This is a genomic window from Bacteroidota bacterium, assembly GCA_039111535.1.
Lineage (GTDB): Bacteria > Bacteroidota > Rhodothermia > Rhodothermales > JAHQVL01 > JBCCIM01.
In genome coordinates, this window is the sequence record JBCCIM010000009.1 from 1 (window position 1) to 57,671 (window position 57,671).

Annotated in this window: 43 protein-coding genes (1 of these 43 running past the window's edge); 16 read left to right on the forward strand and 27 right to left on the reverse strand. The window is 51.4% G+C overall.

Annotated elements, in window-relative coordinates:
- Window positions 1-1,552, forward strand: a 1,552-nt coding sequence (locus AAF564_02565) for a hypothetical protein (GenBank protein MEM8484399.1), incomplete at its 5' end; no start/stop codon positions are given.
- Window positions 1,553-1,600: 48 nt separating this feature from the next.
- On the opposite strand, the gene AAF564_02570 is transcribed toward AAF564_02565, so the two are convergent.
- From AAF564_02570 to AAF564_02615, 10 genes are all read right to left on the reverse strand, one after another.
- Window positions 1,601-2,791 carry an aspartyl protease family protein gene (locus tag AAF564_02570; protein ID MEM8484400.1) on the reverse strand — a complete coding sequence of 397 codons (1,191 nt, stop codon included), beginning with the start codon at window positions 2,789-2,791 and terminating at the stop codon, window positions 1,601-1,603.
- A 230-nt stretch (window positions 2,792-3,021) separates the two neighbouring features.
- A complete protein-coding gene (locus AAF564_02575; protein MEM8484401.1) occupies window positions 3,022-3,699 on the reverse strand; it encodes a DUF4956 domain-containing protein in 678 nt (225 codons plus the stop codon).
- A complete protein-coding gene (locus tag AAF564_02580; protein MEM8484402.1) occupies window positions 3,696-4,499 on the reverse strand; it encodes a polyphosphate polymerase domain-containing protein in 804 nt (267 codons plus the stop codon). The genes AAF564_02575 and AAF564_02580 overlap by 4 nt, the downstream gene beginning before the upstream one ends.
- A 12-nt stretch (window positions 4,500-4,511) precedes the next feature.
- Window positions 4,512-5,561, reverse strand: a complete 1,050-nt coding sequence (locus AAF564_02585) for a hypothetical protein (protein ID MEM8484403.1) — start codon at window positions 5,559-5,561, stop codon at window positions 4,512-4,514.
- 14 nt (window positions 5,562-5,575) lie between these two features.
- Complete coding sequence (locus tag AAF564_02590; protein ID MEM8484404.1) at window positions 5,576-7,375, reverse strand: carbohydrate-binding domain-containing protein; 1,800 nt, start codon at window positions 7,373-7,375, stop codon at window positions 5,576-5,578.
- A gap of 330 nt (window positions 7,376-7,705) precedes the next feature.
- Window positions 7,706-8,782 (reverse strand): T9SS type A sorting domain-containing protein, encoded by a 1,077-nt coding sequence (locus AAF564_02595; GenBank protein MEM8484405.1) that lies wholly within the window; start codon window positions 8,780-8,782, stop codon window positions 7,706-7,708.
- Between the two features lie 283 nt (window positions 8,783-9,065).
- Window positions 9,066-11,792 carry an ABC transporter permease gene (locus AAF564_02600; GenBank protein MEM8484406.1) on the reverse strand — a complete coding sequence of 909 codons (2,727 nt, stop codon included), beginning with the start codon at window positions 11,790-11,792 and terminating at the stop codon, window positions 9,066-9,068.
- Window positions 11,789-12,127 (reverse strand): PadR family transcriptional regulator, encoded by a 339-nt coding sequence (locus AAF564_02605; protein ID MEM8484407.1) that lies wholly within the window; start codon window positions 12,125-12,127, stop codon window positions 11,789-11,791. Before AAF564_02605 ends, AAF564_02600 begins: the two co-directional genes overlap by 4 nt.
- A gap of 319 nt (window positions 12,128-12,446) precedes the next feature.
- On the reverse strand, window positions 12,447-13,190 hold the full coding sequence (locus AAF564_02610) for a copper homeostasis protein CutC (protein MEM8484408.1): 744 nt from the start codon (window positions 13,188-13,190) through the stop codon (window positions 12,447-12,449).
- 48 nt (window positions 13,191-13,238) lie between these two features.
- On the reverse strand, window positions 13,239-13,970 hold the full coding sequence (locus AAF564_02615; GenBank protein ID MEM8484409.1) for a ThuA domain-containing protein: 732 nt from the start codon (window positions 13,968-13,970) through the stop codon (window positions 13,239-13,241).
- A gap of 207 nt (window positions 13,971-14,177) precedes the next feature.
- Between AAF564_02615 and AAF564_02620 the strand changes: the two genes are divergently transcribed.
- From AAF564_02620 to AAF564_02640, 5 genes are all read left to right on the forward strand, one after another.
- Window positions 14,178-16,244: a UvrD-helicase domain-containing protein gene (locus tag AAF564_02620; protein ID MEM8484410.1), complete on the forward strand. Its 2,067-nt coding sequence runs from the start codon at window positions 14,178-14,180 to the stop codon at window positions 16,242-16,244.
- A 2-nt stretch (window positions 16,245-16,246) separates the two neighbouring features.
- Window positions 16,247-18,499, forward strand: a complete 2,253-nt coding sequence (locus AAF564_02625; protein MEM8484411.1) for an ATP-dependent helicase — start codon at window positions 16,247-16,249, stop codon at window positions 18,497-18,499.
- Window positions 18,492-19,310 carry a PD-(D/E)XK nuclease family protein gene (locus AAF564_02630; protein ID MEM8484412.1) on the forward strand — a complete coding sequence of 273 codons (819 nt, stop codon included), beginning with the start codon at window positions 18,492-18,494 and terminating at the stop codon, window positions 19,308-19,310. The genes AAF564_02625 and AAF564_02630 overlap by 8 nt, the downstream gene beginning before the upstream one ends.
- Before the next feature lie 11 nt (window positions 19,311-19,321).
- Window positions 19,322-21,619 carry a single-stranded-DNA-specific exonuclease RecJ gene (recJ, locus tag AAF564_02635; GenBank protein ID MEM8484413.1) on the forward strand — a complete coding sequence of 766 codons (2,298 nt, stop codon included), beginning with the start codon at window positions 19,322-19,324 and terminating at the stop codon, window positions 21,617-21,619.
- A 181-nt stretch (window positions 21,620-21,800) separates the two neighbouring features.
- The gene (locus AAF564_02640; GenBank protein ID MEM8484414.1) at window positions 21,801-24,698 is read left to right on the forward strand and encodes a TonB-dependent receptor; all 2,898 of its coding nucleotides are present in this window, start codon (window positions 21,801-21,803) and stop codon (window positions 24,696-24,698) included.
- 106 nt (window positions 24,699-24,804) lie between these two features.
- Here AAF564_02640 and AAF564_02645 read toward each other — a convergent pair whose 3' ends face one another.
- The 4 genes from AAF564_02645 to AAF564_02660 form a co-directional block, all read right to left on the reverse strand.
- Entirely contained in the window at window positions 24,805-26,253 is a 1,449-nt protein-coding gene (locus AAF564_02645) for a mandelate racemase/muconate lactonizing enzyme family protein (protein MEM8484415.1), read from the reverse strand.
- Between the two features lie 53 nt (window positions 26,254-26,306).
- The gene (locus AAF564_02650) at window positions 26,307-27,242 is read right to left on the reverse strand and encodes an RraA family protein (GenBank protein ID MEM8484416.1); all 936 of its coding nucleotides are present in this window, start codon (window positions 27,240-27,242) and stop codon (window positions 26,307-26,309) included.
- 52 nt (window positions 27,243-27,294) lie between these two features.
- Window positions 27,295-28,674, reverse strand: coding sequence for an AGE family epimerase/isomerase (locus tag AAF564_02655; protein MEM8484417.1), 1,380 nt, complete (start codon window positions 28,672-28,674; stop codon window positions 27,295-27,297).
- A gap of 100 nt (window positions 28,675-28,774) precedes the next feature.
- Complete coding sequence (locus tag AAF564_02660) at window positions 28,775-30,844, reverse strand: response regulator (GenBank protein ID MEM8484418.1); 2,070 nt, start codon at window positions 30,842-30,844, stop codon at window positions 28,775-28,777.
- 147 nt (window positions 30,845-30,991) lie between these two features.
- Here AAF564_02660 and AAF564_02665 point away from each other — a divergent pair, with 147 nt between their 5' ends.
- The gene (locus tag AAF564_02665; GenBank protein ID MEM8484419.1) at window positions 30,992-31,492 is read left to right on the forward strand and encodes a DUF1203 domain-containing protein; all 501 of its coding nucleotides are present in this window, start codon (window positions 30,992-30,994) and stop codon (window positions 31,490-31,492) included.
- Here the strand turns inward: AAF564_02665 and AAF564_02670 are convergent.
- Entirely contained in the window at window positions 31,487-31,804 is a 318-nt protein-coding gene (locus tag AAF564_02670) for a hypothetical protein (GenBank protein MEM8484420.1), read from the reverse strand. The genes AAF564_02665 and AAF564_02670 overlap by 6 nt on opposite strands.
- A gap of 1 nt (window position 31,805) precedes the next feature.
- Window positions 31,806-32,249, reverse strand: coding sequence for a hypothetical protein (locus AAF564_02675; GenBank protein MEM8484421.1), 444 nt, complete (start codon window positions 32,247-32,249; stop codon window positions 31,806-31,808).
- 98 nt (window positions 32,250-32,347) lie between these two features.
- Between AAF564_02675 and AAF564_02680 the strand changes: the two genes are divergently transcribed.
- Entirely contained in the window at window positions 32,348-32,761 is a 414-nt protein-coding gene (locus AAF564_02680; protein MEM8484422.1) for a helix-turn-helix domain-containing protein, read from the forward strand.
- On the opposite strand, the gene AAF564_02685 is transcribed toward AAF564_02680, so the two are convergent.
- The 3 genes from AAF564_02685 to AAF564_02695 are packed head-to-tail and all read right to left on the reverse strand — an operon-like array spanning window position 32,756 to window position 34,933.
- Entirely contained in the window at window positions 32,756-33,541 is a 786-nt protein-coding gene (locus AAF564_02685) for an ABC transporter permease (protein MEM8484423.1), read from the reverse strand. The genes AAF564_02680 and AAF564_02685 overlap by 6 nt on opposite strands.
- A 1-nt stretch (window position 33,542) precedes the next feature.
- On the reverse strand, window positions 33,543-34,367 hold the full coding sequence (gene modA / locus AAF564_02690; GenBank protein ID MEM8484424.1) for a molybdate ABC transporter substrate-binding protein: 825 nt from the start codon (window positions 34,365-34,367) through the stop codon (window positions 33,543-33,545).
- Window positions 34,364-34,933, reverse strand: coding sequence for a PadR family transcriptional regulator (locus AAF564_02695; GenBank protein MEM8484425.1), 570 nt, complete (start codon window positions 34,931-34,933; stop codon window positions 34,364-34,366). The genes modA and AAF564_02695 overlap by 4 nt, the downstream gene beginning before the upstream one ends.
- Before the next feature lie 282 nt (window positions 34,934-35,215).
- Between AAF564_02695 and AAF564_02700 the strand changes: the two genes are divergently transcribed.
- The 4 genes from AAF564_02700 (at window position 35,216) to AAF564_02715 (ending at window position 38,792) form a co-directional block, all read left to right on the forward strand.
- Window positions 35,216-36,505, forward strand: a complete 1,290-nt coding sequence (locus AAF564_02700) for an Hsp70 family protein (protein ID MEM8484426.1) — start codon at window positions 35,216-35,218, stop codon at window positions 36,503-36,505.
- 144 nt (window positions 36,506-36,649) lie between these two features.
- On the forward strand, window positions 36,650-37,822 hold the full coding sequence (locus tag AAF564_02705) for an AI-2E family transporter (protein MEM8484427.1): 1,173 nt from the start codon (window positions 36,650-36,652) through the stop codon (window positions 37,820-37,822).
- Window positions 37,823-37,862: 40 nt separating this feature from the next.
- Window positions 37,863-38,285, forward strand: coding sequence for a nuclear transport factor 2 family protein (locus AAF564_02710; protein ID MEM8484428.1), 423 nt, complete (start codon window positions 37,863-37,865; stop codon window positions 38,283-38,285).
- A 138-nt stretch (window positions 38,286-38,423) separates the two neighbouring features.
- Window positions 38,424-38,792, forward strand: coding sequence for a hypothetical protein (locus AAF564_02715; protein MEM8484429.1), 369 nt, complete (start codon window positions 38,424-38,426; stop codon window positions 38,790-38,792).
- A 2-nt stretch (window positions 38,793-38,794) separates the two neighbouring features.
- Here the strand turns inward: AAF564_02715 and AAF564_02720 are convergent, their stop codons facing one another.
- On the reverse strand, window positions 38,795-39,487 hold the full coding sequence (locus tag AAF564_02720; protein MEM8484430.1) for a DUF1080 domain-containing protein: 693 nt from the start codon (window positions 39,485-39,487) through the stop codon (window positions 38,795-38,797).
- A 308-nt stretch (window positions 39,488-39,795) separates the two neighbouring features.
- Between AAF564_02720 and AAF564_02725 the strand changes: the two genes are divergently transcribed.
- On the forward strand, window positions 39,796-40,263 hold the full coding sequence (locus AAF564_02725) for a hypothetical protein (protein ID MEM8484431.1): 468 nt from the start codon (window positions 39,796-39,798) through the stop codon (window positions 40,261-40,263).
- Between the two features lie 86 nt (window positions 40,264-40,349).
- Here the strand turns inward: AAF564_02725 and AAF564_02730 are convergent, their stop codons facing one another.
- The 3 genes from AAF564_02730 to AAF564_02740 are packed head-to-tail and all read right to left on the reverse strand — an operon-like array spanning window position 40,350 to window position 44,564.
- Window positions 40,350-41,804 (reverse strand): TolC family protein, encoded by a 1,455-nt coding sequence (locus AAF564_02730; GenBank protein MEM8484432.1) that lies wholly within the window; start codon window positions 41,802-41,804, stop codon window positions 40,350-40,352.
- Between the two features lie 36 nt (window positions 41,805-41,840).
- Window positions 41,841-43,169 (reverse strand): ABC transporter permease, encoded by a 1,329-nt coding sequence (locus tag AAF564_02735; GenBank protein MEM8484433.1) that lies wholly within the window; start codon window positions 43,167-43,169, stop codon window positions 41,841-41,843.
- Window positions 43,170-43,190: 21 nt separating this feature from the next.
- Window positions 43,191-44,564 (reverse strand): efflux RND transporter periplasmic adaptor subunit, encoded by a 1,374-nt coding sequence (locus AAF564_02740; GenBank protein ID MEM8484434.1) that lies wholly within the window; start codon window positions 44,562-44,564, stop codon window positions 43,191-43,193.
- Between the two features lie 328 nt (window positions 44,565-44,892).
- Between AAF564_02740 and AAF564_02745 the strand changes: the two genes are divergently transcribed.
- Together AAF564_02745 and rsmB are read left to right on the forward strand one after the other, a co-directional pair.
- On the forward strand, window positions 44,893-45,966 hold the full coding sequence (locus AAF564_02745) for a Gfo/Idh/MocA family oxidoreductase (GenBank protein ID MEM8484435.1): 1,074 nt from the start codon (window positions 44,893-44,895) through the stop codon (window positions 45,964-45,966).
- A 23-nt stretch (window positions 45,967-45,989) separates the two neighbouring features.
- Window positions 45,990-47,339, forward strand: coding sequence for a 16S rRNA (cytosine(967)-C(5))-methyltransferase RsmB (gene rsmB, locus AAF564_02750; GenBank protein ID MEM8484436.1), 1,350 nt, complete (start codon window positions 45,990-45,992; stop codon window positions 47,337-47,339).
- Window positions 47,340-47,361: 22 nt separating this feature from the next.
- On the opposite strand, the gene AAF564_02755 is transcribed toward rsmB, so the two are convergent.
- Together AAF564_02755 and AAF564_02760 are read right to left on the reverse strand one after the other, a co-directional pair.
- Window positions 47,362-50,703, reverse strand: coding sequence for an NB-ARC domain-containing protein (locus AAF564_02755; GenBank protein ID MEM8484437.1), 3,342 nt, complete (start codon window positions 50,701-50,703; stop codon window positions 47,362-47,364).
- 133 nt (window positions 50,704-50,836) lie between these two features.
- Complete coding sequence (locus tag AAF564_02760; protein ID MEM8484438.1) at window positions 50,837-51,295, reverse strand: hypothetical protein; 459 nt, start codon at window positions 51,293-51,295, stop codon at window positions 50,837-50,839.
- A gap of 22 nt (window positions 51,296-51,317) precedes the next feature.
- Between AAF564_02760 and AAF564_02765 the strand changes: the two genes are divergently transcribed.
- Complete coding sequence (locus tag AAF564_02765) at window positions 51,318-52,478, forward strand: serine hydrolase domain-containing protein (GenBank protein ID MEM8484439.1); 1,161 nt, start codon at window positions 51,318-51,320, stop codon at window positions 52,476-52,478.
- 451 nt (window positions 52,479-52,929) lie between these two features.
- Here AAF564_02765 and AAF564_02770 read toward each other — a convergent pair whose 3' ends face one another.
- A complete protein-coding gene (locus tag AAF564_02770; GenBank protein MEM8484440.1) occupies window positions 52,930-54,612 on the reverse strand; it encodes a recombinase family protein in 1,683 nt (560 codons plus the stop codon).
- A 10-nt stretch (window positions 54,613-54,622) separates the two neighbouring features.
- Window positions 54,623-57,671: the 3' portion of a type IV secretory system conjugative DNA transfer family protein gene (locus tag AAF564_02775; GenBank protein ID MEM8484441.1), read on the reverse strand. It continues 68 nt past the right edge of the window; only the last 3,049 of its 3,117 coding nucleotides appear in the window; the start codon falls outside the window, past its right edge — the gene reads right to left on this strand; it ends in the stop codon at window positions 54,623-54,625.

A 57,671-nucleotide genomic window follows, 5' to 3' on the forward strand; every position in this document is an offset into this window, starting at 1 on the left:
CTGGATGACTGTGGAAATGCAGATCAACCCGTTAGATCAAGTGGCTAACATGCAGGATCAGACAGAATGGATTGTTAACGTTCATGGTACCTTTGCTGCGCATGAAGACGATGCAGGCGAAGCCTGGTGGCAGTGGGGCAGTGACTTTTCTAAAACGCTGCAAGCTCACCTGCCAGGCCATGTCCAGTTTCTACCAGCAGATCATACCTTTCACTGGAGCGGTAAAAATTCTGAAAGAGAAAGAGAGCAGGCGGCGCGTGACTTGCTCACGCTGCTTGAGGGGATTGACCGCCCATTTCATGTTATTGCGCACAGCCATGGTGGGAGCGTATTGTGGCGCGCGTTGCAATTGAGTTTGTTCAAGTCAGTTACCAAACCACCCGGGCATGCAGACCGCCAGGGCTTGACCAATCTGAAAAGCTGGACAACAATTGGTACACCTTTCCTTGATATCAAACCTCAAGCCATTGAAGTTAACCTTTTCACCCTGTTATATCGCTTTGCAGCTATTCTGGCTTACTTGCTGTTCTTTGCGGCAGCGGGATATATCGCTTACGTACTGCTTGGTCTAATCCCGGCGCTGGCCTGGCCGTTTACGAAAGGTTGGTTGATTGCAGCACTTGTTACTTTACCTGTGTCGCTGCTCTTGATGCTCGTTGGTGTCGGTAATGCTGCCGGCTTTCTTGAGGCCATGATGCTCGAGATTGGCAAGCCTTTGCAGCGTTGGACAAGCCGCGTATATGCTGGTCGGTGGTTGCCGCTCTGGTCTGAACACGATGAAGCCCTGCTTGCCATTCGGGCTGCGCGCAAGATGAAAGGTGAGTTTGCACCGCGTATCGAACCGGTAAAAGCTGTCTTCGGGACGGATGTGCTTTTGCGGATATTTCGCTGGCCATCGGAAAAGCTATGGATGCCGGTGTACAACAGGTTTCTGGCACCCCGTGGTGACCGTGCTTTTTTGTCCATCTTGCAAAAATTTTCTTCAGGAAATGATTTGCCCGGCACGCTCGTCAGGCGGGTCACGGCCGGACCGGCACCGTTGCTTGATAGTCCACCATCCCTTTCCCCATCTATACAAACCGAATTGGTAGACAATGCAAATGCGGCCTTGCTTAAAGTAATGCCGCAAGTTCGCCCCTTGCTGGGTGGGTTGGCAGCCGGTCAGATGTTACTCAAACAGGATCATGATCCCGGCTTGCTCTCTGGTGATGAGATGGTCCATACCACGTATTACAGACATGCTGAAATCATTAAGCTGATCGGAGACTATATCAGGCGGACAACGCCAGGGGATGCAATTGGTGTGGGGGCCGTCGATCCGTGGTTGGCGCAAATGGAGCACTGGAAGCAGACATCCCTGAAAACAATACAAGATCATCCGGGTGATCCAGGCGGGTGGACGCTGTATCGCTGGATGGGAAAGGTGCTTTCTGAGGGCCAGGTTGTTCAGGGATTCTATAACGCGATGCCTGTGCCAGGTTTATTACGATTGGCAAAAATAGCGTTGGCGTTGGCTGATATGTATGAGCGGAATAAGTCTAAAGATGGTTGAATTGAGTCCGCTCTTTGCACATTTACGCCTTGCTAGAGCGGACATTGCCTATTTTTCGAGGATGCTGGTTTTGCGCGACAGTGTAGCTGAGCCTGTAGCCCAAACCAGGTTGAGTTCGTCTGCTTGCATGGCATTGAGCGCTTGTTGAATGCCCTGACACGTGAAGGCAGGCTTTACGCCGTTGATCTCAGTGAACCGCAGGCCGGGCCGGATGCCGGCTGCTTGTGCAGGAGAGTTGTCCCATACAGCCGCTACATATACTTCCCCCTCAAAAGCCAATGAGAATCCAAAAGACGGATGTGAAAAGCCGCCATCAGCATATTGGTTAAAGTAGGCCGCCTCTGACTTGATGTCGAGTGTCACTACAAAGTGCTTGAGCATCGCAGCGCCTATCAGGCTGGGTGATAATTCGCGCTGGATTGCACCCACGCGACCAAGTTTCAGGTTATCTATGGCGAGCGCTTTTAATTCAACCTGGAGCTGATCGGCGTTGGCGGCTTGTCCGCCTAATGAGCCGCCGGCAGATCCGAATCCGCTATTTGTGTTGCCTACACCTTTAGCATTTCTTGCGCCCTCCAAATCTGCTGTAGAAATAGCAAAGTAAGCCGGTGATCCCGTGTCAAACATTGCTTTGCTGCGGGCACGCCGGGCGAATTGTACGTCCAGGAAAGGTGTATGCGTGTAGCCAAAGCTGTGGAGTTGGGTCTTGGTTGCATGGCCCAGAGAAGGCATGTGCGTCACATCCGTATTGAACCTGATGACCCCTTTGTTAAGGTCGATTTGCCAGGCACCGAGCGGTAACAGTTCTGAACCGAGTACACCATCTCCGATAAAGCAATTTGTCGCAGTTGAACCCGCAAAATCTGCAGCAAACATGGGCACTTTGTTCATAATTGTGCCTCCGATGTTGATGGAGGTTTGCACGATGTTGCTTTCAATGATATTTCCGTGGGAGTCCTGGCCCTTGCTTTTGCCGACAACTTGCAAGCCTAACTCCTGCGCAAGCGTTTTGTCAATCATCGAGGGCGACCCTGTATCGAAAACAAAGCGCCTTGGTTTACCGCCCAGTTCAACTTCAACATAGATTTTGGAAGCCATTACCTGAACAGGGATTTCAAACGACGATGTTTCATTTCCCAGGTAGGGCCCTTGTGTCATCCATTGGGGCGGCGTGTGCTGCGCAATTGACGAAGAGGCCAGTAGCAGGGATACAAACAAAAATGCAATGGATGGCTTCATTGGCGGGTTTAAGTTGACACGGTCAGTTGGCGAAGTAAAATGCACTATTGAGCTAGTGAAACAGGAGAGGCTGCCGCTCCACGGTGCATTTATTTACGCAAAGCGACTGGTTTATTCGTTGCGAAAAAGTACAGCGCCTGGTTTGTGCTCACCTGCACCCATGTATAACGGACATAGACGCAGTTTCTTGTGTCTCCTTGAACAGGTGCTGCAAATTTTATGTGCTCAGCTTAAAACCGTTCTTCGTCGAAAAAGAGGTTGATGTGTTCGACGCCTTTCACATCCTGCAACGCCTTGGTGAACGAGGCGCTTTTTTTCTCGGTTTTAAAATCTACGTAGTACGACATTTCGACGCCATCCGCCTCCGTGCCAAGGGTTTTCACATTGATCACTTTGTATTTTTTGCAATATTGTTTTAGTACGCCCATGTAAGGCGGTGTTTCTTCGCCATTGGCCCAAAAGGAAAACTGCAACAAATACTCTTTTCGATTGGGTACCGACAGCTTTGTTTTTGAGAAGACAAAGAGGATAGCAGAGACGTACAGGGTGCCGGTTAAGGCGAGCATATGGTAGCCAACACCTGTTGCCATACCGATAGCCAAACTGAAAAAAATGTAGACAATGTCTTTGGTATCCTTTACCGCGGTGCGAAATCTGATGATCGACATGGCGCCGACCAACCCAAAAGCACGCGCCAGGTTATTGCCAATCGCCATGATGACAATCGCTGTAATCATGGCGAGTAAAACCATCGAGTTTACAAAGTTGGCTGAATAACCGGGGCCAGTGTGCGTAAGCCTGTAAATCCATGAGATGAACAACCCGCAAACCAGCGCAATGGTGATGTTCAGCATCATTGCAGAGGACGAGAGCGGAAAGAGATCCAGTTGGGCGAGTTCGTTAATCATAACGCGTACTGATTGTTTAATGCTGGGGCCTGGGTGCGATACGGAGACCGATCAACCGTGAGGCCATAACGAAACTTCCTTGGGCCATTGTGGGAGTCGAGGCAAATGGTATACTTGGAAAGTGCCATGCGTTTGAGTTGGTAGCGCTCGAGTATCCTGAGGATCCAGTGGGGCAGTCCTGTGAAAAATTTCACTTCCAAGATGAAATGCCCCGGCATCGCATACTTGATCTGATGCTCTTTGTAGAGCATGCCCAACGACGGGAAGAGGGTGCTGCGTACATTTTTGTCGAACGTGAGGCGGACCTTGGGGTCAAATTTGCTAAAAAACGGCTCTCTGTCATAAATCACCAGCACAGCCGGCCGCAGTCTCCGCCGGTTGTAGTGATACAAAAAACGCTGCGCGTCTTTTTTCTCCTTTCCGTTGCCGCTGAAAGAGATGATGCTGTCATCGATGTTGCCGCCTTCCAGTGCCGTCGCCAGATCTTCAGCGAGCATGGGCGCGCGGTTTTTCTCGATGTTGTTGTTGTACTTCCGTTTGATCTCTAAAAAGACCACGCTGTCTTTGCCCGGCGTATCATAGCCGCGAATACGAAATTTCTTACGGACCTTAACGCCGGCGTGCTTTTCATCGTAGCATGAAAAATCGTGGGTGTCGTAATAAACACTCCGCACCGTGTATTCATTTTTCCCCTGTTTGGCAGCAAACGGATCCACTTTCACATAAGGACGCATTGCTGCTCTGATTTCATCTCTGAGCTTGTCAGGTACGAGGTATTTGTATTCAAATCTGCCGGGCATATCCTCTTCCGCTTATTCTAAAAACCGTTTGACAAATCCCAGGGGTGTGCTCTTTTGGCATGCAATCGCACTTCGCACAGCCATTCCCGGCATAACTGATGCATCTGCATCATCAAGCACGGCAAGCGCAATCAGTACCTGTTCTCCGTTGACAACGTGCACCTCGCGATCAAGGGAGAAAACTGCAGCGATGAAAGGATTCGTCTGCCCTGGCACCGTGATTTCGACGGATTCAACTTCTTCCAGGGCTTGCACATCGCTCAGCTTCACCATCATGAAAGCGATTAAGGCTGAAGTGTCTCTAATAACCAACAGTGTATCTGACGAAAAAGAACGCGCGACGCTGCCGGCAACAGGCGATGTGATGGTGAACGCGTTAATGCGCTTTCTTAGTGCGCCAATTTCGTTTTCCAGTGCGAAAATCTGTGTGCGAATCATGTTGAGATAAGCCGGCTTGGCACCCATCTGGGTTGAAGCCAGCTGTGCCTCGGCAATAGAAACCGCAATCTGCAAGGCCGCTTCCTTGTTTTTTGCAACCTCATATTCTTCTTCGGAAACAAGCTGTTGGCTGAACAGCTGTTCCAGTCGACGGACGATACCAGATTGCTCCTTTGCCTCGATGCGAGACAGCGCAAGCCGCTGTTCTGCTTCCTGTACCACAGGTTCTTTTGCTCCTGCTTGATCAACTGCATAATTGGCTTGCAAGATCGCCAGTTCACCTTCGAGCACAACGAGCCGCTCTTCAATGTTGCTGTCGCTGATGATGCCAACCGTGTCACCAATGGCTACCGTACGATCCGCTGCCATCTGCTCCGAAAGCGAGAATCTCACTTCCGAGCCGCGCTCAAACTGAGCCACGCTAAAGCCTTCACTTACGCCCGTTTTGTAATTGATGGTATTGGCGAATAACTGTCCGTCTGTTCCCTTGTAAAGGGTCCACAATTTAGCCGGCACAATTTTACCTTCTGCAACAACATTGCATGGCACCTCAATGGGTGATGCCAGCAGCAATCCTGCCGCCGCAATCGTTGCGATAGATATTGAAAATAGTTGCTTGTACATCTGTTTTGCCTGTGTTACAAAGTAACGGACGTAATGATGGCTGAGACCGTTACGGTACCGACCACTGTTGCGCCGTTTACCGTCCCACCATTGAACATCTCGTCGGATGAGCTACCCGAAACGGTGCCGCCACGATAGACGGTGATGGTATCATCCATCGATAGCCACGGGGCTGAGGCGATGAGCGATTGAAATGATTTCCCCGGCGCAATGGCGACGGAGCCGCCTGCACTTTCTAGCGTGACAAGCGTTCCGGGGGCCTGTGGGGTTGAGAACGTGATGGCAACCGAGGGCTGGGTGGAAGAGGTGCCCGGCGTCTGTGCCATTCTGCCTGCTGCGCCGGCTGCGAGGAGCACACCACCGCTTATTGCGAAGTCGCCATTGTAGTCGATCGCGCCCTGCTCGGGGCGTATACCTGGTACGGGGCCGGCGATGGCAAGGCAGCCGTTGGTCATCTCGATGGAGCCGTTTGAGTCGATACCATCGCTACCAGAGGTGATTGTGATCATGCCGCCGTTGAACACCATGTCGTACGGATCGCCAGGACTCTCAACACCGCCCGGATCGTCACCGTCACCGGAAAGGTTAAAGCCATCATCGATAGCAGTGATGTCGAGGGTGCCGCCATTGATGACCAGATCGCCCAGGACAGCTTCGAGTCCTTCAAAGCTCTGGGTCAGGGTGATATCGCCACCATTGATGGTGAGTCCGAGGTCGGCATGGACGCCGTCGTCTCCTGTTGCAATTTCGATACTGCCGCCATTAATCAGTACGGTGTCGTTTGCGTGAATGCCATCATCAGATGTGTCGACGTTAAAGGTACCGTCATCAACCACCACCATGACGGCGCCTTTGAGCCCCTTGGTTGATAGGTCGTCGCTGGGTGTGATGTTGGCGCCACCGCCGGCGCGGATGGACAGCGTCCCTTCCGAAAAGAGGGCATCGGTTTCAGCCGTAATCGCGTCGCCTTCAGCGTCGATGCTGATGGTGCCACCTTCGATCAGGATATATCCGCGGGTATCATCATCTTCCTCATCCGATTTTATGCCATCTCCGCCGGCTGTTATGTCGAGTACCCCGCCGCGCACGACGAGGTAGTGTTTGCCGCGAATGCCTTCGTCGGGTGCGTTAACGGCAATGGTGCCATCGCGAATCACAAGTCCGTCTTTGCTTGCAATGCCATCTTGAAATTGTGCGTTCACTGTGAGTGTACCAGTGCCGCCAATGGACAGGTCGTCGTCACTCCACACAGCCGCGTTCTGCTCTGCAGTTGCCGGGTAGATGGTACCATCGGTGATGGTGTTTGTGGTACCTTCAGCAAGAATCAGCACCGCACGGTCGGCATTGTCTACACGGATGCCCGAATCAGATGAACTGGTGATCGATGCGCCGGCGAGCACCAGTTTCACTGCACCATCTTCTGGGGTGTCGACTATGATTTGGCCGTCGGTGAGCGTGCCGGAAAGTACGTAGGTGCCCGGCGCAGCTACGGTGACAATGCCATCCACTGATGTGGCGCCTGTCCCGTCAATAGAAGCGGTGATCCCATCCAGTGCAATAGTGGTTGCGGTTGCTGCGTCGTATGTATAGTCGGCTGTGTCTTCATGATCAGCATCGTTGTCCAGCATCGCGTCGGCCACCGTAAATGGATCCGCGTTTATGCCCTCGATATCGCAGGAAAGCGTAGAGAGTGCTATTGGGTCTGCAATTACAACATCCTCTTCTTCAATCGCGGAAGTGCTGTCGCAGGCGGAGAGGGTCAGGATGAGTGCGGGGATCAACCAACTGGCAATTTGTACTTTTTTTATGCTCATGACACCTGGGCTTTGTTATGTAAAGGATCTAGACTGCGCCCGCTTGGGTGCTGTGGTCCTTTTTTGAACTTAACCGGAGTCTAAGAGACAGATGTTTAGATCATGTTTAGTTAATGTTTGGATAATACTAAGGTAACACCCTGGCCTGTTTTGTTGAGGGCAGGGCAACCAATTATGAATGGGGAAGATGTATGATTTCGGCCTGGAAAATGGTAGTGCTGATCCGGGTATGATGGTTACGCCTGACCACAGCGGGAAGGGATGGGCAACCTATATCCACACGCGTCTTTGTACCTGTGGAAGCTGGGCAATGTAGTAGGTTTGCGCATGCTACTTGATCAAGCTCATCATGCGTGTTTGTGTAAAGTGGCTGGTTTCAAGGCGATAGAGATACAGTCCACTCGCCAAACCTGACGCATCGAACGCCACCTCATATGAGCCGGCCGGCTGCGTGCCGCTTACAAGCGTAGCTACCAGCTTACCTTCAATTGAATACACACTCAAGTTCACATCAGAACTTGTCTGTAGGTCATACGATATTCGCGTGGATGGGTTAAACGGGTTTGGGTAATTTTGCGAAAGTGTAAATGATTCAGGAAGATCCTGTCCGAAAGACTCAATCGGTGTAGATTGGACCTCCATGTCTACAAAATAGTCAACTTCTTCGATAGCACCGCTTGCATCGAGCAGCAGGCCAACGGAATATCCATCCAATGAAACGATGTCGATGTCGACGTACATTTCTGTGAGCTGCATGGTAACCGGATCATAGGTCCGAAACTCTTCGCGAACCCGTAGCGCCTGTACAGAATTCCCGTCTGGTGTTATCAGCGTACCCCACCCGTCTACAACTGAAACGGAGGTCTCGATATCTGTGGCAAAAGGAACGCCTGCAATCATGACTGAGGTCGAATCCATCCATGTATTTTCAAATGCACCGGGAAATACGATGTCCAACGATGGGGGACTGTAAACGCCGGTCACCTCTTCAGCAATGCCATCGCCGTCGGTGTCAACCAGTGATGTAGAACCCAGGTGCCAATAATTTCCATTTTCGAGCTGGTAGTATAACGCAGTTTCTACCCCTTCGTCTTCCCCTGTTATGGCGATGTTGGCATTTTCAAATGCAGGGTTGTCGCTGCCGGGGAGGTCGGCGGGTAAAGCAACGTAAGTTGCCGTCACGGAGAAAGAGTCAGTGGCAACGGCGCCATTGAAGTCCCAGGTCTGGTTGGCCCCCGTTGCATTAACAACAGCATCCATCGCCGCGGTTACTTCAAGCGCATAAATGGTTTCGTTGATGCTCCGGCCGATACGGTCGGTTATGAACGTTTCAGGGAATGTGATTTGTGCAAACGCTGTATGAGAAAACACAACAAACGAACAGAACAGTAGCAGTATTTTATTCATTTTTGACTGGGGATTTGGTTCGAATGGGCTGTAGGATATGATCGAACGTACCACTGAGAAACGAGCCGGCAAATTTTACTTCTTGCGTCGTAGCAATAGTTCGTTTCATTTGATAAAGGACCTGGATATGCTGCCCTTTAAAGTAAGCAATTCTTTTGTTGCTTGAAAGCTGAACTACTGCCAGGGACACACTGCGTAATTACGGCTGTAATCTTTTGAAGCAAATGCGTAGGACCAGCGTTACAGATAAGACGAGGAGTCGTATTGCTGCCTTGGTCTATCATTACTCGTATCGTAGCGCGTCAACGGGATTGCCGCGCGCTACCTTTATGGTCTGGTAGCTCACAGCCACAAGTGCTACGACTAGCACAATCAGGCCAATCAGCAAGAAAATGCCGGCACCCAACTCAATGCGGTACGCAAAGGCCTCAACCCACCTTTTTAATCCAAAATAGGCAAGTGGGGTGGCGATGATAAATGCGATGCTTACGAGTTTGAACAGCCTACCCGTAAGTAGAAACAGCATGCTGGTTTCTGATGCCCCCAGCACTTTGCGGATACCGACCTCTTTTGTTCGCCGTTGCGTCATGAAGGAAGCAAGGCCGAACAAACCCATTGCAGCAATGAGGATAGCGAGTCCGGCAAACAGGCCAATGGCGCGCCCAAGCCGGACATCCGCTGCATACTGCGCCTGAATTTGATCATCCAGAAAAGCGATTTCGAATGGCTGATCGGGTAGCACTTGGTGCCAGGCTGCTTTGAGCTGCTTGATCTGTTCTGCTCTGTTGCCGGGGGCAAGCTTTACAAGCACATGCGAAATCACGAATAGATTGGCTACATCAGAAGACTGGGCAGCGTAGTAGGCAAACGATGTGATAGGGGTACGCGCGGAACTGTGGTGGAAGTCGGCAACGACACCGGCAATTCTTCCTTTTATGCCGGGGTTGTTTGCTTCATTGCCCGGGTCTACAATGCGCACCGACTGTTCTATTGCATCTTCGGGGCGCCAGCCAAGTGCTGCAGCTGCCGTTTCGTTGATCAGTACCTGCTCTTCCGGAATTTGGGAAAACCCTGCAGGTACCTCTTCCGAGTTGTTGCTAAATGCAGGCATGTGGCCAGCAACAAGCGGAATGTCGAGCAATTCGAAAAACCCTGGCCCAACGCCGTGCGTTTCGATTGGAATTGCAGATGTTCGTTCACCGTCTGCCTGTACAACCATGCTTGGGCGGACCTCTTTCAGGCCTGGTAACCCGCTGGTGCCCGAAACTGCAAGGACGCCAGGTTGCGATGCCAATGCCTGGCTGAGCACCTGATAGTTTCGTCGTGCCTTGTTGGCGCGGATGGTTACTACCTGCTCTTCGTCAAAGCCAAGGCGGATAGACTGTAAGTAGTCTACTTGTTGGTGGATGACCAGAGAGCCCGCAATGAGCACAATACAACTGGCAAACTGGAATACAATGAGCGTTGAGCGTAACCTGCTTTTCCCGAATGCGGCGAGCCCACGTAACGTTTCTGCCGGCCGTTGTCGGGCTGCCAGTATGGCCGGATAGGCGCCGGCGAGTAAGCTTGTTAACAAAATAATCGCAACAAATAGCCATAACGTGCCCGTGCCCCAATAGTCAAACAGCGCGTCGGATGCAAAGGGAACGAGTATGGATTTTCCTGCCCAAACAAAACCTAGCGCAATAACCACAGCTATGCTGGTCAATAAAAATGCGTCGGCCAGAAATTGTGCTGCCAGTTGCAGGCGTGAGGCCCCAATGGCACGGTGGACACCAAGTTCTTTAATCCGGGTGGTTGCGCGGGCGAGCGCCAGGTTGGTGAAATTGGAGTAGGCGAGTAGCAGCACGATGAGCGCCATGCCCGACAGGCCGTAGACCAGGGTAATAGACCCACCAACCCCTGGCTCCCCGCGATCTTGTGGATGCAGGTAGACTTCTGTTAAGGGTTGAAAGCCCAGTTGGATTTCGTCGCTCTCCAGCCGGCCGGCTAATGCCGTGGTGGCTTTGTGCGCGGCTTCCTGAATATCCTGAATACCCGGTAGCAGCACATACGTATAAAGCCCTGGCCAGTTGAGGTTGTTCAGGGGGCCGTATTGCTGCTCAAGCGTAGCCGTTGACGCTATAACACTCAACGGGATATGCGATTGGGCCGGCGGATTTGCTACAACACCCGTAACTATAAGCGGGAGTTGTTTGATTTCGCTATAGCCATCATACATCAGAATGACCTGCCCAAGTGGGGAGGCATCTCCAAAGTATTTCCTGGCAATGTCTTCCGTAACTACAACAGTACCTGGCTCTGAAAGCACTGAAGCCGGATCGCCGGAAATTAGCTGGAAAGAAAACACATCGAAAAACGATGGGTCGGCGTACAAAAAGTCTTGCTCGGCATATACAGCTTGCTCGGACGTGATCTGATTTGTTACGGTGATGTTGCGTTTCCAGGGGGCGAGCCTGACCGTTGCTTCCGTGCCGGGTACGTTTTGATTGACCAGCGCAGCGTGTCCGCCCCCTGTCTTCGCTGAGCTGCCACTATCAGTTTGCTGGACAACCCGGTAGATGTTATCAGCTTGATCATGGAAGCGATCGAAGCTGAGTTCATGCCAGACGTACATCGAAATTAGAAGGCAGCCGGCGAGCCCCAGCGCCAAGCCCGTCACGTTGATGCCTGTATAGCCAGGATGGCGCTTTATGTAGCGTACAGAAACCCTGAAATAGTTCTTGAGCATGGCGAGGTTTGCCCGTAGCGCCTTGAAAATGCGTCCTTCAGCCCTGGCCTTTTTCCAGTAAACGTCCTTGTAGTCCTGCTTGATCAGCGCATAAGATCCCAGTTTGCGAACCGCGTGGTCGAAAGCGCGGCGGGGTGTAAGGCCCTGCGCAATCAGGTCGTCAAAATGATCGCGCAAGTGTCCTTCCAGTTCTTCAGCATCCTCATCTGAAATGGCAATTTCTGTAGAAAGAAAACGACGCCACGTGGTGACGGCTGCATCAATGTCAAACTGATTCATGTGAGCGTTGGTTTAAGTCCCCAAAGTTGTACAAAAATATTGTGAACAGAAAGCCACGCTGCTTTCTCTTTTTCCAGTGCCTTCTGGCCTTTGGCCGTAATGCGGTAGTATCGCCTCCTGCGCTCGCCTTCTTTCTCGACCCAGAACGATTCGACAAGTCCATCTGCAGTGATGCGGTGCATGAGGGTATAAAGCGATCCTGCAGCCCATTCGACATCGCCACCTGAAAGCAGATTTACTTTCTTGATGATGCGATAGCCGTAGCTTTCCCCCTTGTCCAGGATGGAGAGAACGATGGTTTGGGCTGAGGCGCCTGTGAGTGCTTTTGCCGGCATAAGAATGTTGATTGACTTTGGCGAGGCGGGTTTGCCTGCGCAGGCATCCAGTATTGAATCTGGTAAATCATTTATAGGTTGATGATCAACCTATGTGCATGAGCAATATATTGATCATCAATATAACATGTCAACATATGCTGCAAAATTTGCGATAAGCGGGAGAATAGGATACCCTTTAAGCAATGGCCTGCGACAATGATGTGCAGCGCCGCGCATTTTTCGCGCGCGATTGTTATGCGTTGAGATGTAGCGCTGTCCTGGAGCGTTCTTGGGCGTTTGAAAGGGAATTGGTTCAGCGGCTGGGCATTGCAGGTGTTCAGCTTGTATGATGCAGCGCTCGAACTACGGCAGCAACCACATGCTGATCAGTACCTGGCTTTGCTGGTGCCCGGAGCACGTCCAGTCCTTCGGGTTCAGGCAGCAACTTGCCAGCTGGATTGCTAAAACTGCCGTGCACCTGCGTGCAACCTGATTGAACCACCAGCTTGGTTACGCTGTCTGGCGTGATGCCGGCGCCCGGCAGGATTTCGATACGGCCGTTCGCCTGAGCAATCAGCTTTTGCAGTATTTTGGCGCCAGCAAGCGCGGTAGGGGCCTGCCCTGAAGTGAGGACCCGCTGTACGCCACAATCGATGAGCGTTTCCAGCGCCTGGTACGGATCGGGTGTCACATCAAACGCGCGGTGAAAGACACACGGGATGTTCTGCATGTGTGCGATGGCTTGCTGCAGACGCGGCACGTCTATTTCACCTGCCTCTGTCAAAATCCCGATGGCAAAAGCGTCTGCGCCGGCGTCGACAAATGCATCTATATCGGCCAACATGGTAGCAAACTCAGGGACGCTGTAGACAAATCCATACGCGCGCGGCCGAATCATCACAACAATTGGTAGTTCGGAAGCGGCACGGACCTGGGCAAACAGTCCGGTTGAAGGGGTAAGGCCATCGAGGGCCAGGGCATAGTTGAGTTCGAGCCGGTCTGCACCGCCGGCTGTTGCTTCAACCGCAGCTGCTACTGATTCAACACAGACTTCGACGATCATCCGTTGGGAGCCAGCCATAAGGATTGGGGTCGTTAATGTTGGGAAAGCATGGTAAGCGGTAGCTGATTAGTCAACCAGCCAGTTTGCAGCGTTGGTCAGCAAGGTTTTGTATGCCGCAGACTCGTGGGCGAAGCCATCGTGTCCCAATGTGATGCCAACGATACGTCGGGTAGGGTGGTTGATGGTCCAGGCTACCGGGAATTGTGTGCCAGTATCTGGTTCTGTACCAACCATTAACACATTGAGTGCTGGCCCTTGTGCGTGGACCTCAAACCGGTAGAGTTCATCTTCCAGCGTAAAGGTCGCCGGCACACCTGCTGTGATATCGTGCGTCGAATCAGTAACTGTGATTTCAAATGGACCATACGGGCCGTGGCTGCGAGAACCGCCGCCGACCAACTCACGGTTGTAGGCCGGCCAATCTTCCCAGTTGTACCAAACAGACGGATGGATAAGCAGCAGTCCTTTGCCGGCATCTGTAAACTCAAAAATGGCTCTGCGCAAGGTTGAGTCGGTCAGTGGCTGGTTGTTGCTCAGGTAGAGCAGGTCGATCGTATCAAGGGCCGGTAATACAGCAGATGGGTCGTCAGTGTAGGTCACGTCAAAGCCAGCTGCGGTCAAGGTGGCACTGTCCTCCTGATCAAACCAGCGGTCAAAGTCGTGACTGCTACCACCGCCAACAATAAGTACCTTTTTGGCACCAGGGGTTTCGGTGGGAGGGACAGGCTCATTATCAGCGCAACCGGCAAGCAGCGACAGGCAAACAAACAACAGGGGAAAGGCAGAACGGGTAGTCATGGTGTAAGACTAGGCCAGGTGTGTGGGGATACAAAGCGGTAAATTAGGTGATTCAGGTCACCTATTCCAGCAAAATATTAATTGCTGGTGGAGGTAGAGGTATGAAATAGGAATGTCACCGTCTAATTAATAGATTTACGGATAGGTAAAATACCACGTCCGACGACATACACATTCCCCACCACACTGCACGCAACCCTGCCACATATCACATCAGGTACTTCACGCTTTGTGGAGGGGCCAGCCGGCTCCGGGAAAACCAGCTATGCCATCGGGCACATCCAGCGTTTGATCGAAAGTGGGGTTGAACCCGAGCAAATCTTGCTCTTTACCCCGCAGCGCAGCTATACCTTGCAGTATGAGCAGGCTTTTGATACGCAGACGTGGTACCGATTGGGCAAGGCAACCATCGGTGGGTTGGCCGGCCGCATGGTCGGGTTGTTCTGGCCGCTGGTGGATCGCGAGAAATACCCGTTTGAAAGTCAGCAGTCGCCGGCATTCCTCACCTACGAAGTGGCGCAATACTTTATGTCGCGCCTCGTAAAACCACTGATTGAAGAAGGCTATTTCTCAGACCTCAAGCTGACCCTGCCGCGCCTCTATAGCCAGTTGCTGGACAACCTCAACAAGGCGTCGGCTAACGGGATTCCGCTAGAAAGCGTCGGGCAATACCTCAAAGATGCAGCAGGACTGGCAGACAGCGATGAGCAACGCTACGAAGATATTGCCCAAACCATCGAAGCGTATCGCACCTTCTGCATTTCTAACAACCTGCTGGATTTCTCCCTGTCGCTGGCGTTGTTCTGGGACCTTTACCAGCAAGGACCTGAAGTACACAATTTCCTGGATAAGCAGTACAGCCATCTGGTTTATGATAACTGCGAAGAAGACATCCCGATCGCCCATGACTTCATTACCAAATTTTTGCCTGCACTCGATACAGCCTGCGTATTATTCGACAACAATGCCGGCTATCGCCGTTTTCTGGGGGCAAGTCCGCGGAGTGCATACAAATTATCTGAGCAATGCAGCGAGCGGGTAGTACTGGCTGATTCGCATGTGCAACCGCCGGCGCTGCAAGTACTGCAGCAATTGGTTGCAGAAGAGATTGTTGAAGGCGACCTCAACAATGTGCCTGTAGAAGCGGCAGTGGAGCCACATTTTGTGGTGCATTCAGACAGGCTGCATCAGGACATGGTGCTCCGCGCTGCAGACCATGTAGTCAAGCTGGTCGCAGAGGGCGTTGCGCCGGCTGATATTGCCATCATCAGCCCGTACCTCAGTGAAAGCGTGCATTTTGGCCTGGGGATGCAACTCGACAAACATGAAGTCGCGCACCAGACGCACCGTCCATCTCGTGACTTGCTGAGTGAGCCGGTGACACGTGTCATGCTCACCGTTGCACAACTGGCGCATCCTGCGTGGCAATTGCCGCGACCTTCGCGGGAAGCGGTGACTTACATGTTTAATCGGCTTCTGGCCGGCGCAGACCTTGTGCGGGCAGCTTTGCTTGGCGGCGGTGTGTATGCTTTTGTGAGTGAAGATGTAGGCCTCAAGCCATTTGAAGAACTGGAGCCAGAAATGCGCGACCGGATTACCTATAACATCGGCGCACAATACGATCGGTTGCGTAGCTGGATCATTGATTACCGGGCTGGAGATCCGTTACCTATCGACCATTTTTTTAGCAAACTTTTTGGTGAAGTGCTCAGCCAGGAAGGTTTTGGGTTTTTGCGGGATGTCGAAGCAGGTGTGGATACCGGACGGCTGGTAGAATCAGCGCGCAAATTCCGACAGGCCGTCGGGCCGGTGCTGGATGCTATTGGATTACAAGTTGGGGAGGCCTATGTCGATATGGTGCAGCAAGGGGTGATCTCTGCTTTTTATCGCATCGATTGGGAGGAAGAGGACAATGCCGTGCTGATTACGCCGGCACATACCTTCCTGTTGAAAAACCGCGCCTACAAACACCAAATCTGGCTGGATGTAGGCAGCACGTCGTGGCACCGCCGTATTCAGCAGCCGCTTACCAATCCGTACGTACTGACGAAGTACTGGCAGCAAGGACGGAAGTGGAACGCAGAGATGGAGCAGTTTCATGAAAAAGAGCGATTGACCGCACTGGTAAAAGGATTGCTGAACCGTTGCTCGGATGTGGTGCTTGTTTGTTTTAGCGAATTAAGCGCATACGGTCAGGAGCAGACAGGGATGATGCGGGAAGTGATGAACAATGTGATGCGTCACCTCGCCGTGTCGCCAGCGACGGAGGAATAGCCATGGCAGGATTTGAGCCGCGGCCGGCGCAAAAGGCCATTCTTGAATATAAAAAAGGCACGATGGGAATTGCCGCCGTTCCGGGCAGTGGCAAAACCTGGACACTGTCTCAACTGGCATCTGCGCTTATCATTGATGGAGCGTTACAGCGGGGACAGGAAGTGCTAATTGTTACCCTGGTAAACGCGGCGGTCGACAACTTCAGGCAGCGCATTGCCGCTTTCCTCCAGGAGCGCGGTTTATTACCCGGACTCGGGTATCGCGTACGCACCCTGCATAGTTTGGCCCACGAAATTGTCGCGATGGTCCCGTCTGCTGCAGGGCTGCCGGCGGATTTTGCTGTAGTTGATGAACGCGTTGCCGAGTCTATCCTGAAAAATGCCTTTCGGGCCGCCTACCCGCGGTATGAGCTGTCGATTTACGGGTACCTGAAAGAAGACCTTAACGAATTTAAACGCCGCAAAATCACCAAAGATCAATTGCCCGACATGCTGCAGCGGGTGGTTCAAAATAGCATTTCACACCTGAAAAACAGGCGGGTTGACGTAGCTACCCTGAACAACCACCTTGTAGACCAGCCGGCATCGATGGCGCACCTTGTGCGGGACGTTTACGACCGCTACCAACAAGGCCTCGCCACGCGCGGTGCGCTCGACTTTGATGACCTGATCACAACGGCCATCGACGTACTGGCGCACGATGACACGCTGGTGCAGCGGCTGCAGCGCAAATGGCCGTATGTATTGGAAGATGAGGCACAGGACAGTAGCGCGTTGCAAGAACAGATTCTGCGTTATCTGACAGGAGAAGCCGGCAACTGGGTACGCGTTGGAGACCCGAACCAGGCCATCTATGAGACGTTTACAACAGCGCACCCACGGTATCTAAAAGCCTTTCTTGAAGAAGCAGACTACAAGCGAGACCTGCCCAATTCCGGGCGCTCAGGCCGGCCCATTATTCGAGTTGCAAACGAGTTGATTCGCTGGGTCCGGGAAGAACACCCGGTCGTTCCGTTACGTGATGCGCTGGATATCCCCTACATAGAACCAACTCCGCCAGGCGATCCTCAGCCGAATCCGGCAGATGATCTGTGCAACGTGGCTTTTGTATTTCGCGGTGACACCAACGAACAGGAACTGGCCCGGGTGCTGGGTTCAGTGAAAAAGTGGTTGCCAGATCATCCCGATGCAACGCTTGCGCTGCTCGTGCCAACCCATGCGCAGGGTGCAGAGGCGATTCGGGCGCTGGAGAAAGCCGGCATTCCGTATTCCGATGCACTGTTGCGCCTAACTACCTCAACCCGAGAAGCAGCCGGGGCTTTGGGTAGAATTCTGGATCATCTCGCGCACCCGGCTTCCCACAAAACCCTGCCTACGGTGTACAAAGTATGGTTCTTCCGCGTGTTGAAAGAAGAAGACACCGAGGAGGCGCAAGAACGACTGGCTTTGCACCTCGATGTGCTGGCTACCTGCGAAGAAAGCGAGACCTACATTTGGCCGCGGCCCGGACACGATTGGCTGGAAGAAAAGAAAGAAGACCTGTCCGACGAAACCTACTTCTGTATGCGTCAATTCCGCACCCAACTGCAGTACTGGCAACAACTCGTATTACTGCCGGTGAGCGAAATGCTGACGGCCATCGCGCAGACCATCTTCGACGAACCCGAAAAGCTGGCCATGACCCAGCTGTTTGCTGAAATCTTGAACGATCGCTCTGCATACCACCTGGGGCTGGAGAAGCGCATCACTACGCTGGATGAGTTGAACCAGGAATTGTATGCCATCGCGCGCGACAAGCGCCGCGTGCGGTCCATCGAAGCAGACAAAACAGGATTTGATCCCGAAGATCACAAAGGTGAAGTGGTGGTTGCAACGATGCATGGTGCAAAAGGGCTCGAATGGGACCGCGTGTACATGCTATCGGTGAATGATTATGATTTTCCGTCGGCGATGGAAGGAGAGAAGTTTCGGGCCGAGCGCTGGTATGTGCGAAACAGTTTGAGTTTGGATGCTGAGACCATGGCCCAGCTTGATGCCTTTATCGACGGTGTCACCTATGAAGAGGGAGCGGCGACGCAGGAGGCGCGGTATGATTATGCCCGCGAGCGGTTGCGGCTGTTGTACGTCGGTATCACGCGTGCGCGAAAAGAATTGATGGTGACCAGCAATATCGGCCGCGGCAGAAACCAGCCGGCCGTAGCTTTCACCGCCCTGAAGTCATTCCTCGACCCTTCGCCGGAGGTACAAGATGGATAAGAAAGCGTTGGTATTCAGCGCGCACAGCTTGCAGACTTATGTAGATTGCGCGCGACGATTTGAGCTGAGCTATCTGGATGGACTGGTGTGGCCGGCAGTAGAATCAGAACCTCTGCTGGAAAGCGAGGCTTTCCTTCGTAACGGCCGTGTTTTCCATGAAATGGTACATCAAGACATCATCGGATTGCCTGTCATCGTGCCTACAAAGCCAGCTGTTATCGGCGACTGGTGGGCGCGATATCAAAGCCATGCGCCAGCAAACATCGAAGGCGAAAAATTTCCCGAAAAGACGCTCGTGGGAACGGTTGACGGGCAGGTTGTTGTGGCTACGTATGACCTGATTGTGGTCACACCTGATAAGCGTGCCATCATTTTCGACTGGAAAACATGGCGGCAACCTGATCGGGTAAGAGGCATCGGCGAGAAATTGCAGTCTCGCATTTATCCCTGGTTGCTGGTCGAAGCAGCCGGCATCCTCATGCCCGGCCTGAAGCTTGCACCTGAGGCCGTCGAGATGCGCTACTGGTTTACAGAAAAACCTGAAGCTCCGTACGTCCTGCGCTACGGTCGCGATCAGTATGAAGCAGATGCTACGTATCTGGCAGCACTTACCCAGGACGTGCTACAAACGGCATCCGGAGACTTTTTGCTTACCGAAAACGAGAAAAAGTGCACATACTGCCCGTACCGCTCGTTTTGTGGCCGGGGGGATGTTGCCGGCCTGTGGCAAGACTTCGATGGCGCAGAGGTTGTTGATGAAGTAGCTGCTTTGCTTGGCGATCTGGATGACTATGAATCTGTTGCCTTTTAACGTGCTGTGCGATGAAATTTAAATGGCAGCTGCCCCCGAAAAACGTTTCCATAGATGAAGCCGTACTTGATGCAGTTGGTGGGCGTAAGGTGTTGGCGCAGTTGTTGGTTATGCGCGGGATCTCAACGCCAGGTGCAATTCGGCAATTTCTGGATAGCGATGCGTATACGCCAGCGCCACCCGACATGCTGCACGACATGGCAAAGGGTGTTGAACGCATCGAGCGGGCCATCCGTGCACAAGAGCTGATTCTTGTTTGGGGTGATTTTGATGTAGATGGGCAGACTTCAACGGCACTGCTCGTGGAGGCCTTGCAGCACCTGGGGGCGAATGTAACGTACTACGTGCCGATAAGAGCTGAAGATGGACACGGTATCAAACCGGCCACCTTGCAGCGATTTCTGGACCGAGGCATCAACGTGTTGTTGAGTTGTGATACCGGCATTGCTGCGGTAGACGCAGTTGAGCTGGCCAATGCGCACGGCGTAGATGTGGTCATTACCGATCATCACGATTTACCAGATGTGCTGCCGGCTGCTTACGCGTCTATCAACCCCAAATTTCACAAACCCGATCACCCACATTACGGATTGCCAGGTGTGGGTGTCGCATACAAATTAATCGAAGCCCTCTACACCCGCGCCGGCTGTGAAGCAGACCTCCCGGTATTGCTGGACCTCGTTGCCCTCGGCATTGTTGCTGACATTGCCAACCAGGCGGCAGATACCCGATTCCTCCTGCAGCAGGGCCTCGAAGTCCTTCGCACCTCACGTCGCCGAGGATTGCAGTCGATCATGAAACGCGGCAATGTGCTCCAACGGTACATGATCGACGAAGACATTGGGTTCAAAATTGGCCCCCGCCTTAATGCTGTCGGCAGGCTCAAGGACGCCAATGTATCCGTGGATTTACTCACAACCAGCAATGCAGCTGAAGCAAATCGTATTGCTGATGACCTGGAAGCGTTGAACAGGGAGCGCCGGCGTCTAACAGAGGACGTGTACGACTCGGCACTCGGACAAATTGATCGTGATCCCTCGCTGTTACAATACGCGGCGCTGGTGCTAGACAATCCCAAGTGGCACCAGGGGGTGATTGGAATTGTCGCCAGCAGGCTGGTGGAAGAGTTTGGCAAACCCACAATTCTCCTCGCCTCGCCACCAGGTGAGCCAGCGCGTGGCTCTGCCCGGTCGATTGAAGGCTACCACATTACCGAAGCCATTACAACGCAGGCTGATTATCTGCTTGGGTTTGGCGGCCATCCAATGGCTGCTGGTATGGCTTTGCCGGCTTCCGATATCGAGCGATTCCGTCGTGGTGTTTCCAAAGCGATTGTTGCGCAGCGCAACGGCAAAGTGCCCGAATCTGTGTTGGATATTTCGCTGGTTTTACCGATCTCCGAAATCACACCAAAACTGGCAGACGAAGTGGAACTGATGGCACCTTTTGGTGCCGGCAATCCACCTGTGAATTACCTTTGCCGCGAGGTTGTAGTTACAGCAGACAAACTGTTTGGGAAAGACAAATCGCACCGTAAACTCTATGTGAGTGATGGTGCCTGTGACCCCGTTGAAGTAATCTGGTGGGGCGGGGCTGAAAAGGTACTACCGGAGGGCACGCTTGATATCGTATTTCGCATGCGTCCAGGCTATTTCAGGAACGAGCCAACCTTACAGGTTACCTTGCTCGACTTGCAGCGCGCTGATCGGCTGGCTGCAGTACAGGGCCGCGTTTCATTTGAGATCATCGACTGGCGCGATAAGCCTGAGCCCGCACTGCAAGTAGAAAAACTTCGGGCTTCTCATGAGCAGGTATGTGTTTGGGGGGAAGTTGGGCCGGTATTGGAAGGTATGGTTTCGCGGGCTGATCTTGTGCCGGCGGATGTGCTGGTCATTTGGACTTTACCCCCAGATCGAAGTGTGTTACTGGATGTATTAAATTTTGTTAAACCCAGCCAGGTGTACGTTGTAGGTCAGCATCCCGGTATGGACATCGGTAGTCAATTTTTAAAACGACTTGCCGGCCTCGTCAAATACACGATCTCGAATTATAATGGCGAAACCCGCCTGGACAAGCTGGCCGCTGCCACCGCGCATACAACACACACCGTTAAGGCTGGCCTTGCGAGGGTTGCCGAATTAGGCATTGGCATACGTATTGATGACAGTGGAGGGGTGCGGGTTACTTTAGATGTAACTGCCGGGAAAGCAGGTGCTGTTGATGACCTTCTTGAAACCCTTTTGAGAGAGGCAGCGGCATATCGACAGGCACTTGGTACAACACAAAAGCTGCCGGGTTTTTTACGGTAATTTTGGATCTGCACACGTCAGACGTACCTGTTAAGTACCGGCACTTCATGCCGCGGGTATACACAAATTGTAAAGCATTTGTAAAGTCACAAAAATTACCCGGCCTGAATGAAATGTAGTACCGTAATGCCTCGTCTACGGCCTGAAAAGACTTATAGACCCGATTGTATATAGGCAAAACATGATACAGCGCATACTGGGAAAAACGATATTAATGATGTGCGTCAGTCTACTGGGAGTGACGGCAGTGGTAGCACAGGATAGAGATGCCCCGCAAGGTAGTGTTATCTCAGGATTTGTGTATGACGAATCCACAGGTGATCCACTTCCTGGTGCCAACGTGTATCTCGTGAGTCGGGCAGACACAACAGTGCAGACGGGTGGTGTTACGAATGAAAAAGGGTTGTATCGGCTCGTGGTACCTGTAGCTGGCGCTTATGCTGCTGCATTTTCGTTTATCGGATTTGAAACGCACTACATGCCGATCGAGGCCACCGGGAGCTACACGTTTGCCGGCACAGTGAACCTGAAGATATCTATAACGGATCTGGAGCAGGTGCTGGTAGAGGAGGTTCAGGACCGTGTGGTTTTACGTGGTGACACAACGGAATTTAATGCAAATGCTTTCAAGGTCAATCCTGATGCAAGCGCTGCTGACCTGATTGCCAAAATGCCGGGTATTGTTGTAGAAGATGGCAGCGTGCAGGCGCAAGGGGAAAATGTGCGGCGGGTCCTGGTGGATGGACGTGAGTTCTTTGGTAATGACACCAATGCCGCACTGAGCAATTTGCCGGCTGAAATTATCGAGCGCATACAGGTGTTCGACCGCATGAGCGATCAGTCGCAGTTTACCGGATTTGATGACGGCAATTCAGAGCGCACAATCAACATCGTTACCCGATCGGGCATGAGCAACGGCCAATTTGGGAAGGTTTATGGCGGCTATGGCTCAGAAACCCGCTACGCCAGCGGTGGCAACCTGAATTTCTTCAATGGTGACCAACGGATATCGGTCATCGGGTTGAGCAACAATGTAAACCAGCAAAATTTCACTAATGAGGACCTGCTAGGCGTAATTGGCAATACGCGGGAGCGCGGTGGCGGGGGCTTTGGCGGTGGCTTTCGTCGTGGTGGAGGTGGAGGCGGGCGAGGACCTGGCGGTGCTGGACCTGGTGGCGGTGGCGGTGCTGGGCGGCCTGGTGGCGGAGGTTTGCGCACCAATCCTGCAGACTTCCTCGTTGGCAACCAAGATGGCATAAACCAGACGACCGCGTTTGGGATTAACTATACCGATCAGTGGGGCGAGCAGTGGGAAGTTGCCGGCAGCTACTTCTTCAATACGTCGGATAACAACAGCGATATTTTGCTGGATCGTGAGTATTTCCTCACCGACGTTGAAACCCAGCTGTACAACGAAACCAACCTCTCACGCAGCGACAACTTTAATCACCGTCTGAATGCCCGGCTTCGCTATACCATCGATGAGCGCAACAGCGTGATGATCCGGCCCAACCTGAGTTGGCAACGCAACGATGCTTCCAGTAATCTCGTTGGCATTAACTCGCTGGTTGAAACAGGATTGTTGAGCGCCAATACCAACAACTACACGGCAGACAATGCCGGCTATACCTCAAATACCAACATCCTCTACCAACATCGCTTCCCGAAGCAGCGCCGGACTATTTCATTGAGCGTGGGTGTAGGGTTTAATGACCGCTCGGGGGAAGCATCTTTGTTTTCGACCAACGAATTCTTTGATGCTGTGGATTCTCTGCTGGTGGTAGATCAGTTTACAGATACCGCACAAGATGGCCGAACGTTCTCTTCCAGCATAGCTTACACTGAGCCGGTTGGACAGGGCATGTTAATGTTTAACTATCGTCCGTCTGTTAGCCACAGTAATGCCGACCAGCGCACAAACCTGCTGGACCCAACAACAGGCACCTATAGCGTGCTGGATCCTGTGTTGTCCAATGTGTTCGAGAGCAAAACAGTTCGGCAACGTGCCGGTGTCAATTACATGATGCGTCGGCCAACTGGGATGATCACGTTTGGGGTAGATGTGCAAGACGAGCAGCTAACCGGAGAGCAAGTCTTTCCACAGACGTTCAGTGTCACGCGCAATTTTCAAAGCCTGTTACCACGTGCAATGTTTATGTATCGGCCGTCTCGCGCTGAAAACCTGCGGCTGTTTTACAGAACATCTACCAACACGCCATCCGTCACGCAACTGCAAAACGTGATTGACAATACAAACCCATTGCAGTTGTCGAGTGGGAATCCAGAGCTTGAGCAGAGTTATAGCCACTCGCTGGTTGCGCGCTATAACAAAACCAGCGCAGATAACGGACGCGTCTTTATGGGTTTTGCCAGCATGACGCAGACCAACAACAACATCGGTACGGAGTCATTTATTGCGCTCGCGGATACCATGATTGCCCCCGGTGTATTGCTGACTCAGGGGTCTCAATTTTCACGCCCGGTCAATGTTGATGGGTATTGGAATGTACGCTCCCTGTTCACGCTTGGGTTGCCTGCAGCCGGCATCAAGAGTAACGTGAATCTAAATGCTGGCTATACGTTTTCCAACACACCCGGCACCATCAACGGGATTGAAAACGTATCGCGTGTACAGACGCTTACGGGTGGCGCTGTAATCGGCAGTAACATCAGCGAACGCGTTGATTTTACGCTCACGTATTCGCTCAACTTTACGGATGTAAACAACACCGTTTATCCCGAGCTAGACGCCAACTATCTGTTTCATAGGGCAGGCGCGCGTATCAACCTGCTCTTCGGCAAAGGCTGGGTGTTTGACACCAACCTGAACCTGTTGCAATACGCCGGCCTGAGCGATTCATTTGACCAAAATAACCTCGTTTGGAATGCCGGCATCGGCTACAAATTCTTGCGTGGCAACGGGGGAGAAGTCAAACTACTCCTTGCAGACATACTGAACCAAAACCAGAGCCTGTCCCGTACGGTGAACGAGTTTTACATCGAGGACAACACCTCCAACGTACTCGAGCGCTACCTCATGTTGAACTTTACGTACAAATTAAGGCACTTCCGGGGGTAACCCGGCACAAGTAGGCGCGGCACAACGGCCCTGCAGGTCCATGCAAACAACGTATGGCCTGCAGGTGCCGATTTTTTTCGCATCGGTTGCCGTGTGCGGCGTAGGCTCAACTCCAAATCCTGTCCCACGAACGCGGCTCGTCCCACTCGGGTGTGGGGGCAAACAATTCTGCGCCTTCTCGCAGATGCTCTTTTACCACCTCGTCATTCAGTTCAACACCGAGCCCCGGTGATTCGGGTACTTTCACAAAGCCGTCTTTCACGATGGGCTTCTCAATATCCGTTACCAGGTCTTCCCACCAGTCGATGTCAACCGAATGGTGTTCGAGCGCGACAAAGTTTTGCGTGGCAGCTGCGCTGTGAACGGAACCCATAAATGAAACAGGTGACGCCGCGTGGTGCAAGGCCTGCGCGATGCCGGCTTCTTCTGCATAGTCACCAATTTTTTTGGTTTCAAGAATGCCGCCGGCGCTGTTCGGGTCGGGGTGCACCATGTCTATTGCTCGTGCGTCGATCAGAGGCTTGAAATGTTTGAGTAAGTAGATGTCTTCCCCGGTTATGGTTGGTGTGTTGATTGCATCTGTGATGTCTTTCCACATTTCCGTGTAATCCCAGGGCACCATATCCTCTAGCCAGGCCAGGCGATAAGGCTCTACTGCATTACCGAGCCGGATGGCTTCGTTGATGCCGAAGTGGCCGTAGTGATCAGAAGCAATTGGGATTTCATACCCCACGGCATCCCGAACAGCCGCCAGGAATTCCGTAATCCGCTCAAGGCCTTTGTCGGTAATCTGAATCCGGGTAAACGGATGGCGGGTCATGCCGTATGAGCCGCCGGTACGGCTCCATTGCTGGAGCTTGGGGTCCCAAAGGTTTTGTCCGACAAGCATGCCCGGCTCGTCTTTGATCATGTCGATCCCGAAGTCCATTTTCAGAAAAGTGAAGCCTTTGTCGACCCGGTCTTTCATGCGTTTGGCGAGGGCTTCGGGGGTCTTTTCTTTGGGGGTGTCAACGTACACCCGGACGTAGTCGCGATACTTGCCCCCAAGCAGTTGGTAGACGGGTACATTGTAGGCTTTGCCGGCCAGGTCCCACAACGCCATCTCAACAGCACAGACGCCGCCGGCCTGGCGAGACTGTCCGCCAAACTGCCGAATTTTCTTGAACAGTTTCTCTACATTACACGGATTTTCACCCAGAATGCGGCTCTTCAAAAAGAGGGCGTAGCGCGCATCAGCGCCGTCGCGCACATCACCATGCCCAACAAGGCCCTGGTTGGTGTAGATGCGAACGATTGGGGTACGGCCCATGACGTCCAGGCTTGCCACGCGCATGTCGGTGATTTTGAGGTCCGAGGGGCCAGAGAATCGGTTAACGTGCTGGGTGGAATGTGAAAGCTGGTCTTCAATGGGATGCGCAAGCAGGGCTGCCAGGCTCACGCCGCCGAGGCTGGCCTGTTTAAAAAAGGTCCGCCGGCTGTTGCCTGTTTTTTCAGGACTGGCTTTTTCCGAAGGATGGGGCGGCAGATTTTTGAAAGCGTCTAGTGTCTGTTTCATGGGGGCTGATGGTTTGGTGTCCGTTATTGCATGTCGACTGCTTTGGCTAATGCCTACCAGTTGCGTTCATCCAGCATTTCTTGAATGCGACTGCGGGGGACTGGCAGGTTGTCGATATTTATTTCGAGCCATGCATAAAAATCGCGTTCGATGGCTTCTGTCCACTTGGTGTCGATCTGGCCGGGTGTATACTTGCCTTCCCGCAACATCTGGTGACCAAAGCTGTCACGGAGCTTGACGAGTTCTGCAGTCTCTACAGCTTCTTGAGCAAACTGTGCAGGGATGAACAGCACACCGCCGCGCTTGGCCAGGACAACATCGCCCGGCAGCACAACTGCTTCCCCGATCCGAATGACGCCGTTGATGCCGCCAAGCATCATTTCCTGGATATAAGAGGGGTGCCAGTCGCGGACAAAAGCGTTGAAGCCTTCAATTTGTTCGAGCCCTTCGAGGTCGCGAAGGGAGCCGTCGAATACAACGCCAGTGCCACTGTTTGCAAAGATGGCATTGCCGAGGTTATCTCCAATGAGCGTGCCGGATGCTATTTTACCAAAAGCATCAGCCACGTAGACATCGCCTTGTTGTAGCATGTCGATGGGCCAGGAATTCGTGGCGCCAATTCTGCCTTCTGCGTGCCCTTGTTCGAGCCGGCGTTTGGCCAGAGCAGGACTGTTGGGCATGTATTGCACCGTGAGCGCTCGCCCGACAATGGTTTCGTGCTCGTGGATCATCTTCCAGTTGCCGGCAAACTGGTTGTGGTATCCATGCCGGCGAATGACGCCCCAGGCTTCTTCGATGGACACGTTTTTCATCCGTGCAAGGATATCATCAGAGACTTTTGGGCGGCCATCTTCCAGCCGCTCGCCTTCCCATTCTGCGGTAAGGAAAACTACCTCGTCATAGGAGAGTACCTGTGCGTGCGTGGGTGTAGCCGCACAAAGGAGCAAGAAGCCTGCTGCCAGGCATCCAGACAGTTTGAGTATTGACATGAGGGTGTTGGGGTTGGTGGAAAAAAGTGGGGTGCCAGCAGGGGCTGGCGAATTAAAATTCGGTTCGAAGCATGTCGCTGGTGTGCATCAGGGCACGCACCGTGTGGTAATTCCCTTTCCAAATTCCAGATTTCTGGCTATGAATACGCCCCGGCTCTTTGTCAATGCTTCCGCTGTACCAGCCTCCACGCTCGTGATCAATCAGGTATTCATTGATGAACGTCCACTGCTGCGCAAATTTATCGAAGTATGCTGCACCATCATCGGGGTACAGGGTGTGCATGAGGAGTAAAGCATTCAGGCCTTCTGCCTGCGCCCACCAGTTTTTGGTATCCCCGAGTACGGTTGCCTTGGTACTGTCTTTTAAATAGTAAACGTAGTCATAAAACCCACCGAGCGCGTCGTCCCAACCCACTTCAAGAGCATGGTCTACCATTGATTTACCTACTAGCATCGTGGATTCGTCGGGTATGCCGAGTGCATGCGCAGCTTCTTGCATCAGGAACGCAGTTTCCACATCATGGCCAACAGAAACATGGTCAAAATACAGGTTGGCTTTACGTGTCGCATCGGATGAATCCCGGTAGGAAACGGGGTGCCATTCTTTATCGAAGAACAATTGCAGGTATTTGTTATCGAGGACCATGGTATCTCGAATGAGAACCAGCATTTCTTCCAGACGGGCACGAACTGTTGGGTCGGGCCATACGTCATAGAGGGCCGTAAATGCTTCGAGCAGATGGATTGAACTGTTCTGGTCTTTAGGTGGTGTGCCGGCGTAGCCTTTGTGGCTGGCTTTGCCGGCGCGGGTCATGAACTGGTAGTATCCACCGTACACCGTGTCGTAGCTGTGTTGATCGAGCCATTGAAAGGCTCTTTTTGCAAAGTCCAATACCTCCGGGTCTCCTGATGCTTTTGCAAACGCAGACAGCGCATAGATACCAAAAGCATTACCATAGGCCCGCTTGTATCCGTTGTGTCCGTTTAAAATGGCGTTGCCTTGCTGGTCAACGAGCGTATAGAAACCACCGTGTTGCGCATCCCACATGTGGTCGCGCAGAAAATTATACCCATGGCGTGCAACACCGAGATAGAGCGAATCGGCAGGGTAGCGCATAAATGCTTGCGATGCAGTCCAGACATGCCGGGCCTGGGTTACAATCATTTTCGGCTGGTCTTGCATCAACTGCCAATCCGCATCAAAATTGGAATGGTACCCTCCATTCACAGGATCTACTACCAGGGGGTACCATGTGGCAAGCAGGGTTTGCTCCTGGTTTGCAATGGCATCAGCAAGGCCGGCAAGCTTTTCTGGAGAAATTGGATAGCCGGATGCTTGTTGGGTATCAGTTGGGCTGGATGCTGGTTCTGCAGTGCACGCAATGCACAACAAAACGCATAGCAAGAACAGGAAGCGGGGGGCCTGTCTCATGAAAGCCTGTTGTAAAGTTCGGGGATGCGAGGAATGAACTACAAGCTAAGTAGAATTGATGTCCGAAAAAAGGGCCTTCCTGGGAGGGTGCTGCTATAGTCTATGCTTTGGGTTTTTCCAGAAAAGTTTTAAGGGCCAGTTCTACTTCTGCTATTCGGATGGGCTTGGCAAGATAATCATCCATGCCGGCATCGAGGCACTTGTTACGATCTTCCTCCATTGCATTGGCCGTTAATGCGATGATATAAGGCTGATGGCTGGTTGCACGCTGCCTGATTTGCCTTGTAGCTTCTAGCCCATCCATCTCGGGCATCATCATGTCCATCAATACAATATCGTAAGGAATTTGAGTCAGGGCCTGCAACGTCTCAAGTCCATTAGCCGCAACATCAACATGACATCCTATGCGTTTCAGCATCCGCAGGGCAACTTTTTGGTTGATCACATTATCTTCAGCAAGCAATATGCGGAGCGTAGAGAAATCCGTTTGGGCAGATAGTATTTGGGGCTGTGTGGTGGTTGGGTAAGTATTTTCGCCATTGCCGAGTAATTTGGCGAGCACGCGCTGGAGTTGGTCGTGTTTTGCCGGTTTGGTGAGCCAGTGGTCAATTAAGTCGGTCGTGTTGGCCTGACGCTCCCCGATGGAACTGAGCATAACGAGGGGCATGTTGTCCACCATGCCATGATGAGACAACGTCTTGGCAAGTGAGAGGCCATCCATTTGAGGCATCTGGTAATCTAGCAGCGCAATGTCAAACTGATGTCCGCTGTTAATCAGGCCCAGGGCTTCTGCACCTGAGGCTACGGCAGTAGGCTGCATTTGCCACGATGTTGTCATGGCAGAGAGGATGGTTCTGTTTGTTGCGTTGTCGTCAACGATTAGCGCTGTTTTTCCGTTGAGGATGGACGTGTCATTTTTTGGCGCATCGGCTATTGCTTCTGCAGTTATGGTTAGGTAGAAAATAGAACCGCTGCCAGCAGTACTTTCAACCCGTAAGCCACCGCCGAGTAAATTGGCAAGCTGCAAACTAATGGCAAGACCAAGGCCCGTACCCCCGTATTTCCTGGTAGTAGAGGCATCAACCTGGCTGAATGCATCAAAAAGGCTATCCACTCGATCAGCCGGAATGCCTATGCCGGTGTCTTTTACTGCAAATTCTACCTGGTACAGGTTTTTGTCTGGCGCCGATTCATCCTGGTCGGGCTTTGCACTGACCGAGACCAGGATCTCTCCTTCGTCCGTAAATTTTACGGCATTGGATAACAGATTGACCAGAATTTGTCTGAGCCTGGTGATATCGCTGTTGATAACCGGGTGTACAGTAGCATCGATGTAATACAACAATTCCAACCCTTTGGCTGATGCGGACGGCGCTACAAGATCCAGTGCTTCGGAAACGCAGGTGTGCAGGTCAAACGGGTGTGATTCCAGGACCAGTTTGCCGGCCTCAATTTTTGAAAAATCGAGAATGTCGTTGATGATAGTCAGCAAGGACTCACCACTGGCCCGGATGATATCGACAAATCCACGTTGATCTTCTGTAAGATTGCTATCTAGCAGAAGAGAAGTCATGCCAATTACGCCATTCATTGGTGTGCGAATCTCATGGCTCATATTGGCCAGGAACTGGCTCTTGGTTAAATCAGCTTTAACAAGTTGGGTATTGGTGTCTTCCAATTCTGAAATAAGCTGTGTGAGCCGGGTACGGTGGCGTTGCAGTTCGTCTGCCTGGTCTTTGTGCTGGGTTATGTCTTCAAATGTGCCGAGGATGCCGATGATATTCCCTGCTTGATCCTTGAGGGGGATTTTGTTTGTGACCAACCAGGCTTTACGGCCGTCTGCCTGTAATTGTGGTTCAATTATTTCGTATTCGGGTTTGCCGGAATCCATAACGCGTTTGTCATGTGCGCGATACGACTCCGTTTCTTCCCGCGTCCATGGTAAATCGTAGTCGGTTTTGCCAACAATTTCTTCGGGGGATGAGAGGCCGGCCACTTCTGCAAAGTTTTGGTTGCACCCAAAATAAACCGATTGCCTGTCTTTCCAGAAAATGTAATGGGGTAACTTGGAAACCACCTGCGCTAGATGGTGCATGGCGCTTACCATAACTGGCCCGCCAACTTCTGAACTGGCGGGTTGTGCCGCGCTTGGTACAGTTTCGTTGCTCACGATTTTGTGCTTTCGATTAGAGGTTATCTGTTTAATCGTCCGGGCAGACATTTAATTAACCAGATACGAAATAGCGCAAGAAGTGGGTCGAGGGACAAGGCGTAGGGGCTTACTTTGAGATGTTCTTTAACATTCATTCGCTACGTCATGACAAATTTCCGTATTGCGGGTTTGCCCGCTGCACAATTTGAACACTTGCACCAACTTTCAAACACTGCCCTTGCTAAAATCAACGCACAAAGATGCGTGGTAGAAGAGAAGCCCGGCTACCCGTGCCGGGTGAGCCTGATAGATGCCGAGATTGGAGAGACCGTTTACCTATTGCCATACTGCCATCAACCAGATAGCTCTCCATATCAGGCTGTGGGACCCATCTTTGTGAGAGCAAATGCAGTAACCACCCAGTTGCAAGAAAACGAAATCCCATTGATGCTCAGGCATCGAACATTGTCTCTTCGCGGGTACGATTCAGGAGATATGATGATTGAAACCCGCATAGCCAATGGAGAAAAACTTGAGATGGTATTGGACGAGCTATTTCAATGCGCCGCAGTTGATTATGTCCATATCCACAATGCAGGTCCAGGCTGCTTCAATTGCCGCGTGGATCGGGTGGTTGTACAACCGTCAGGTAACAGAAGATTATGAGACAAACGCCATGGCTTCCGCCATCAATGTTTGCCATAATTGTTCATCGCGATCGGCGACCTGTATCCATTCTTTGAATGCGCGCCCATTTGGTGCAAAGGCGAGGCCGGCACCTGCCTCAATAAGCGATGTTACCCGCGTTTTGGGGAGTTTTACCACCAGATTGCCAGATTGTGGAATCACAGATGCAAAGAAATTGCCATCGGATCGGAGGCATGGGTATCCCATCATTGTGTTTTTTGTCACGCCGGTTTCTTCTAGCAAAGAAGCTGCAAGATCCCAGAAGAGCGCCTGTTTGTCGTCAGTCATCATGCTAGGTAAGTTTAGATTCTCTGTGGATGAAGCCAAGCAGCACGCCAAAAATAAGGAACTGGACGAGGCTTGCTGAAGCTTCTACGCATATCCAGGTACCAACGGATGGTACTGCATATTTGGCCGGTTCTACAAAGGCAATGTAGGCACCAAGAAACGCACCCATGAGTAATGAAAACAGCAATGCGTTGCGTTTTACCGGGCCACGCCATTTGATAGCGGGGAAGAGGAGACCCAATATGATTCCCTGGAGAATCATAACGGATAGCCCCAATGGCATAATGGGTTCAGGGCGCATAAAAGAAACGCTACTGTAATGCGCGGTGTTTAGAAAGAAATGCGACCCTGCCTGCACGGTAAAAGAAGCAAGCATAAATGCCAGTACAGTAAGGCCTATGGATTTAAACGTAAGGGGCCTTGATGTTGAAACCAGTGTAGTTGCCATGGGTATTTGATTTAACTTCGTATTGCCAAGTTAAAGATATGTATTTAACTTGCTTTTGCCAAGTTAAAATTGTGTATTGAAAAAAATCAAACACGGTTATGGAAGTCCGTTCACACTGCCCAACCAATTTTGCGCTAGAGCACTTTGGAGACAAATGGTCGCTACTCATCATTCGTGACCTGATGTTCAAAGGCAAGCGTCACTACAATGAGTTTTTGCAAGCAGAAGAGCAGGTGTCAACAAGCGTATTAGGAAACCGGCTCCGTAGCCTGCAAGATGCTGGCCTGATAACCCGTTCAGCGGATACTGTGAAGAAGTCGCGGATCAGGTACAGCCTGACCATGAAAGGTATCGATCTGTTGCCGCTGATGGTAGACATGATTGTATGGAGTGGGCAATACGACGCCGCGACAGCAGCGCCGGCTGCATTTCTAGAGGAAGCCACCCAAAACCGCGATGCCATGCTGCATACCCTGCGTGCAGCACTGATAACGTCACACATTGTCTCATGACGCGTCTGGTGTAAGGGTGCGACGTAACAAAAACAGGACGAGGAAAGAGCCTGCCAGCAGGAGGACAGAGAGGGTAAGGGCCATGCTGGTGTCCAGTTCAAAGCCAAGGTAAATGGCGAGGGGCATGGTTTGCGTACGACCCTGCAAATTGCCGGCAAAAATGATGGTTGCGCCAAACTCGCCCAGCGCACGCGCCCAGGTAAGCGCCGCGCCACCCAGCAAGGCGGGGCCCGTAACAGGTAAAGTGACATACCGCATAACATCTCGGGTTTGGGCGCCATCCAAAATAGCCGCCTCTTCCAGATCGCGGTCCATTCGGTTGAAGCCAATAATGGCGGCACGTACATAAAGCGGCGCAGCCACAAAAACCTGGGCCATTACCACGGCAAGCTGGGTAAACGGAATTTGCACACCCAGGTATTGTCCGATCAGTCCATTTCGCCCAAATGCCATGAGCAATGCAACCCCGGCTACGGCCGGCGGCAAAACCATGGGCAGGTCCACAAGCGTATCAACAAGACGTTTAAAGGGAAACGTTCTGTGTGCCAGCAAGAAGGCCAGGGGCGTACCCAATGTTACGGTGACAAGCAGCGAAAGAAAGCTGGTTTTAAGGCTTAACCAAAGGGCCTGATAAACTTGAGGTTGCAGCAGATTCTGTATTAATGTATCCAGATTTGTTTGGAGCAGCAGGGCGACCAAAGGGATTGCGAGGAAAATGAGGAGGGGGATTCCCATGATCCACCACGAAAGTCCAATGCGAAGGGGGGAGGAGCCTGTCATGTCACTCCTCTTCGGGCGCTTTGAATCCGTGGCGTTTGAGAATGGCCTGCCCATCAGGTGCCTGCACAAATGCTACAAATACCCGCGCGAGGCTGTCCATTGGGCTATTGTGTAGCGGTGCAATGGGGTACATGGCGGTAGCATTCAGGGAGTCTGGGATGTAGAGTGGTGTGACTGCTGATGTTTTTGAGAGATCGCTTTCATAAACAACGCCGGCGTCAGCTTCAGCCAGTTGTACCTTTGTAAGTACGGCGCGCACACTTTGCTCGAAAGACACCACATTGGCAAGCACCAGCTTACTGTAATCCGGGTGTAGCGAGGCGGCTTGCGTGAGGAATTTGCGGGTATACTGCCCTGCCGGCACCACGGCGTCAGCGATAACCAATTGCAATCCGCTTCTCGAAAGGTCAGCAAGTGTGTAAATCCGGGATGGGTTACGGGTTGGTACAACAACAACGAGGTGGTTTCGGGCAAAGGTAGTTGGCGCCTCCGCTTGAATTCGTCCACTTGTGATGGCACGTTGCATTTGCCCGTGGTTGGCGCTTGCAAATACGTCTGCTGGTGCACCCTGGCTTATTTGTGCTGCGAGTTGTTGGGAGCCGGCAAAGTTGAGCACAACCTCCAGTCCGGGATGCTGGCCCTCAAATGCCCGTGCAATTTCACTAAATGCATCAGCAAGAGAAGCTGCGGCAAACACGTTTAAAGATTGCCGGGGTGTTTGGTTTGTGGGCTGGCTTTCACCGCGCAGCACACACCCGGCCCATAACAGCATGCACAATACTGAAATGGTCATCAGAGGGAATATGCCTTGGGGGTGCAACTTCATGAATGGGCGGGATTTATGCTGGCTGCAGAGACCAACTCCTCACGACATGCGTCGATCCATAAAAGCATGGCTTCAATCTGTCCAGTCCGGTATTTGTGCACCAACCGTTGATACGGTTGTGCGGCATCTCGTGCAGCGTGTGTGCATTCTTGTAACCAACGGTTGCATGTCTTTTGTTGCATGTTTAGCAGGGTGCTCACGCCTTGCGCGCCCTGTTTTTGGGCAAAGAAGAGCTTGACAAGCAGGTCTAGTCTGAATTGCCGGCCGCGCTGTACAGGCGCTTTTAGCCAGTCTTCGAAAGCAGCACGTCCCGCGTCAGTTAGCTGGTACATTTTTCGTGGGGGGCGGCCCGGCTCAGCTTCCCCTTTGAAGGAAGTGAGCAAGCCATGAGATGCCAGACGCGCAAGTAAAGCGTAGAATTGGCTTTGCTTCATCCGCCAAACCAGCCACAGGTCGCTTGTCTGGGTTAGTTCTTTGTACATGGCATAACCGTGGCGTGGGCCATCAAGGAGGAAGCCCAGCAGCGCAATTTCGTTTGAAGCAACGGGAGTTGGTGATCTATTCATGACATGCATACTCAGTGTTTGAGTATGCAGAAGGTACACTGTGAATGGAGCAGAGTCAATGTGTTTTTGTCTATCTGTAATCTTGCCTGCAATTGCGTTATGGCTGGTGTGTAAACGGACCTGTTTTTGCCGTGGCCAAATGCCGGCGGTATTTGGTTGGGATTTCGGGAAAAGATGTACTTCGAGGTGCCATAAACCTGAAACGTTCGCCGCTTTAGCAAGTACCAACGCCCCCTTTTATTTTTTCGCAATTCCATCCAGGTATTCCAGCATTCAGGTAGCATGAGCAGGCTGATTTACGGCATCGATTTCGGAACGTCCAATTCAGTTATTGAGGTATATGATAGTGCAACCGGCAAGGTGGTCTCGGAAGATGGCCTCGAGAAATCGATAGAAAGCGCCATCTTTTTCCCTTACGGTGATCGGGAGCGTTACTTTCTGGGTAAACAGGCGATCCATCAGTACGTGGCTTCAGGGATGCAGGGCCGGCTTATCAAATCTATTAAATCAGCTTTGCCAGAGCCCTCCCTTGGGACCCTTTCGATTTATGGCAAGAAAGTCAAAATCGAACTGTTGGTCTCGTATTTCCTGTCTCATTTGAAAGCAACATGCGACGCCCACTTTGAAGAAGACGTAAAACAGGTAGTACTTGGCCGGCCAAGCGTTTTTTCACCTGATACTGCAAAAGACGCGCTTGCTGTTAAGCGCCTGACTGCTGCCGCCAAACTTGCCGGCTTTGAAGAGGTGCGCATCTTGCGTGAGCCCATCGCAGCTGCCATTCATTATGAGCAAGCGCTTCAATCCCCCAAAACCGTATTTGTAGGCGATCTAGGTGGGGGTACATCTGACTTCTGCATCATGCAGTTGCGGCCCGATGCAGGCGCCACTACGGATCGCCAGGAAGACATCATTGCGACGTCAGGCATCAAGGTAGGGGGAGACGATTTTGATGCTGAAATTATGTGGCACAAACTCGTGCCGTACTTCGGGCTCGATGCTGAATATGAGTCGTTTGGCAAGTGGTTACCCGTGCCCATCCATATTTTCAAAACCATCTGCTCATGGGAAAAGCTGTCGCTGTTGCGCAGTGTGGACATGCAGCAGTCGTTGAAGAAATTCCATTTCTATTCGAACGAAAAAGAAAAGCTGGCCCGTTTGTTAACGCTGATCAACAAGAACCTGGGCTTTGCCATTATTAAAGAAGTTGAGAAAGCGAAAATTGGACTTGGTGGGGCTGAAGAGCAGTTTATCTCTTATGCAAAAGAGAACATCACAATAGAGACGCTGCTGATGAGAGAGGAGACGCCTGAAATTCTTGAAAAGCAGGTGCGCAATATTGAAACTTCAGTTGAAAAGTTACTTAAAGAAAATGGACTGTCGCCGGCAGATATTGATGTAGTATTTCTGACAGGAGGGAGTTCGCTGGTACATCCTGTTGCCGCTTTGTTTGATCGCATTTTTGGGGCTGAGAAAATTCAAGGCGGCAATGCCTTCAAGAGCATTGCTCACGGGCTCGCAGCATCTGCCAGTTATTTGTTTTCTGCGCCCGCTGTCTCGTATACTGATGGGTAGCAGGTTGCATCGCTGCCAAAGACATCCGTTGTGATGTTTATGGGCAAAACGCTCAAGGTCTTGCCGGCAAGGTATTTTTCGGCAAGGTGTTAAGCGGTTGCAGCTGTTGGCGTACCCACAAACACGTTGTAATCCACCAGGTACATGATCGATCAGGATCGTTTTCAGAAAGGATTTCTCATCCTTTTGCTTGTTGCCATTTCTATAGCTTTTTTTGCGCTCATCAGCGGGTTCATGATTTCCCTGTTGCTTGCGGCAATATTCAGTGGCGTAGTTTATCCCTTGTTTAAGCGCCTCGATAAACTTTTTAAAGGCCGCCGTGGGCTTGCATCAGGATTGACCTTGCTGTTTGTAATTGTTGTGGTGCTTGTGCCCCTGGCGGTATTGGGGAGCATCGTGGCGGCAGAAGCCCTCGAAGTGAGCCAGGTAGTGCGGCCCTGGGTTGAAGACCGGCTCCAGCAACGGTCTGAGATAGACGCCTGGCTTGAGCAATTGCCTTTCATCGAGTATATCAGGCCGTATCAAGACCAGATCATGGTCAAGCTGGGCGAGTTTGCCGGCAACATCGGAAATTTCCTTTTTAACGGATTGGCCGCTGCAACATCGGGTACAGCTACGTTCTTTTTCCAGTTCTTTATCATGCTGTATGCCATGTTTTTCTTCCTGCTAAATGGACAGCAAACCTTGAAGAAAATCATGTACTTCATGCCGCTTTCTTCGGAAGATGAAGGTTTGATGCTGGAGCGCTTTGTTTCAGTCACCCGGGCGACCATTAAAGGGACACTGGTAATAGGTGCCATTCAAGGGGGACTTGCGGGGCTTGGTTTTGGTGTAGCCGGCATTCCGAGTGCGACGTTTTGGGGCACCATCATGGCAGTACTCTCCATTGTACCGGCCCTCGGGACCGCCATTGTTTGGATTCCAGGTGTGATCTATCTGTTTGCCATTGGCAATGCCGGTGCTGCAATCGGACTCGGGATCTGGTGTGCCCTCGTTGTTGGCAGTGCAGACAATTTCCTCCGGCCGTGGCTGGTTGGCAAAGACACCAAAATGTCCGACTTGATGGTGTTGCTTGGCACCCTCGGCGGTATTGTGCTTTTTGGCATTGTTGGCGTGATTATCGGACCCATCATCGCAGCGCTCTTTGTTACGATATGGGATATCTACGGTGTCGCTTTCAAAGACGTGTTACCTCCTGTAACCGGATTTGATGAAGAAGAAGAATTTAGTGCGGTAATTGCACCCGAGATAGATGAGCCTGAAAGTGAAGAGGCGCCGGCTACCCCAGACGATACCGATGCTGATGAGGAGGCATAAAATGGTGTGTACAAGGATAGGGTTTGTGCTGGTGGTTGCTATGTTTGTTCTTGCACATGGATGTAGCGACGATACTTCGCACGTTGTCCCCGAAGTGCAGGCGGCACTCGATGCCTTCCATACCGCTGATACGTCTATGCATGCGCAAGGGGTAATCGATTTGCTCTGGCCAGAATACACGATGTTTGCTGATGGCGCGCGCGTAGGTTATGAGGATGTTGTCGATGGATCAAAAGCGTTTATGGGGAGCCTTACGTTTTTTCAAACCACATGGTCTGATATCCAGATTATACCCCTTGCGCCTGACCTGGCAATATCTTCTTTTGTGTTTAGAGATTCGATTCTCAAGCAAGATGGTACGTTGCTTCAATCGAAAGGCCCCAATTCGTTTGTATGGCAAAAGCGGGCAGGAGAGTGGCGGGTATTGTACGGTGATGCCGATCACTATCCCATTGATCAATAAGCTGTATTGGACTGCATAGAATTCAGAGCCTTGCGCGGGGGGCGACGATTTTAGTATACAAGAGAAATAACGCCGCTTGCTTTTCCTCCATCCCTCTCACAAGCGGACCCGCACGTGCAAGGCCAAGAGGTTTGTATTATGGCAGATACCATGTCGATCAAGCGTACCATTGCAAAAGCCGACTTGATGCAGGCTATCGATGGTGATGGAGAGTTTTCTGTACTTGCAGAAGGTAACGCGTTTGCAGTAATCAGGTGGACCAATGGGCAAGAGAACGCAGTGTTTAACCTGGTCCAGGGAGAAATCACCGTTGGTACACCGACACCAGGCGCAATGGCTAAAATGAATCAGTTGGCTGCCCACTTTGGCGCAGATATCATTGGCGCAGAAGAAAACTTACCTGTTGGAAGCCGGTCCGATGGTGAAGATGGAGCTGATGGATTTATGCGCCTGGCATGGCCTCTAGTAGTTGTGACATTGGTTATGCTTTTAATCTGGCGCTGGTAAGCCTATTGCTCCAGTTTGCGCACCCAGATATTTCTGAATCGTACCTTGGAACGGTGATTCTGCAGCATGATGGGGAGTTGGTCTGCGTGTGGCGTATAGCCGCTGTTTCCTTTGGTTGGTCCTTTCAGGGATACCTGGTCTTGAATGAGGATGCCATTGTGAAATACGGTCAGGTATGCCGGTGACTCAAGGGCACCCGAAGCAGTAAACCTAGGGCGACGGAAGACAATGTCGAACGATTGCCACGCACCCGGTGGTCGTGATGCATTCACCAAAGGTGGGTATTGGCTGTACACTGCGCCGGCCTGGCCATCGGGGTGCGTTTCATTACTATAGGAATCCAGGATCTGGATTTCATAAAGGCCCATCAGTTTGATACCGCTGTTTCCTTTATGTTGCCCCCGTCCAATTCCACGCGCTGGTGTTGCCCATTCTGCGTGTAATTGTATGTCCCCAAACGCAGCCTTAGAGTAAAGGGACCCGGTCCATCTCCGCACTTCCATGTAATCCTCCTTCAACCGCCACCGCGCCTCCTTGCCATTTTTCTGTTGCCAGGCTTCGAGGGATGTACCATCAAACAAAACCAGCGCATCTTCCGGGATGGGGCTAAAAGAAGGTAGCGGTGCCGCTTCTACTTTGTCTGGTACGTGGAGCGCACCCGATTGGCCCCCGCATCCGCTGGCAGCGTATAGCATCGCACTGCCCACAAGCAGGGTAAGGGCACAGTGTAAAATGCTTCTTTGCCCTGAAACGGCCGTTATTTGGGAACTACTGTTTGAATACATGTGTAAAATATGTACATTAAGGCTACTCAACGGGATTGCGGAGCCGTATAACGCCGGCTGATGGCAGCTAGCATACGATACGCAAATCATCCGTTAGTTTCCCGTTAAGGGGGTATGATGTTAGCGCGCTGCGCGTTAATTTGCCTACCTTCAAAAGCGATACACCGAGCAGGATATCGCAATGCTTAGCAATATATATTGGATAAAAGAACAGGCATATGGTAGATCCGAGTGAAGCACTTCTCGAATGGTTTAATCTGATCAATGAGGACCATCAGGAAGAAATTGCAATTCTGGTGTTGACACGCCTCCCTTACATGGACTACAAGCCCAATGAGGGCGAAGCGATCAGCGATTTTCAGATCTGGTTGCAAGAAGAGACAAAGCCAGACTTGATTGTGGGGCAGGTGCTTATTGCGCGTACCTTCATCGATTACCTCATGGAGGATCGGGGCAATCCGCTGTCCTGGAATTTCCCGATGGATATGTTTTTGCGCGTGTTGAACGACGACGAAGAAGAGGAGTCCGCCAAAAACTTTGCACGCGACAACCTCATGGTATTACCGAAGCATAAAAATGCATGGCTTGAAACATCATCAAGCTGGAAAAAGCTCGTGCGTAATGTGCTTTCTAACAAGCTCCTGCGCGATTGGGAGCGCATGAACCTGATGAAGGACAGTATTTGAGGGCTGCCTTTGGGATATGGCCGTTCTGCGGGTTTTACAAACTTCTGCCCCGGCCATTCTCAGTATTCAGTCAATGCAATCCGCGCTTAGTAGCGCAATGGCCGGTTGTTGTCGAAGTCGTATAACGTGAGCCGGCGTACATCATAGTAAGCAGACCAAAATTGACGCAGCGTACCGATATAAGATCGGTTTGCTGCGTCTTTTGCATTTTGGGCATTGAAGAGGTCGGTAATGTCGATATTTCCAACAAGGTAGCGATTCCGCGCAACCTCAAATCGGCGCGCCGCAATGGTATCTGCCTGTGCAGCGATTCGTACCTGCTGTTCGAGCAACTCTAACTGCAGCACCTGGAAATAGACCACCTGATCCAGTTCTTCTTCGCGAAGCGCGCGGTTCACGGCAGCGCGCTCCTGGTTTGCAACGGCGGCTTTGACCCGCGCCCGGTTGCCTCCCCATTCAAAAATGGGTAGTGAAAGCGTGACTCCAAACTGCTGTCTATCCAGCGGATTGTCGTACACTGTGTCAAAATCACCGCTGCTCTGGTTAAGGCCATAGCTGGCCGTCATGTTGATGCCAAACTGACTGCGCCGTGATTGCTCAACAGCCCGATCAGCAAGCAAGGAGTTAATCACCAAATCCAGGTATTCCGGTCGGTTTGTTCGAGCGTATTGTATGGCTACATCAGGATCAATATCGACCGCAGGGATTGAGGCCGGCGGAATAACCTGGAAATCTTCGTCGTACGGCAACCCAAGTGCTATTTTTAGATCCTGCAACGCGCGCATATGATTGATCTCCGCGTTCGAAAGATCTGTTTGCGCATTGATCAACTGTAATTCGGTTTGTAGCAATTCATTTTCAGCTATTTTGCCGATGTCGTATCGACCTTGCGCTAGCGTGAAAATGGTGTCGTTTACGGCGACGTTGAAGGATGCAATCTTGATACTCTGCTCAGCATCATAAACAGCAAAGAACAGGTTGCTGATTTCGGTAGCAAGTTGTGCCAAATCTTCGAGGTAGGCCCGTGTGTCTGATTCGTATTGCATCGGGGTTACTTTACGCTCCCATTTCATCGGATTGAACTGGAAGAGCGGTTGCGAAAGTGACAGCAACAGGGGCGAAGATTGCCATTGGGTGAAGCCTCCTGCGCCGGATTGCAGAATGCGAGAAATCCCTGATGAAACCGAGAAGGTGCCACCCGTAAATGCAATCGGTTGTTGCACAGACATGTTCACAGAAGAGAACGTGCGCCGCTGGGATACAAACCGCAGAGAGCCGTCGTCTTGCTCAATGCTGTTCAGCGAGCGGATGAATCCTGGCGCATTTGCAAAAAGGTTGATGGCCGGCCTGTAGCCCGACTGAAATGCACGGTATTCCCATCCCGCTTCATCCAGGTCAAGCTTGGCCATTTGTGCTGTTGGTCCTTGCTCAATGGCGCGCGAGATCGCATCATCGAGGGTCAGCTGTAAAACTGATTGTCCGGTTACCGGCCGGGCCAATACAACGAGCAAAGCCAGGCAGAGGAAACGAAAAAGCATCATAAAATCTGTTTGTAAAGATGGGGAATACCGGGAGAATTACTCGTGGCGCAAGGCTTCAACAGGGTTTTTCTCAGATGCCCTTTTGGCTGGCAGGATGCCAAACACAAGGCCGATGGTCACCGAGACAAGAAAGGCTAGCGCAACGGAGCCCAAAGAGACGATGGTGCTGATGCCCGTGAAGCTTTCAATGAGGCCACTGATGGCCATGCCGAGCAAAATGCCAAACACCCCGCCTGAGAAACTCAACGTCATGGCTTCAATGACAAACTGGTAGCTGATATCTTGCTTGGTTGCACCTACAGCCCTGCGCACCCCAATTTCGCGAATACGCTCCATGACAGAGGCCAGCATAATGTTCATAATGCCTATGCCGCCTACAATCAAAGAGATAGATGCGATGGCAGCCAGCACAATATTGAACAGGTCCTGCGTTTGTTGCTCTTGCTGCAGGAGTACCTCGGGAATGATCACCTCATAGTCGACTACGCCGTAGTGCCGGCGTTCGAGCATCCGACTCACTACATCAGCTACCGGTTTTACATACTCAGATTGTTCAACCCGGACCACGAGCCTATCCAACTGGTGATGACTTTCGTCAGATTCACGGCCGCGCCGGCGATCCGACTCACCTTCCTGGATATCCTGTTTGGTGAGTAACGCGCGGTTTTCATAACGCAAAAATTGCGTGGTAATGGGGGTGTAGATATCGAGGTCGTAGTTCCGAATCCCCAGTCGCTCGATATTCTCTGCGGCAATGTTGCGTTCTTTTAGTACCCCTATGACCGTAAGCCAAAGCCGGCCGCACTTGATCCGGTTACCGATTGCCTCTTCTTTGGTGAAGAACTTTGTTTTGACATCCTGGCCGATAATAGCAACGGGTGCTGAAGAGGCGAAGTGTTCTTCCGAGAAATAACTGCCTTCTGCGAGTTCAAAACCGGCGGTTTCGAAAAATGCCTGTCCAACCCCCACCAGTTTTGTGCTACGTCTCAAGCCGGCCCGTAAGGCAGTGGTCTCCGTAATCACTTCGGGGCTGACGCTTTCCACTCCCGGAATTAACCGGGCAATGCTTTCTGCGTCGGCCACCGTGAGTCCGGGAGAAAAAGGCTGCTTCTCTTCGAGGTTGCTCTCTTCTTCATCTACCGCACCTTCTTCCTGCTTTTCAATCGGCTGGATGATTATGTTGTTGGCACCGAGCAACTTGATCTGGCCAAGGATCTCTTCCTGGGCGCCAGACCCGATGGCCAGCATTGAGATAACTGAGGCAACCCCAAAGATAATCCCAAGGGAGGTGAGGAGGGCGCGTAGCTTGTTGAACGTAATCGATTCAACCGCTATTACGAAGTTGTACGCTAGTTTTTCAAACATGGGTGGCGTGGATGAAGCTTGTTACTGATTTTCGGTGATGGCTTCCTGCATGGGGTTGTCGAGGCTGACGAGTGGCAAGTCGTCAATCTCGTTGGGCATGGACAGGTACACCTGATCATCAGTAGTCAGGCCTTGCTCGATAACCACCTGGTTGTCATTTAGCAGTCCGAGTTGTACCTCTTTACGTTTGATTTTACCCCGATCTTCTGCGTACACGAAGGTGAGGGAATCAGACGCATGGATACATTCCAAGGGCAAGAACATGACTTCATCCAGTTCAGCAACAACGATGGTGTTGCTTGTGGTCATGGCCGGCCGGAGCGTGCTGTCCGATTCATTGATTTGAATCGAGACCTGGAAAACTTTGGCATCTGAATTTGGCCGCTGTTCACCTATGTTGGCAACGCTGGTGATTTTCCCGGTCAGCGTTTTATCAGCGTCGGCATCAAGGCCGACGTTAACAGACTGACCAGCTTTGACTTTCTGGATATCTACTTCGTTGACATACGTGATAGACTCCATCACTGAAAGATCAGGGAGCTCCGCTACTACCGGGTCCCAGGAATTGACCGTACCGCCAACAGTAGTTTTGTTGCCCCGCCAGTCCCGCTTGTAAATCAACATGCCATTTTCTGGCGCCAGGATAGTAAACTCGTTTGCAATGGCACGCATGTCATTGAAGGCATTCCGCGACTTGGAGCGTTCAGCCTGAACTTCCTGCATTTTGGCACGGGCCTGATCAACCTGGGTTACGTAGTTTTTTGAAGCCTGGCTAAACGTTCTTTGTGCTTTTTCAAAATTGATTTCTTCCTGCCGCTGCACCGTTGGGGGTTCATAGGCTGCCTGCTCTTTCCGAAGCTCTGCCTCTTCCATTGCATAGCGCATGTTGACCAACTCATCCCTGGCTTTACTCAGGGTAAGTGCCGTGTCGAGCGCGGTTTGTGTGTATTGAGATTCCGCTTTTTGCAAATCGATCTGCGCAGTCTGGATTTTACTGTTCAGTTCAGATTTGTCCAGCTCAGCAACAAAGTCTCCTTTCTTTACAACTTTGCCCTCCGGGATAAGCTGCAGGATTTTCATCTGGTAGATTTGCGCCTGGCGTGCACGGCTGGGACCGTAGATTTCGATTGAGTTCTTGGCCTTTAATTCTCCCGTTGCTGTTACAGTGACCTGAAAGGGGCCAATTTCGGGCTGCACCATCAAAACGGCAGCTTCCTCAGCGGGTTCATTAAAGAAAAACATGGCACTGGCGACAAGGGCAAGCACAATAGCGCCGCCGATAATCCAGGGTCTTTTCATGATATGGGGTGTGGCTTCAGGGTGTGGTTTATCCGCCTGTTTCGAAAACGGATCTAATAGAACAGACGCAACAACATGGAGAATGTCGCCGGCCATTTTGTAATTTCTACAAGTACTAAAAGCAGCGCTACGGCTCTGGTATCAAAAAAGATGCATTTGAAGAAAGGGCCTTCAAAAAGACTTTACGATTGAGCTGTACTCTGCTTACAGACGCTTGTTAGGAATTGTTGCAGTTGGTGTGGTAGCATTTGGTGTAATGGCAACATATATCAAGAATCCATTAACTTGCGGTTGGTCTCACCAGTTAAGACTACATTCCGATCTTTCCACCTTTACTATGCTCCCGCTTATGCGCCTCAATATTTTCAGAACGATGCACAGGTCTCTTTTCGTATGGCCGGCTTTGTGCTGTTTAATCTTTTTTATGATGACAGTAAACAAAAGCACAGCACAGCCGGCATCAGATGCACCCCTCAAAATTGCAATTGTTGGTGTGGTACACGGCCACGTACACGGCTTTCTGCGGGATGCCATGCAGCGCTCGGATATTGAGGTGGTTGGTGTTTATGATGCAGATGCTGCCCTTGTGAAAAAATACGGAGACCTTTATAACGTCCCTACAAACCTTCGGTACACAAACCTCGAAAAACTACTCGAAGAAGGAAAGCCGGCAGCCTTGACGCTTTTTACCAACACGTTCGACCATACAGAAATTGTTGAGATGGCTGCACCGCTGGGGATTCATGTGATGATGGAAAAGCCGCTGGCAGTAAGTATGGACCACGCGAATAGAATGTACAAAGCCGCAAAGGCTGGTGGGATTCACGTATTGGTCAATTATGAAACCACCTGGTATGCCAGTAATGCACACGCATACCAAATGGTTGAAGCCGGTGCGCTGGGAACGTTACGCAAAATTGTGGTACACGACGGTCATTTTGGCCCCAAAGAAATTGGTGTAGACAAAGAGTTTCTGGACTGGCTGGTAGATCCGGTGCTGAATGGGGGTGGAGCCTTAACTGACTTCGGGTGTTACGGGGCCAACCTGATGACCTGGCTGCTAAAAGGAGAAATGCCAGAGTCTGTGATGGCTGTTACGCAGCAACTAAAATCAGACCCGGTGTACAGCAAGGTGGATGACGAAACAAACATCCTGGTTACCTACGCTGGCGCGCAAGGCATTATTCAGGCGTCATGGAATTGGCCGTATCATCGGAAAGACATGGAAGTCTATGGCGATGCCGGCATGGCGATCGCTTTGAACAGCAAAGCTATGCAAGTTGCCCCGCTTGATTCACCGCGAGAGGATGTAGTGGCTGCGCCATTGACCGGTGCCGAGGCAGATCCGCTTTCCTATTTGAAGGCTGTGGTAGACGAGAGCATTGTGCCGGCACCACACGATCTTTCTGCATTGGAGAACAATATCATGGTGACCCGCATTCTGGATGCTGCCCGCGAGTCTGCCGCCACCGGCAAACGCGTCTATCTAACCAAATAACCCAATCCGGAGTACCTTCCCTTATGGCCAGAGTGAATCTCGAAGCCTTGCAACAAATCAAATCTTCTCGCGCCCTGGCGATACAACAGCTATTGCAGTTGGAAAAAATGCGCAGCCGGCCAGGATTTGACGATGACGCGTCGATGCCAATCAGTTCTGCGCAAGAGCACCGGCAAGTAAAAGAGTACGTCTCTGGTATCACCCGCTGGAAGCGCTGGCTCGATTTCCTCATCGAGTCGTTTTATAAAGGGGAGTTTGAGAAAATGGAGCCGCTGATTGTCCAGATTTTACGCCTTGGGGCATACGATCTGCTTTTCCTGCGTACGCCGCCGCATGCTTCGATTAATGAAGCCGTTGAGCTGGCCAAGCGCGCGGTTCGTGAAGGTGCGGGTGGCCTCGTTAATGGCATTTTACGTTCCATAGACCGCAACCGGGATAACCTGCCCAAACCGCGCGCCCGGATCAGGGCCAATGAGTTGGGGGTAAAGTTTTCCCATCCGAACTGGCTGGTATACAGATGGCTTCAGCGATATCCGGATAAAGTTGAAGACCTGCTGGAATGGAATAACACCCGGCCTGTCTACTCCGTGCGCATTAACAAAGCGAAGATCTCAGTTGATGCGTTCAAAACGCAATTGGATGAGCTTGAGGTAGCCTGGGAGCCGGCGCACCACCTTGAAGACTTTGTGCGGGTGCCGCGCTTGCAACCTTTGGTCCGGCAGGGATTCCTGCGCGATGGCCTTTGCGCTGTTCAAGACGAAAGCTCGGGCCTGATTGTTTGCCTGCTCGATCCCAAGCCTGGCGAAACCATTATCGACGCCTGCGCTGCACCCGGTGGCAAAGCCATTTATGCGGCATCCCTGATGGAAGGCAAAGGCAGCCTCGAAGCCGTTGATATACAGGAAGAGCGCCTGAAAAAGCTTGACCAGGTGATCGAACGGTACGATGCAACATGGATTAAACGTACAGTGGGGGACTTGCGCACCATGGAGCGTGCCGAGCAAGTGGACAAAGTGTTGCTCGATGCGCCTTGCTCTGGCCTGGGCGTACTATCCAAACGTGCTGATCTCCGGTGGACGCGACAAAAAGAAGACATCCCCAAAGTTGCTGAATTGCAAGCTGAGTTATTGGCAGCTGCTGCCAAAATGGTTAAGCCGGGCGGATACGTTGTGTACAGCACATGCACCATCGCGCCCGAAGAGAACAAGGTGCAGGTCAAGAAATTCCTCGATACGCATCCCGACTTTGAAAGAGAGCGCGCTGATGACTTGTTGCCGGCAGCGGTTGTAAATACCAAAGGATGCCTTGCCACGTTACCCCACAAACACAAAATGGATGGTGTTTTTGGGGTGCGACTGCGGAAGAAGTCATAGTGCTGGTTTTATAACGCTGGCCTTACCCGGCAAATCCAAGTTCGTCGATCTTCAGGAAGTGGACCCCGCCGCCGGCATCCCCGGCAATTACGCGGAGGCCATCTATCGTAAAGATGCAGCGTGTTAGCGGATGATCTGCATAGAAACTGCTGACGCGTTTGCCTTCTTCGATATCCCACAAAAACAGGGCATGGTCGTCGCCAGCGGAGGCGATGTACCGGCCATCCCGCGAAACGGCAATTTGGCGGATGTCTTTCTGGTGGCCATGCAACTCAAACACGCATTCATCCAGCGACAGGTCCCAGATGCGAATTATCTGGTCTTCGCCGGCTGAAATGAGGTGGTATCCCATTGGCGTGAGCGATAGATGACGAACAGGTCCTACATGCCCTTTCAAGCAGCCGCTTTCAAATCCAACACTAAAATTCCATACCCGAATGGTGCCATCATCTGACGAGGAAATAATACGCTGGTCGAGTGATGAGATAACGAGGGCACGTACAGGCCCGGTGTGCCCTTTAAGTACATGTAGCAACCGGCCTTCCTGGATGCTCCACACGCGAACGGTATGATCGAGCGACGCAGAGATCACCAGGCGGTTGTCATTTGAGATGACTACGGAAGTAACCCCTCCGGTGTGGCCATGTAATTTCTTTACGAGCCGGCCTTGTTCGATATCCCAAATACCAATGGTTTTGTCTTCTGAGCCGGTGACAAGAAATCGGTCATTCCAGGCAAGCGCTGCGCACCATACCCAGTCATCGTGACCATTCAGGATGTGCATACACGACTCGCTTTGCAAGTCCCATACATTGATGGAGCAGTCAAACGATGTAGATACAGCAAACCGACCCCTTGAAGAAATAGCCAGATCCCAAACCCAGTCTGTGTGCCCCCGAAACGTGGCGTCAACTGTAGCAGAGTCTATCCGCCACTTCATGAGCGAGGTATCATCAGAGCCAGAGAGCAATTGTGTATTGTCGGGTGAAATGGCGAGCGCACGCACCCCTTTGTTGTGCGCCTCTTTCTGGATTTGATAGGTATGACCGGTGAGGCTCCACAGTTTGAGTGACGAGTCGTCTGAGGCGGAAAGCACGCCTTTACCGTCTGGCGTGACACCCATGTCCCACACCCAGTCGTCGTGTCCGGTGAACGTTCGCAGGATTTTGCCTTTTTCAAAGTCCCATACAATCATGGACTGGTCTTCAGAGGCACTGACGAGGATGCGCCCATCGTGAGAAAGATCTATAGCCCGTACGCCGGCCTGGTGCCCGGTAAGCACCTTTGCCACTTGCCCGCTAAACAAGTCCCAAACGATTACGGTCTGGTCTTCGGATGCACTGACAAGGTGCCGACCGTCGGGTGTGATTTTAATGGACCAGATCCAGTCGTCATGGGCCGTGAGCTTGATTTTACTCGTGCGGTTCTTCTTCAGGTCGATGCAGCCGATGGCGTGGTCATCGCCGGCGGTAAACACCATCCGGTTGTCTGGCGACAGGGCCATCGACCAGATACGGTTTATTGGCGCGTCAAATGTCTGCTTGATTTCTCCAGTCCAGAGATCCCACAGAATCAGCCGGCCGGACTCATCCGAAGACAAAACGTTGTCGTGTGGCAGCGGCACAATCGCCAGGATTTTGTCTTCGTGCAGCGCGTATGTGTGAAGGTTGGTGCCTTGCTCGATGTCCCATACTTTCAGGGTAAGGTCATCGGAGCCGGATACGGCATATTTGCCGTTGGGTGTGAAAGAAACGGTGTGTACGAGGTCGCGATGCCCTTTGAAGGTGCGCAATTGGGCACCCGTGCGCAGGTCCCACAGCTTGAGCGTCTGATCACTGGAGGCGGAAATTGCTTTCCGGCCATCTGGCTCGATATCGATGGCATGGATGACATCGTCGTGCCCACGATAGGTCTGCAGGAGCGAACTGCCCGGGATATCCAGGTTCACTTTGATCGGGTCGAGCCAGACGGGCTCGGGTTTTCCGGTGATTCTCACGGCATCAACCAGGTCGCGAATGGCCGGGATCTCCAGTTCCTGGAGCCGGCCTATCATCTGGTTGCCTAGTTGCGATGCGTCGGATGACAGAATAGGAGCAGAGAGCCGCAATGCTTCCTGTATCACGCGAAGGGTCTTGTCTTCACGGACGTAGTTAAAATCCTCAAAAAGGGCATCGGCGTCTGTGAAGTTGAGCTTGGCTTGCAACCATTCAAACGATAGCAGTAAAGCTGGTAATTCATCACCTCGTGCAGAGGCAGACAGGTGATAACAAAGGAAGCGATACAGGTAGCCGTCATCTGGTAATTCGGGCCACGGCAAATCGTTGCGGTTATAAGCCGCCAGCAAGGCTTCGTGCCAGGTCTCTATTTCTTCTTCGCGGTGCTCTTCTATGTAATCAGCAAGTTGGTTGTTTAGCGTAACAGTACTCCCATTGCTTCTGCGCCGGATGATATCAAGCTCTACCAGTTCTTCGATCAGCTCAAGATGATTTACTTTACCGTGGGCGTCTTCCAGTTTGTGCCACAAGAGGTGAATTGCAGAAATGGGCAGGGGCGTCCGGGTTGGTAAAATGCCGAGCGCTCCGCAGAACTCTTGCTTGGCTGCCGGCATTTTATCTAGATGTAGCCCAATCAGGTGTTGCTGCAGGGTTTCCTGCGTGTGGCCATCCAACGAGGCCAGGAGGGCATCGATATTGTGCCCGCCTTGAATCAGAAGTGCTGCCAGTACAATGTTGTGTGGGATGTAGCGCAGGCGTTCTGCCAGCACGGCATTGGTCGATACGCTCAGCGTTTTGAACGCATTGATCAGCGCATTGGCATCGTCAATCTGCAAGGGTGGTGCATTGGCAGCCCGTGCGCCTAGTGCTTCTGCAACACGGGTGTTTCGCGTTGTAATGAGGAGGCGTGTTTTTGGGCTGCTTGCCTTGATTTGAAACGCCTGCCGTACAGACTGTACATCATCCAGCACGAGCAGCATGGCACAGTCATCAAGCAACGTTTTCAAAGCCAGCAGTGCTTCATCGCTGGACGTTGCTTCGGTCCAGTTGCTACGTTGCGCGCGCCCCAGTTTGTTGATCTGATCTGTCAGATCATAGGGTTTTGTGCCGAAATTGAGCCAGGCAATACCATCTGGGAAAGCTTGCTGGACTTCTTCGAGTTGGCATAGCGCTGCTGCAATGGTGCTTTTGCCGGAGCCGGCTGGGCCTTGTAGTACCGTTGACGTACTTTTTCCTTGCTGGCCGGCTTTCTGAATCGTTTTTGCTAACCTTGATACAACAGCGGGGCGATCGATATAATAGTGCGGGAGCGCGGGAGGGAGGAGTAGATTGTCGCTGTTGATGGATAGACCAGGGTTAGGAATAGACACCGGCTTTTTTGTGGATATATTTCCCCTCTTCATGTACGGGCGGACACGTAAATAAGTAAAGATTAAACAACATTAATCTTCTAGATAGGAAATAATCTGTCCACGCGGATACACCATTGGGCGCACCCGATGCCTAACTTATGGTCATCTCGTACTGGTCTTCCGGCTTACGTTCCTGCAACAGGTAGTGCCCGAGCAATTTCTTGGCGTTGTAGTGCCCAACTTCGTACACTTTTATTTCAAACCGGTGCAAGTCGCGGTGATACCGCACAAACACGTTATCCTGGCCTGGACGGGCGTGTTTACTGGTGGCATAGGGGAATTCGAGAATGTCCAGCCGCTGACCACGAATGGTGTTTTGTGCGTGCCGGAATCGGTTCATCGCTTCGGTAATAAGCGGAATATTTGGCTGGCCATGCAGGCACTCACCACTCAACTCTTCAAACTTGAATGCGCTCACAGTACTTCGGGCTAGGTTTTTCGTGCGGCTTGGATGGGTAGTAAGGGTATCGGCCAGGGAGGAGGAGGCGTTAAGCTTATCGTGTCCTGTTTTGAGGCTTTCGTTCGTCTTCTGGTTGCTACGTGTATCCATTAATGCTTAACCCATCATGACCATGAGATCGAAATGCCTTCTTATTGTATTTATCTGCTTGATTAGCAGCGCCTGCCACCCACCCATCGATGAAACTGAATTAGATCAGACCCTGCAACTGATTGTTGATGATGGCCTGGTTGCCGGCTTTGCTGTCGCTGTCTTCAACAAAGATGACATATTATTCGCCAAGGGGTACGGATATGCGGACCTGAAATTGCGGACCCTGTATACCACCCAAACGCAGCAAATTGTTGCTTCAGTCTCAAAAACAGCCATTGGGCTGGCCCTCGTATTAGCAGACGAGATGGCGCTGCTTTCCCTTGACGATCCAATCAACAACCACCTGCCATTTCCTGCTGTGAATCCTTTTTTCCCCGAAGAAGCCATAACGATCAGGCATCTTGCCACGCATACGTCAACGATTGCATACAGTGATCAGATCTCGGGAGACCTGGCCTTCTCTCAAAACGCGTTACCTCTCCGAGACTTTGTGTTTCACTATTTGTCACCAGCCGGTGATTGGTATAGAGATCAAAATTTTTCCAATAACAAACCTGGTACCTACTTCGATTATACCAACATTAGTGCAGCATTGGCTGCATACATTGTGGAATACACATCTGGCATGTCATTCAAAGCGTTTACCCGGCAGTACCTTTTTGAGCCAATGGATTTGCCAGCTGTATCCTGGTATGCATCCACCCAAAACGATAGCAGCAGCGCCAGGCTATATAACTTGCGAACACCCTATGGCTTTGAGGAAGTCGAAAGGCAATCTATCGGTATTTACCCGGTACGGGACCTCGTTGCCAGTGTTGAAGAGTTGACACGCTACTGCCAGGTCATCCTTAACAAGGGCAGGTATGATGCGCGCTCAGTTTTTTCGGAAAAAATGGTGGCAGAACTGCTTGCGCCGGCTTTACCTAAAAACGTGGGCGGTGAAGAATTCTCGCTGGACCACGGCCTTTTCTGGATCATCGACAAAAACCAGCTCGGTGTGCCGGCAAAAGTAATCGGCCATTCAGGGGGAGACGATGGCATATTTTCAATGCTGTGGTTCGACCCCAAAACCGAACTGGGGTACGTGATGCTGGCAAATACCTCGCAAGTAGATGCGAATTTTGGTGCTTACATTGAATTATGGCAGAGTCTTTATAGGTACGGGAAGAATCATGATTAGGAGACATAGATCTTGTCACGGTTTCATCCCGCGAAGGTGTACACAAGTTGGAGTGAATTGAGACGGGGCTTTCTGTTGTATCTTGCGTTTTTCTGAAACCGTGGGGAGGCATATTTGCGTATGGGAATCAGAATGGCGTAGGGATGATCAGATCTGATTCGTTTTACCTAAGCCGGCATACAGAGCAACACCAGTCATAGCACGTTAAACTGGATTACATGTTTACCTACCTTAAAGGGTTGTTCTTGGTCTGGGGTGCACGCAAGGCAGGGTGCGGGTGTGGTTGCGGCTGTTTGCTAATATTTGGGCTTTTAGCCGGCCTGTACTGGGTAGCCAACTATGGCTGGACGACTTGAGCGGATTGGCCCTTCGGATTAGCCCGAGGCCACCACGCTTTTTACGACCTACTCTGATTAACGGGTATTGCGTTCCCCCTGTGTCGGTTTAATGATCATAAACGTTTGTAATTGTTGCAATCATTGAACCCTGAAAGACAGGTGGATTTCAAATGCATACACCCTTTTTCCAAATTTTGCTGCTGTTTTGAGTTTTCTCGGATATCTGCCCCAATAGGCTTTTTAGTCCTCGATCCAAGGTGACAATTTGTGCGCGGAGCAGTCCCCCTCCGCGCAGAAGTTGTCATTCTTTTAGAGAAGAATGGGGATTCTTCGAGAGTAGGATCGAAGGCGAGGTCGATTATGACCTCGCCTTCGTGTATTTCTATACGGTCTACTATACTCTCGATAATGCGGTGTTTTTCCTTGGTCGTGAACTGAGGCCATCCCTCTGCAATACTTCTTCCGCTTGAAAGCATTTCATCACTGTTGTGATGCTGAATCTTTCTGAAGTCGATCTCTCCTTGAATGGATGGAATCTCTCTTTCTAACTGTTTGATTCGTTCTTCGAGTGGTCCATAGATCTTTCCAAATCCATCGGGACTAATCTTGTCATCAATGTACAAGCGGTACGTCTTATCCATCTCTGCCTGAACAGATTCTTTCTCTTTCTCCAATACGCTTAAGATTTCTTCCTTTTCTCTAATTGCATCGTCTGCTTGTCTCAGTACTTCGTTTACATCAACAGGTGTACTCATGAAGTGTTTGAGCTGCGCGTGGAAGGCACGCTCAAGATCGTCAACCGGTATCTTGTTTCTGCATGCATGGCAGACATACTTCGGCGTTTTGGAAGGCTTGTACATCTTGTCACCACAATGACAGTAGATAAGACCGACAAAGAGGTGGGGTGACTTCCTCGCTTTGGGTTTGCGCTGTGCTCTCTGCTCGCTGAGGATGTGGTTGACCTGCTCCCAGAGATCGGTTTCTACAATCGGCTCAACGTCAATCCAAATCCAGTCGTCTTCGTCTTTAACATCCCACGACATATCATCGCTGGATCGCTTGGTGTAGTTGCGCCGGCACTTACCTTTGGCGATAGGATCCTCGAGTAATCGCTCGACGGTACGACGAGAAAACTTCGAGCCTTTTCGTGTTCGGTGGCCGGCTTCATTGATCATATTCGTAACAATATGAATGCGCTTATGCTCAAGGAAAAGTTCGTAGAGTTTCTTCCTGACCGGCGCTTCGTAAGGTTCGATTTCAAGTTTGCCGTCTACCCATTTGTATCCAAACTGCGCGACGCCACCAAGCGGTTTGCCGAGCTTCGCCCGAACAGGAACGGAAGCAGCCACGCGTTCCGCCGTCTCTTCGCGTTCCCACTGCGCCATAGCAGCAAGCATCGTGTAGAAAAGTCTGCCGGCAGGAGATGACGTGTCGATGGCTTCTTGAAGGGAGATGAGGTCTGCATCAAACTCTCTGAAGATATCAGCAAACTCAAGCAACTCACGGGTATTACGAGCAAGCCGAGCCAGCTTCGAGAAAATGAGTCCACTGATACGACCCATCCGAATGTCTTCAAGCATCTGCTTGGTCTCGGGCCGGTCTTTAACTGACTTGCCAGAAATGGCGTCGAGCCGGTAGACTTCGGCAACTTCCCAGCCTTTCATTTCGGCGTAGGTATTTGCCCGGTATTCGTGGTGTTCCGGGCTTTCGCCTTTAACCTGATCTTCGGTAGAGACGCGAATCCAGATACCGACTTTTTTCTTAGGTCTGGGCGTGTCGTGTTCATTCGTAGGCATGAGAGTCCTCCTATGTATCTTTCATCCTTCGCATAGCGCTTAGGATAACGTCAGAGATAGCTTTCTTTCGGGTGGCTGCATCCTCTTTACTGCCGGGCTTCACGCGTACCTTCACGGTATACCCACCCACAACTTCTTCGGTCCGTGAATTCGGTATCTCTCCAAGGAATGCAAACAAATCTTCAGGAGAGAGGAATTTGACCTTGGGGAGCTTCTTTTTATCGAGTTTGGCTTTGATATGCTTTTCGGCTTTTCGGAGTGTTTTGTCATCAGCAGAGACAAGCGCAACGGTATCGTAGCCGGCATTAAGGCATTTCTGCACGTTGCCGAGTTCGTAATCAGGCGTTGAGGTGACGGATATTTCGCAAGCAATTGTCGTTTCATCCGTTTCAAGAGCAACATCAATACTCTCCCGACTATCGGGGATCGGCTTTTCGATGGTAGCCCGAAATCCGTTATGCTCACCCCATCGTTTAATGAGTTCTTGAAGGTAGCGGTGTTGCTGGCCGCCTTTGCCCAACTGGGCTTTTTGCTTTGGGGTTTTCTTTGGTGCAGGTGGCGGAGCAGCTTTTGGTTTTGGTGGCGGTGTAATGATTGGTCTTTTTGGATCGTCTTCAACGATATTAACTGGCTCCACAGATTCCGGAGGCTCAGTTTCTCTTACCGTCCTTTTATTAGGTTGCGGAGTAGCCGGTTCATTCTCTTCAATCGGTGCTCGTGCTTGTTGTAACAGTTCTTCGACCTCTTCAAGGGGCGTCCCGTAATTCTGCCGTGATCGTTCAATAACAGATTGAATGTGATTTTCAGAATCCTCCACTATTTCAGGAAGCGGGTATGTCTCCAGGTTGAAGTCATAATCCGTCCGCTCAACCCGAATGACTGCTTCACCTCTGCCCAGGTTTTGAAGATCCTTTCCTTCAAAGAACGCAAACCCTGTTTCGAGCGAACGAGCATCCATGTCGCCGACTCTGAAGCAAATGCGGGTATAGGGATTTGTGAGAACTGCTGATTGCAATTCGGTATCACGCGATTGCAATTGCCTCATGTCCTGGTGAGCCAGCGTCAACCCCAGGCGATACTTTCTCGCCCCTGAGAGAATCGTAGAGAGCGTTGGTGTGATGAAGTGATGGAATTCATCAATGTAGAGGTAAAACGGCTTCCTAGAGGCTTCCTGGAGCTCCTGACGTGAAAGGGCAAGCTGGTAGAACTTTGAGACCAGCAGCGAACCAAGCAAATAACTATTCTCTTCACCAATGGCCCCTTGAGCAAGTTTGGCAAGCAAGATTTTCCCACTATTCATGATGTGGCCGAAGTCCAGCTTATTCTCTTTCTGAGCAACGATATGCCGTATGAGTTTAGGCCGAAGGAACGTGTCTAGCCTTGTCAGGAGTGGTGCCTGTGGACGACCAGATAACAGAGGATACTCTTTCTGCCAGTAGTAAAGTACTTCGTGGTCGGTGACAGTTTTGAGGAATTCTTTTCTGAATTCTTTCTCGACAAGGAAGCGTCGCATATCTGCAAGTGTGCCGCCTTTTTCTGATTCGAGAAATGCAAGAATGCTATTTCCAAGGACTGATGTCATCTGATCGCCCCAGCTCGTTGAGAGGCGTTTAAAGACGGCTACGAGATCAGAGGAGAGAAGCTGCTTTTCGAGCGTGGAATGGGCCTGAAGAATGTTGAAGCCAATTGGGAATTGCTCGTCGGCTGGATCGAAGAGGATGACATCATCGAGTCTGGATTCCGGCACATACGGCAAGAGCCTGTCGATGAGGTCGCCATGAGGATCGAGGACGGCAAAGCCGTTGCTTGTTTTGAGATCCTGGATAAGAAGGCTGAGAAGGAGATGCGATTTGCCGGTGCCGGATGCCCCGATGATGTGTGTATGCTTTGTTCTTTGCTCGCCATTCAAACTTGCCTTAACGGTACGGCCGTCGTGGTAATTGTCTCCAAGAATGAGATCGTTGCCTACAGCGATTCGAGGTACAGCCTTGGTTTTCTTGGTTTGCCGAACAAGTTTGCTCGATTTCACAGAGATGGAAGGCAGATGTACCAAATTTACCAGTTCATTAGCTCCCAGAAGCATACCACTTCGATGACTGGTTCTATTGAACAAGTCTTTTTCCTGTTTGGTGGTAGTATACCCGGTGTTTTCAAGTGGGATAAACGAATTTCCCGTTGGTGCGCCAAATTGACGAAATGAATCAGTCAACGACCCGGCAATGTGCCATAGCCCTGCTTCGGTACGTGCTCGAGAAGCTATTCTAATTACCGACGAGAAGAATGGCTGCCTCATTTTCTTCTGTATGCTTTTGGCAACTTCAGATATTTCCAGCTGCCTGCTTGATTGGGTATTTATATGAATCAATCTAGCGGCATGTCGCTTCCAAGGATGTCGAGCAGGTTGAAAAAGAACTTGAACTATTGCTACCTCGCCGGCCTCTAAGTTTTCAAGCGCGTTCAGAAACGGTATTAATGGGTCAACCTCAAAAGTAGCCGGAACACGAATTGGTTTTGCATAAGCCTCTGACAAGCCAATTTCGAAGATGACTTGGTTGTCTGAGTTGGATCCCTGCCAAACGTCGACTAGGTGGTTTTGATTTTGGAAAACGATCACCCTTGGGAAGTAACCCTTTATGTGCTGAGTTAAGAGTCCAGCATCTTCACGCGTAGCAAACTGAACCTCAATAGATTCAGCAGTGGCAATAATCTCAAAGCTAGTAGCGCCGGCAGTAGATGGAATAGCAAGTAAAAATTCCAGAGCAACTTCTTTTTTAATGCGGCAGTCTGTTGGGATGACGCATTTCAATTCGATGGGTGCTTTTTGGGGAGAGTACCGCCGAGGCTTGACGTATTGAGGTGGGAGTACCTGGTTGGACGAATTGGCTTTGGCTCGCAGTAATGGTTGTACTAACCGCCGTCCTATTCTGACCGGCAACCAGTCTTTCTTGCCGTCGTCAACGACAGTTCTTTCTACACTTCTGCCCTTGTTGGCATAGTTAAAGGGAGGTTCTATTTCAATAGGATCATCCCAAAGGGTCCATCCGCGTCCCAGTATCTCA

Coding starts and splice junctions, on each gene's coding strand:
- modA (MEM8484424.1), bottom strand. CDS start 34,367: ATGAAGTTGCACCCCCAAGGCATATTCCCTCTGATGACCATTTCAGTA.
- recJ (MEM8484413.1), top strand. CDS start 19,322: ATGAAATTTAAATGGCAGCTGCCCCCGAAAAACGTTTCCATAGATGAA.
- AAF564_02575 (MEM8484401.1), bottom strand. CDS start 3,699: ATGATTAACGAACTCGCCCAACTGGATCTCTTTCCGCTCTCGTCCTCT.
- AAF564_02765 (MEM8484439.1), top strand. CDS start 51,318: ATGAGATCGAAATGCCTTCTTATTGTATTTATCTGCTTGATTAGCAGC.
- AAF564_02590 (MEM8484404.1), bottom strand. CDS start 7,375: ATGAGCATAAAAAAAGTACAAATTGCCAGTTGGTTGATCCCCGCACTC.
- AAF564_02715 (MEM8484429.1), top strand. CDS start 38,424: ATGGCAGATACCATGTCGATCAAGCGTACCATTGCAAAAGCCGACTTG.
- AAF564_02595 (MEM8484405.1), bottom strand. CDS start 8,782: ATGAATAAAATACTGCTACTGTTCTGTTCGTTTGTTGTGTTTTCTCAT.
- AAF564_02705 (MEM8484427.1), top strand. CDS start 36,650: ATGATCGATCAGGATCGTTTTCAGAAAGGATTTCTCATCCTTTTGCTT.
- AAF564_02760 (MEM8484438.1), bottom strand. CDS start 51,295: ATGGATACACGTAGCAACCAGAAGACGAACGAAAGCCTCAAAACAGGA.
- AAF564_02670 (MEM8484420.1), bottom strand. CDS start 31,804: ATGATGACTGACGACAAACAGGCGCTCTTCTGGGATCTTGCAGCTTCT.
- AAF564_02735 (MEM8484433.1), bottom strand. CDS start 43,169: ATGTTTGAAAAACTAGCGTACAACTTCGTAATAGCGGTTGAATCGATT.
- AAF564_02680 (MEM8484422.1), top strand. CDS start 32,348: ATGGAAGTCCGTTCACACTGCCCAACCAATTTTGCGCTAGAGCACTTT.
- AAF564_02745 (MEM8484435.1), top strand. CDS start 44,893: ATGATGACAGTAAACAAAAGCACAGCACAGCCGGCATCAGATGCACCC.
- AAF564_02610 (MEM8484408.1), bottom strand. CDS start 13,190: ATGGCTGGCTCCCAACGGATGATCGTCGAAGTCTGTGTTGAATCAGTA.
- AAF564_02570 (MEM8484400.1), bottom strand. CDS start 2,791: ATGAAGCCATCCATTGCATTTTTGTTTGTATCCCTGCTACTGGCCTCT.
- AAF564_02625 (MEM8484411.1), top strand. CDS start 16,247: ATGGCAGGATTTGAGCCGCGGCCGGCGCAAAAGGCCATTCTTGAATAT.
- AAF564_02740 (MEM8484434.1), bottom strand. CDS start 44,564: ATGGCCGGCGACATTCTCCATGTTGTTGCGTCTGTTCTATTAGATCCG.
- AAF564_02700 (MEM8484426.1), top strand. CDS start 35,216: ATGAGCAGGCTGATTTACGGCATCGATTTCGGAACGTCCAATTCAGTT.
- AAF564_02655 (MEM8484417.1), bottom strand. CDS start 28,674: ATGAGACAGGCCCCCCGCTTCCTGTTCTTGCTATGCGTTTTGTTGTGC.
- AAF564_02730 (MEM8484432.1), bottom strand. CDS start 41,804: ATGATGCTTTTTCGTTTCCTCTGCCTGGCTTTGCTCGTTGTATTGGCC.
- AAF564_02725 (MEM8484431.1), top strand. CDS start 39,796: ATGGTAGATCCGAGTGAAGCACTTCTCGAATGGTTTAATCTGATCAAT.
- AAF564_02640 (MEM8484414.1), top strand. CDS start 21,801: ATGATACAGCGCATACTGGGAAAAACGATATTAATGATGTGCGTCAGT.
- AAF564_02645 (MEM8484415.1), bottom strand. CDS start 26,253: ATGAAACAGACACTAGACGCTTTCAAAAATCTGCCGCCCCATCCTTCG.
- AAF564_02710 (MEM8484428.1), top strand. CDS start 37,863: ATGTTTGTTCTTGCACATGGATGTAGCGACGATACTTCGCACGTTGTC.
- rsmB (MEM8484436.1), top strand. CDS start 45,990: ATGGCCAGAGTGAATCTCGAAGCCTTGCAACAAATCAAATCTTCTCGC.
- AAF564_02630 (MEM8484412.1), top strand. CDS start 18,492: ATGGATAAGAAAGCGTTGGTATTCAGCGCGCACAGCTTGCAGACTTAT.
- AAF564_02695 (MEM8484425.1), bottom strand. CDS start 34,933: ATGAATAGATCACCAACTCCCGTTGCTTCAAACGAAATTGCGCTGCTG.
- AAF564_02585 (MEM8484403.1), bottom strand. CDS start 5,561: ATGTACAAGCAACTATTTTCAATATCTATCGCAACGATTGCGGCGGCA.
- AAF564_02720 (MEM8484430.1), bottom strand. CDS start 39,487: ATGCTATACGCTGCCAGCGGATGCGGGGGCCAATCGGGTGCGCTCCAC.
- AAF564_02665 (MEM8484419.1), top strand. CDS start 30,992: ATGACAAATTTCCGTATTGCGGGTTTGCCCGCTGCACAATTTGAACAC.
- AAF564_02600 (MEM8484406.1), bottom strand. CDS start 11,792: ATGAATCAGTTTGACATTGATGCAGCCGTCACCACGTGGCGTCGTTTT.
- AAF564_02580 (MEM8484402.1), bottom strand. CDS start 4,499: ATGCCCGGCAGATTTGAATACAAATACCTCGTACCTGACAAGCTCAGA.
- AAF564_02605 (MEM8484407.1), bottom strand. CDS start 12,127: ATGCCGGCAAAAGCACTCACAGGCGCCTCAGCCCAAACCATCGTTCTC.
- AAF564_02615 (MEM8484409.1), bottom strand. CDS start 13,970: ATGACTACCCGTTCTGCCTTTCCCCTGTTGTTTGTTTGCCTGTCGCTG.
- AAF564_02685 (MEM8484423.1), bottom strand. CDS start 33,541: ATGACAGGCTCCTCCCCCCTTCGCATTGGACTTTCGTGGTGGATCATG.
- AAF564_02675 (MEM8484421.1), bottom strand. CDS start 32,249: ATGGCAACTACACTGGTTTCAACATCAAGGCCCCTTACGTTTAAATCC.
- AAF564_02770 (MEM8484440.1), bottom strand. CDS start 54,612: ATGCCTACGAATGAACACGACACGCCCAGACCTAAGAAAAAAGTCGGT.
- AAF564_02650 (MEM8484416.1), bottom strand. CDS start 27,242: ATGTCAATACTCAAACTGTCTGGATGCCTGGCAGCAGGCTTCTTGCTC.